This window comes from Streptomyces sp. AC627_RSS907, assembly GCF_019049165.1.
Genome location: NZ_JAGMUE010000079.1, coordinates 57672 through 115342, shown reverse-complemented (window position 1 = coordinate 115342; position 57671 = coordinate 57672). Strand labels below are relative to the sequence as shown.

The window sequence follows — 57671 nt, the reverse complement described above, 5'->3', positions numbered from 1 at the left end:
GCGCACGTACGGTGCGGTCGGTGACGAGGTGACCGATCCGGACGGTGCCGCGTTGTGGGGTCTGGTCCGTTCGGCCCAGTCGGAACACCCGGACCGTGTCCACCTGCTGGACGCCTCCGCCGACGCCTTCTACCCCGTACCCGAGGCAGTGGTGCGTGAGGGTGTGCTCACCGTTCCCCGTCTGACGCGGCTCAAGGCCTTGCAGCCGGTCGTGTTCGGTGAGGGCGCGGTCGTGGTCACCGGTGCCACCGGCACCCTGGGCCGTCTCATCGTCCGCCACCTCGTGGACGTACATGGGGTGCGGCGTCTGGTGCTGCTGTCCCGCTCCGGTGGGTCGGTGGAGGTCGAGGGTGCGGCAGTGCGGGCGGTGGCGTGTGACGTGGCGGACGCGGATGCCGTGGCCGACGCGTTGCGGGGGGAGACGGTCACGGCGGTCGTGCATGCGGCGGGTGTCCTGGACGACGGTCTGCTGAGCGGTCTGACCCCGGAGCGGCTGGACGCTGTCTTCCGTGTGAAGGTGGACGCGGCCCGCAATCTGCTCGCGGCGACCGAGGGTCAGGATCTTGCGGCGTTCGTGTTGTATTCGTCGGCTGCGGGTCTGTTCGGCAATGCGGGTCAGGCGAACTATGCGGCGGCGAACGCGTATCTGGACGCTTATGCCACCCGTCTGCGTTCCGGGGGTGTTCCGGCGACGTCACTCGCGTGGGGTCTGTGGGATGCGGGCATGGGCGAGGCCCTCACCGGCACCGGCCGGGACCGTATGCGGCGCGGCGGCATCCTGCCCCTCACCGCCGAACAGGGCCTCGCCGCCTTCGACGCCGCACTCGGCACAGCGGCTCCTGTGGTCGCCCCCCTGGCCCTCGACACCACCGCACTCGGGCAGGCCGCCGAGGCCGGGCTGCTTCCCCCGCTGCTGGCCGGGCTGGTGCGCGCGCCGCGCAGCCGTCGGGCCGTGCCCGCCGGGCCGACGCTGGGCAAGCGACTGGACGGGCTGTCCGCCGAGGACCAGGACCGGGTCGTGCTCGAAGCCGTCCAGGCTCAGGTCGCGGCCGTGCTGGGGCACGACTCGGCTGCCTCCGTACCGGCCGAACGGGCCTTCAGCGAGCTGGGCTTCGACTCTCTGACCGCCGTCGAGCTGCGCAACCGGCTGATGGCCGCGACCGACCTGAGACTGCCGTCCACGCTGGTCTTCGACTACCCGAACGCCGGCGCGCTCGCCGCGTACCTCACCGAACGGCTGCGACCCGCGGTGGTGTCCCCGGCCGACGCGCTGCTGGCCGAACTCGACCGGCTGGAACAGGGGCTGCGGGCAGCACCGGCCGACGACGAGGAGCGGTCCCGGGTGACCGCCCGGCTGCACGGTCTGCTGGCCGTCTGGCAGGGCGAGGGCACGGGCGGCGCCGGTGCCGGACTGGCCCGGGACCTGGAGACCGCCACCGACGACGAGATGTTCGACCTGCTCGGCAAGGAATTCGGAATCTCCTGACCCGGCGCGGCGAAGAGAGGCGACAGCACATGAGCGAGCCAGGGCAGGTCCCCGAGGACCGGCTGCGCTACTTCCTGAAGAGAGTCACCGCCGAGCTGCACGACACCCGTGAGCTGCTGCGCGGGGCCGAGCAGGCCGCGTCCGAGCCGATCGCGATCGTCGGCATGGCCTGCCGGTTCCCCGGCGGAGTCGGTTCCCCGGAGGACCTGTGGGAGCTGGTGGCGGAAGGACGGGACGCGATCGGGACGTTCCCGACCGACCGGGGCTGGGACGTGGAGAACCTGTACCACCCCGACCCCGACCACCCCGGCACCACCTACTCCCGCGACGGCGGCTTCCTCACCGGCGCCGCGGACTTCGACCCGGCGGTGTTCGGCATCTCGCCGCGCGAGGCTCTCGCGATGGACCCGCAGCACCGGCTGCTCCTCGAGACGTCCTGGGAGGCGCTGGAACGGGCGGGGCTGGACCCGCTGGGCATGCGCGGCGCGCGCGCCGGGGTGTTCGTCGGCATCATGTACCACGACTACGCGCAGGTGATGGGCGCGTCCGTCGAAGCCGCCGAGGGCTTCCTCGGTACCGGCGGCAGCATCGCCTCGGGGCGGATCGCCTACACCTTCGGCCTGGAGGGTCCCACCGTCACCGTCGACACGGCCTGCTCGTCGTCGCTGGTGTCGTTGCACCTGGCGGTGCAGGCGCTGCGCAACGGCGAGTGCGACACCGCGCTGGCCGGTGGCGTGACCGTGATGGCCACACCGAACACCTTCGTCGGGTTCTCGCGGCAGCGGGGCCTGGCCACCGACGGCCGCTGCAAGTCCTTCGCCGAGGGCGCGGACGGCACCGGCTGGGGCGAGGGCGTGGGCATGCTCCTGGTCGAGCGGCTCTCCGACGCCCGACGGCACGGACACCCGGTGCTCGCCGTCGTCCGGGGCAGTGCCGTGAACTCGGACGGCGCCTCCAACGGGCTGACGGCGCCGAACGGTCCCGCACAGCAGCGGGTGATCCGGGCCGCGCTCGCCAACGCACGGCTCGGACCCGGCGACGTGGACGCCGTCGAGGCGCACGGCACGGGCACGCCGCTGGGGGACCCGATCGAGGCGCAGGCGCTGCTCGCGACATACGGCCAGGAGCGGTCCGGCGCACCCCTGTGGCTCGGCTCCCTGAAGTCGAACCTCGGCCACACCCAGGCCGCCGCCGGTGTGGCCGGTGTCATCAAGATGGTCCAGGCGATGCGGCACGGCCGGCTGCCCCGCACCCTGCACGCGGACACGCCGTCCTCGCAGGTGGACTGGGCCTCCGGGGCGGTGGAGCTGCTGACCGAGGAACAGGCGTGGGACGTCGGCGGCCGGCCCCGGCGCGCGGCGGTGTCCTCCTTCGGCATCAGCGGCACCAACGCCCACGTCATCCTCGAAGCCCCGGCGGAGGACGCCCCGGAGCCGGTGGCCACACCTGAACCGCCCGCGCTCCCGGTGACCCCGCTCGTCCTGACCGCGGCCGACGCCACCGCCCTGCGCGCCCAGGCCACCCGCCTGGCCGACCACCTCGTCACCCACCCCGACGCACCCCTGCCCGAGACCGCCCGCACGCTCGCCGGCCGCTCCCGCCTCCCGCACCGGGCCGTCGCCCTCGGCCGCGACCGGGCCGAACTGACGGCCGCGCTGGCCGACGGTGACGGCGGCGGCACCGTCCGCGGCACCGCCCGCCCCGGTCGGCTCGCCGTCCTCCTCACCGGCCAGGGCGCCCAGCGCACCGGTATGGGCCGCGAGCTGTACGCGGCGTTCCCGGCGTACGCGGCGAAGTTCGACGAGGTGTGCGCCCTGCTCGACCTGCCGCTGCACGACCTGCTGGACGACGAGGGACAGATTCACCGCACCGGCGTCGCCCAGCCCGCGCTGTTCGCCGTCGAGGTCGCGCTGCTGGCGCTGCTGGAGCAGTGGGGTGTCACACCGGACGTGGTCGCCGGGCACTCGGTCGGCGAGATCACCGCCGCGTACGCGGCCGGAGTCCTCACCCTGGCCGACGCGGCGACGCTGGTCGCCGCCCGCGGCCGGCTGATGCAGACACTGCCGGACGGCGGCGGGATGCTCGCGGTGCGCGCCACCGAGACCGACGTGCGGGCGGCGTTCGCGGACGTCGACGTGGCGGCCGTCAACGGACCGCACGCGGTGGTCGTCTCCGGGCCGCAGGCCGCCATCGAGCGGGCCGAGGCAGCCGCCGCCGAACGCGGCTGGAAGACCGGCCGGCTCCGCACCAGCCACGCCTTCCACTCCCGGCTCATGGAACCCGTACTCGCCGACTTCGCCAAGGTCGCCGCCGGGCTGACGTACGCAGAGCCGAGGCTCGCCGCCGTCTCCACGGTGACCGGGGCACCGGTGGTCCCCGACGAGTGGACGGACCCGGAGTACTGGGTGGAACAGATCCGTCGCCCGGTGAGGTTCGCGGACGCCGTGCGAGCCCTCCCGGGGCAGGGGGTCACCCGCGTCCTCGAGGTGGGCCCGGACGCCGTACTCACCACGCTGGTCCAGGACGTCGACGCCGACCTGACGGCCGTGGCGGCGCTGCGGCGCGGGCGTCCCGAAACGCGCACTCTCCTCACCTCTCTCGCCGCCCTCTTCGTCGACGGCGCCGACGTCGACTGGCGGGCCGTCGTCGGCGGCGCCGGCCACGCCGACCTGCCGACCTACCCGTTCACCCACCGCCGGCTCTGGCCCCGCCCCCGCCCCGCCGAGGCGGGTGACGCGCACAGCCTGGGCCTGGACCCCACCGGTCACCCGCTGCTCGGCGCCGCGGTCGACGTGCCGGACGCCGGCACCCTCGTCCTCACCGGCACGCTCACGGCGGCCGGACAGACCTGGCCGGCCGAGCACACCGTGCTGGGCCGCACCGTGCTGCCGGGCACCGCGCTGGTCGAACTGGCCCTGGCCGCGGGCGAGCGGGCCGGTGCGCCGGCCCTGGATGAACTCCTCCTCCAGGCCCCCCTCGTCCTGCCCTCCGGCGGCAGCGTCACCATCCGGCTCACCGTCACCGAGGACGACGACCGGCGCCCGCTCACCCTCCACTCCCGTACCGGCGACGGCGAACCCTGGGTCCTGCACGCCACCGGCGTCCTCTCCGCCGCCGAGCCCGGCGACATCGACGCAGACCTGATCAGCTGGCCACCGGCCGGCGCCGAGGAACTGCCCCTCACCGGGCTCTACGAGACCTTCGCCGACGCGGGCCTGGAGTACGGGCCCGCGTTCCAGGGGCTGCGGCGGCTGTGGCGGCGGGGAACGGAGGTGTTCGCCGAGGTACGGACCGACGTACCGGTGGACGGCTACGGCCTGCACCCGGCCCTCTTCGACGCGGTCCTGCACGCCATCGGCCCGGCGGCACTGCTGCCGGGGGACGGTCTGCGGCTGCCGTTCGCGTTCTCCGGGGTGCACCGGTTCGCCCCGGCCGGTACCGCGCTGCGGGTGCGGCTGACGGCCGGGAGCGGTACCGACACCGTACGGCTCACGCTCGCCGATCCGACCGGACTGCCGGTCGCCCTTGTCGAACGGCTCACCCTGCGGCCGGTCACCGCCGAGCAACTGGGCGGGGGCGCTGCCGCCGACCGGGTGCTGCACGGCGTCGACTGGGTGCCGCGGGACGCGCCGGGCACGGCACCGGACGCGGTGATCCCGCTCGGCGCCCCGCTGCCGACGGAGCCTGCCGCGGTGCTGCTGGTGGACGCCACCGCGCCCGGTCCCGCCGGCGACCGCGCCGCCGCCCTGCTCACCCTCCTCAAGTCCTGGCTCGCCGCCCCCGCCTGGGCCGACTCCCGCCTGGTGGTCCGCACGTGCGGCGCGGTCGGCGACACGGTCACCGACCCGGACGGCGCCGCCCTGTGGGGCCTCGTCCGGTCCGCACAGGCCGAACACCCGGGCCGGGTCGCCCTGTTGGACGCGGTGCAGAACATCGTCCGCCCGGTGCCGCAGGCGCTGGTGCGGGACGGGGAGGTGAGAGTGCCGCGCCTCGTACGGATCGACGGTGCGCCCGGGGCCCGCCTCGGCGACGACGGGACCGTGGTCGTCACCGGCGCCACCGGCACCCTCGGCCGCCTGCTCGTCCGGCACCTGGTGGAGAAGCACGGCGTACGCCGCCTGCTGCTGCTGTCCCGGTCGGGCGGAAGCCTGGACATCGACGGGGCCCGGGTGCGTGCGCTCGCCTGTGACGTGGCGGACGCGGAAGCCGTGGCCGAGGCACTGCGGGACGAGCCGGTGACCGCCGTGGTCCACGCCGCCGGAGTCCTCGACGACGCGCTGCTCACCGACCTGACCCCCGAGCGCCTCGACGCCGTCTTCCGCGCGAAGGTGGACGCCGCCCGCAACCTCGCTGCCGCGACGAGCGACCGTGAGCTGCGCGCGTTCGTCCTCTACTCGTCGGTCGCCGGCGTCCTCGGCAACCCGGGTCAGGCCAACTACGCCGCCGCCAACGCCTTCCTCGACGCCTACGCCACCCAGCTGAGAACAGCCGGTGTCCCGGCGACGTCACTGGCCTGGGGACTGTGGGACGGCGGAATGGGGGAGACCCTCACCGACGCCGACCAGCGGCGGCTGCGCCAGGGCGGCATCGTCCCGCTCACCGCCGCACAGGGCCTCGCCGCCTTCGACGCCGCGCTGGCCGGCCCCCGCCCACTCGTCGTCCCCGTGGCCCTCGACGCGGCGGGGCTGCGCGCCGCCGGGGCCGCCGGGGCCCTCCCGCCGGTCCTCGACGGGCTCGCCCCCGCAGGTCGGCCCGGCGGTCCCGGTGGCGGCGTACCGGACCAGCAGGCACTCGCCGCCTTCCAGCGCCGCCTGGCCCGACTGCCCGGCGAGGAACGCCACGCGGCGCTCACCGACCTCGTGGCCCGCCAGTCCGCGATCGTCCTGGGCCACACCAGAACCGAAGGCCACACCACGGAAGGCCACACCAGAGCCGAAGGCCACACCGGGGCCGAAGGCCATGAAGAGTCTTCCGACACCCTCGACCCGCACGGCCCCTTCCTGGAGGCCGGTTTCGACTCGCTCACCTCGGTCGAACTGCGCAACCGGCTGAGCGCGGCCACCGGACTCCGGCTGCCGACCACCCTCCTCTTCGACCACCCCACCCCCGGCGCCCTGGTGACGTACCTCACCACCCGTTTCACGACGCCGGACGACCCCGCGCCGCAGGAGACCACCGGCACCCTCGGCACCCTGTTCCGGGAAGCCTCCGCCGCCGGGCGCAGCGGCGACTTCTTCGGCGTCCTGGTCGCCGCCTCCCAGTTCCGCCCGGCCTTCCGCGACAGCGGCGAACTGCCCGCACCCGTCCCCGTCGTACGGCTTTGCGAAGGCGCGGACGACGACGCGCCGGGGCTGGTCTGCCTGCCGTCCATCCTGGCCATCTCCGGCCCGCACCAGTACGTCCGGTTCGCCGGAGCGCTGCGCGGCCGGCGCGGCGTCACCGCGGTCGCCGCACCCGGCTTCGGCCGCGGCGAACCCCTGCCCGCCACCGTCGAGGCGGTGGTCACCGCCCAGGCCGAGGCGATTCTCGCGCACACCGGTGGGGCACCGTTCGCACTGGTCGGACACTCGTCCGGCGGTATGCTCGCGCACGCTGTCGCCGCCGAACTCGAACGCGTCGGCACCACCGTCACCGCCCTCGTCCTGATCGACATCTACTCCCACGACATCGAGGCGCTCGCCGGCATCCAGCCGGTGCTCAGCGCCGGCATGATCGAACGGGAGGACGGTTACGTCCCCATGGACGACACCCGGCTGACCGCCATGGGCGGGTACGTCCGCCTCTTCCACGGCTGGCAGCCGGCCCCGGTCCAGGCGCCCACCCTGCTCGTCCGGGCCACCGAGCCGATGTTCGGCTGGTCCCGGGACGGTGACTGGCGTTCCTCCTGGAGCCTGCCGCACACGGCCCTGGACACCCCCGGCAACCACTTCTCGGTCATGGAGGAGCACGCCGCCACCACCGCACGGACCGTCGACGCATGGCTGTCCGCCGTTCCCGCCGCACCCGACCCGAAAGCGACCTCCCGATGAGCAACGCAGCCCACGCCACCAACGCCGCCTACGACAACCCGTGGATCCGCCGGTTCCACCACGAGCCGAGCCGGGTCACCCTCGTCTGCTTCCCGCACGCCGGCGGCTCGGCCAGCTTCTTCTACCCGGTCTCCGACGCCCTCCAGTCCACCGTCGAGGTGGTGGCGATCCAGTACCCCGGCCGCCAGGACCGGCGCCAGGAACGGCCGTTGACGTCGATCGCCGAGCTGGCCGACGAGTCGTTCGCCGCGCTGCGCCCGCTGATGGACCGGCCGCTGGCCTTCTTCGGCCACAGCATGGGCGCCACGCTGGCCTTCGAGGTCGCGGTACGGATGAAGCGCGAGCAGCTCGGCGCTCCGCTCACCCTGTTCGCCTCCGGCCGTCGCGCCCCCTCCCGGCACCGGGACGAGACCGTGCACCGGCTCGACGACGACGGCATCGTCGCCGAACTGAAGAAGCTCAGCGGCACCGATGCCCGTATCCTCGGCGACCTGGAACTGCTGCGGATGATCCTGCCGGCGGTCCGCGGCGACTACACCGCCGCCGAGACCTACCGCTACCGGCCCGGCCCGGTCCTCGACTGCCCGATCGTCGCGCTCGTCGGCGACAGCGACCCGAAGGTCACCCTCGACGAGGCGAGTGCCTGGGCCGACCACACCACCGGCGGCTTCGAGCTGAGCGCCTTCCCCGGCGGCCACTTCTACCTCGCCGATCACCAGCGCGAGGTCATCAACCTCATCAGCGACGAACTGCTCTCCCTGACCTCCTGACAGGCCTGCTCACACACCTGCTCACACACCTACTGACTGACTTCCTGACTGACTTCTGAGGACGGCCATGCCCCCCACCTTCGTGATCAGCACCGGCCGGTGCGGATCCACGCTGGTCTCCCGGATGCTGCGCGCCCATCCCGAGGTGCTCAGCGTCAGCGAACTGCTCAGCACGGTCCGCAACCGCGGCGGCCTCGACGGCACCCCGGACGGCGCCGGGTTCTGGCGGATGCTGAGCGAGCCCGAGCCGGCCGTGGACGTCATGGCCGCCGAGAAACTCAACGTCTCCGAGCTGATCTACCCGTACGACACCGGCCGGTTCGACCCCGCCGAAGGCGTCCCGGCGATCTGCCACATGACGCTGCCGATGCTCACCGACGACCCGGACGCCCTGTACGACGAACTGGCCGCCGAGATACCGGGCTGGCCCGCCCGCCCGGTCGCCGACCAGTACCGGGCGCTCTTCGCCCACCTCGCCGGACGGTTCGGCCGGCCCGTGGTCGTGGAACGCTCCGGCGGGTCCCTGGAGATGCTGCCGCGGCTGCGCGAGCGGTTCCCCGAGGCGAGGTTCGTCTACCTCACCCGCGACGGCGCCGACTCCGCCCTGTCCATGAGCCGCCACCCCGGGTTCCGGCAGATGCTGCTGGGCCGGGAGGCCGCCCGGATCGCCGGCGTCGCCTCCCCGGAGCACCTCGGCCCCGACCAGTTCCGGCTGCTCCCGCCCGAGCTGGGCCGACTGCTGGCGACGCCGTCCGAACTCCCGCGGCTGATGCGGCGGGACATCCCGGTGACCGCGTTCGGCGCGCTGTGGGCGGCCCTGGTCCGCGAGGGCGCCGGCGAACTCCTGCGGCTGCCCGCCGACACCTGGATGATGACCACGTACGAGACCCTGGTCGCCGACGCGCCGGGGGAACTGACCCGGCTGGCCGCCTTCCTCGGGGTGCCGGCGTCCGCCGAGTGGCTGACCGAGGCCGCCGGTCTGGTCGACCCGGGACGCCGTGCCGCCTCGGCCCGCCTCGACCCGAGGCTGCTGACCGCCCTGCGGCGCTCCTGCGCCCCCGGAGCCGACGCCGACGCGATCCTCGCGGAGGCGGCCGGCACCGCCCGTACGCCCGGCACCGCCCGTACGCCCGGCACCGCCCGTACGCCCGGCACCGCCCGTACGCCCGGCGCCGCGGTGTCCGTGGCGGCCGCCGCGCCCTCCCCCGCAGCGGCCCGACCCGCCACCGCCCGGTGACGGCCGGCCGGCCGGCGACGACCGGACTGCTCCGCCGCGTCCTGCCCCCGCGGGCCGCGACCGACGAGACGTACACCGACCCGCCCGGCACCGTCCTCTTCCCGGCCGAGGAGGCGGTGATCGCACGGGCGGTGGACAAGCGCCGCCGCGAGTTCACCACCGTCCGCCACTGCGCCCGTACCGCGCTGGCCGGCCTCGGGGTGGCGCCCGCGCCGATCCTGCCGGGGGAGCGCGGTGCGCCGGCCTGGCCGGCCGGCATCGTCGGCAGCATGACCCACTGCGCCGGGTTCCGCGGCTGCGCGGTCGCCCACGCCCGCGACCTGCTCACCGTCGGCGTGGACGCCGAACCGGCCGCACCCCTGCCCGACGGAGTCCTGGACGCCGTCGCACTGCCGGCGGAACACCACGCCGTCCAGCGCCTGGGACGGGCCGCCCCGCACGTCCCCTGGGACCGGCTGCTGTTCAGCGCCAAGGAGACGGTCTACAAGGCGTGGTTCCCGCTGACCCACCGCTTCCTGGAGTTCCACGAGGCCCGCATCGAACTGGACCCGGCCGGCACGTTCACCGCGAAGCTCCTCGTCACGCCCCCGCACACCACCCCCCGCGCCCCGGACACGTTCACCGGCCGCTGGACCCAGGGCGACGGCCTGCTGATCACCGCGATCGCCGTGCCCGCCCAGGCCGGTGGCTAGGGGCGGCGCTGGGGTGTGACCCGGCGGCGTGCGCCCACATGATCGGCGCGGGGATGCCCGCCCCCTCCCCGGTTCAGACGCGATCGCGAGGACTACTCATGGACATCTTGGCCGAAGCGGTGCTCTCCGGTGCCCCACCGGAGGAACTCGGCGCGCTCCCGCTCCCGGACCGGTTCACCGCGGCACACCTGCGGGCCGAGGACGCCGGGATCTTCGACGGTGACCCCGACCCCGACGTCCGGCGTTCGCTGCACGTCGGACCCGTGCCGATGCCCGCGATCGCACCGGACGAAGTGGTCGTCGCGGTGATGGCCAGCTCCATCAACTACAACACCGTGTGGTCGGCGATGTTCCAGCCGATCTCGACGTTCACCGCGCTCAAGCGGTTCGCCCGGCAGGGCGGTTACGCGACCCGCCACGACCTGCCCCACCAGATCGTCGGCTCCGACGCCGCTGGCGTCGTGGTCCGGGTCGGCGACGGCGTACGGCACTGGAAGACCGGCGACCACGTCATGGTCAGCCCCGCCTACGTCGACGACCAGGACCCGGGCGCCCACGCCGACGGCATGATGGGCCCCGAGGGACGGGCCTGGGGTTACGAGACCAACTTCGGCGGCCTCGCCCACTACACGGTCGTGCGGGCCAGCCAGCTCGTGCCCAAGCCCCCGCACCTGACGTGGGAGGAGTCCGCCTCCATCACCCTGTGCGCGGGCACCGCCTACCGCATGCTGGTCAGCGACCGCGGCGCCCAGATCAAGCAGGGCGACGTCGTGCTCGTCTGGGGCGCGACCGGGGGCCTCGGCGGTTTCGCCGTCCAGATGGTCAAGAACGGCGGCGGCGTCGCCGTCGGCATGGTCAGCTCCGAGCGCAAGGCGGAGATCCTCCGCGCACAGGGCTGCGACGTCGTCATCGACCGGCGTGAGATCGGCATGGGCGACGGCACCGGCGACCCGGCGGACGCCATCGAGTACGGCAAGCGCATCGGCCGAAGAATCCGCGCCGAACTCGGCGAGGACCCCCGGATCGCCTTCGACTACGTGGGCCGGGCCACCTTCGGCACCTCCGTACACGTCGTCCGGCGCGGCGGCATCGTCGTCACCTGCGGCTCCAGCACCGGCTACCAGCACCAGTACGACAACCGCTACCTGTGGATGAACCTCAAGCGGGTCATCGGCAGTCACATCGCCAACCTCCAGGAACAGTGGGACACCGCCCGGCTGTTCCGCCAGGGCGGCCTGGTGCCGATCCTCACCGACCTCCACCCGCTGGCCGAGACCGGCGAGGCCCTGCGCCTCGTCCAGACCAACCGGCACATCGGCAAGGTCGGTGTCCTCTGCCTCGCCCCCACCGAGGGCCTGGGCGTGACCGATCCCGAGGCGCGGGCCCGGATCGGCGAGGAACGCCTCACCTCCTGGCGCCGCCACGCGACGACGGCGCGGGTGTGACCATGACCGGCATCGGCATCCTGGCCACCGGCTCCTACGTCCCCGAACAGATCGTCACCGGCGCGGACGTCGCCGGACCGGCCGGCGTCACCCCCGAGTGGATCGAACGCAAGACGCAGATCGTCACCCGCCGCTACGCCGCCCCCGACGAGGCCACCTCCGACCTCGCCGCCGAGGCCGCGAAGCGGACCCTGGAGCAGGCGGGCGTACCGGCCGAGGCGCTGCGCTACCTCATCGTCTCCACCTCCACCCCCGACTCCCCGCAGCCGCCCACCTCGTACCACGTCCAGAACGCCGTCGGCGCCCACCGCGCCGCCTGCTTCGACATCAACGTCGTCTGCAGCGGCTTCGTCTACGGCCTCGCCCTCGCCCGCGCCCTGGTCGCCCAGGAACCGGACGCCTACGCCCTGGTCATCGCCGCCGACGTGTACTCCCGCATCCTCGACGTCACCGACCGCAAGACGGTGGTCCTGCTCGGCGACGGCGCCGGGGCCGCCCTGGTCGGGGCCGTCCCCGCGGGCGGCTTCCTCGACGTCGAACTGTCCAGCCACGGCCACGCGCACGGACTGATCCGGGTGGACGCCGGCGGCAGCCGTGTCCCGACCACCCACGGGACCGTCGACAACGGCGACCACTTCTTCCGCATGAACGGCCGCGGCGTACGGGACTTCGTCATGGACAACGTCCCCGGCGCCCTCAGCACCCTCGTCGAGCGCACCGGCCACGGCCTCGCCGATGTCGACCACTTCGTACCGCACCAGGCCAACGGCGTCATGCTCAGCGAACTGGTGACCCGCGCCGGCCTCGACCACGCCCACACCCACCGGACCCTGGAACGCTACGGGAACACCGGCAGCGCCTCCGTCGCCCTCGCCCTCGACGACGCCAACCAGGGCGGTCACCTGCACGACGGCGACCTGGTGCTCCTCGCGGCGTTCGGCGGCGGCATGTCCCTCGGCGCCGCCGCCCTGCGCTGGACGACCACGGGACCGGCCTGACGACCACCGCTGACGGAAACCGTCCCCGTGGGCGAACGAGGCCGAGCTGCGTCTACGGGGCTCATCCGCGACGAGCGGCTGCGCGGGCACCTCCGGCTCCGGGGCCGGAGGCGTGACGCCGAGTGCGCCAAGCACTCGCGCCGCCCGGTACGACGTCGAGGGCGAGGAAAGCGAAAGAACTCGTGGCGACGCTGGGCGGCCAGTCAGATGCCGCAGGTGGGAGCCGACCAGTACGGTGACGGGTCGAAGGCTACGTGGGTGTGGTCGTTGTGGTCGGGGTAGCCGGGGCCGAGGATCTCCGAGAAGCCGTGGGTCCTGGACTGCTGGGCGAGCCGGCACAGGGACGGTGAGCCGACGAGGTCCGCCGCGTCGCCGTAGAGGTGACGGCTGGTGGCGGAGCCGCCGACCGCGTTGTTGCACGCGCGGGAGCGGAAGCCGCTGCTGATCGTGATCGGGACGTCGCCGAGGGCGTGGCGCATCGCCTCCAGCTTCCACATGGTCTTGAGCGCGTTGGATTTGGCGGTGGCCGCGGAGACCGCGCCGCCGGACCAGTCGGAGTTGCACTTGTTGAGTTCGGCGTAGCTGAAGTGGACGGGCGTGCAGTCGGCGTCCTGGAGTGCGTAGATCTTGCTGAAGGTCGCGGGCCCGGCGACTCCGTCCGCACTCAGTCCGTACGCGGCCTGGAACTTCTTGACGGCGGCGGCGGTCCGTGCGCCGTACTGGCCGTCGTAGGAGAGCCGTTCGCCGGACGTCACCCAGCCGGCGACCCGGATCTGGAGCTGGGTCACGTCGCTGCCGGAGGATCCCTGGGAGAGGGTGCGGTTCCAGGTGTAGCAGGAGTCGGCGTGCGCGGTACCGGCGGTGGCACCCACGCCGACCACCGCACCGGACAGGAGCATGACAAGCGAGAGAAGCAGGCGTGACGTGCGTCTGAACATCCCGGCCTCCCGACCGTTGGGTCGACAACAATCGGAGCCCAGCGTGCGGCAACGGGCTACGCGCGTCAATGGCGCACAAGGGAAGAGGAGCCGACGCTCGCGTGGCCGGCGGGAACGGCGCTTGCCCTGGTGGGAGTAACTGATTCACTAATTCCCTTTCCTTCACGGCCGTGAACAGGTCGTCGGCCAGGTGCTCGAGCGTCTCCCAACACGTCCACTCGAGCGTTCCGGCCCTGGCGTCCAGGCCCTGGGGGTCCGCACTCCGCAGGGTCTCGACAGCCAGGTGGACGACCCGGCGCACATCCTCACCGTCGAAAGCGGTGTCCGCTACACGCATGTCGAGGATCGTAACAATGCCGGTCCACGCCGAACGGCCGGTCGGCTGCCGCCCAGCGCACACCTGGACTCCGACGACTACCGAACCTCCGGTCCGGTCCGACCTCGGGGCCGAACACCCCGTACTGCCTGGCCCTTTCGGCCTTGCCGGTGATGTCCGCCCGAGGCCGACGCACAGGTCATGAGCATTGCTCCTTCCGGATGGGCTGCCCCCGGTGAGACGGCTGGCGAGGCGGTACACCACGGTCACGTCGCGGTACTCCTGCCCGGGGGCCACTCGTCGGGGCAGATTGGTCCGCTCGCTGCGGGAAACCGACTCGCGCGCTCCGGTGCCGGGGAAAGAGACCCGGGTCCGCGGCGCCCTCGCGAACCGCAGGCGGTCGCCGCGGACGACCGCGTCGAAGGAGACATCGATGGCGGGGTCCTCGGCGGAGGCCGCGGCGGCCGAGCGCGGCGGCGCTTCCGTTCATGGCGGCTCGTCGCGCTTCTCGGCACCGCGTCGCCCGGTGGGCCGCGTCGCCTTCGGCTCGTCGTCGCGCGTGCGGCGCCGCCGGGTGGCGGAGCGTCCGCTCCCGACGCCCTCGGTGCCGTCACCGGTCGGCCCGGCCGTCCGGCGTGCCGCCGTACGGCCCACAGACACGGCGCGTCCCGTCCCGTCCGCCGAGCGAGTGACGGAACCAGCGGCCGTCCCGGGCCGGTGAGTGGCCTTCCCCGCCGTCTCGTCGGCCCCGGCCGCCTCCGCGGTGCGTCCGGCGGCCCGGCCGGTCTCCCGGGCCGCGTCGCCCACGCCCTCGACAGCTGCGCCCGCCGCCCCGCCCGCCTCGCCGACGGCTTCTCCCGCGCCCCAGCCGACGTCCTCGACCGCCTCGCCGATGCCTCGCCCGACCTCCCCGACTGCCTCACCGGCGCCACCACCGACGTCCCGAACTGCGGATCCGGCCCCCATTCCGACGTCCTCCACGGCGGACCCGGTACCCCGGCCCACGTCCCGCACGGCCGACCCGGCGCCCCGGCCCACGTCCTGCACGGCCGACCCGACACCGCGGGCCAGCTGCTCCAGGATCTGCGGATTGCGGTCGATCGTGGTGAGGACCCGGTTGATGATCAGTGCGACGTTGTCCAGCCGGACCTTGAGCTGGGCCCGCGCCTCCACGCCGGAGATCCCGAGGTGAACCTGTCCGAGCGCGACGTCGGCGCCCACGTTCAGCCTCAGCAGGTCGAGCACCTCGGCCTGGAGGGAGACGCGGGCCCGCAGGTTCTCCACGTCGAGACTGATCTCGTCGACCTTGAGCTGGGGAACGTCCAGGTAGACATCGGAGTCCCGGTTCTCCGCCGGACGCTCCGCCGGCGCATCGGCGTCCTGGTCCGCGGTGCCGCTGTGGACCCCCTCGTTCCCAAGCGTCTCGGCCCGGCCGCCGTCGTAGGCTTCGTCCGCCTCGTCACCGCTGGCATCGTCCCCGTACACCTCAGACTCCTCCCCACTCTGCGCCGCGTCGTCCGTCACGTGGTCGGCACCGTTCTCTGCGTGGTGGTGCATCGGCTTAGCCTCCGCGAGCTGGCCCGGGTATTTCATCCTCTTTGAGTCAGTATGGCGCCTATGGGGCCGGTGAGACCGAGTCGGCGGGGGCGGCGGTGAGCCTCGACACCGTTCCCATGCAGTGAGCAGGAGTGAGCGACTGTCGCCGTAAGCCTGACGTCGGCAGCTGGGTATGGCCTTCACACCAGATCGAGCACCGCCTGTTCCCCAGCACGCCCCGCCCGCACCTCAGGCTCGCCCGGTCCATGGTGAAGGCCCGCTGCCGCACCTCGGCCTCCCCTACGCGCAGACCGGCCTCGTCGACTCCTGCCGCCAGGCCCTGCGGCACCTGCACGAAGTGGGAGAACCGCTGCGTGCCGACAGCTGAGGAGCCGACGCCCCGCGCCCGTCCGGACGCCGTCGCGGTGCACATAGGCTGGTGCGCATGAGCTCAGCGAAGGAGGAACGCCCGCGTGCGCTGCTCGCGGGCGCTTCACGTCCGTGGGTACGCCTGCTGCCGTGGGCCGTGGCGTTCGTGCTGTGCGTCGCCCTGCTGCCCACGACCATCGTGGTCCTCACCGCCGACTACGGCCTGAACGGCAGTGTTGCCGCCGGGCTGGCCGTCGCACAGGCCGCGCCGCTGCTGCTCGCCGTCGTACGGCCACTGCAGGCCTGGTACGTGGTCTTCGTCGCGGACGTCGCCGGCGCGCTCGTCCTGCTCACCGTCGACTTCCAGGAGCGGCTGCTGTGGCCGTTCCCGCCCATGGAGATCGTCGGGTACGTCGGCCTCTGCCTCGCCCTGGGCCTGCGCGAGCGGCGCCGGACGCTGCTGCTGGTGTGGCTGGCCACGGCGGGCGCGAACGTGGCCCTGGGATTCGCCGCGCCCCACGGCTTCGGCGCCAGGGACCTGCTGTTCACCATCCTCGGGGGCGTCGCGCTGCTGCTGGGCGGTGCGCTCCGAGAGCGGTCCGAGGTGCAGCGCAGGCTGGTCGAGCAGGAGACGATCAGCGAGGCCGAGCGGGGCCGGCGCACGCTGCTGGAGGAGCGCGCCCGGATCGCCCGCGAGCTGCACGATGTGGTGGCGCACCACATGTCCGTCATCACGGTGCAGGCGGACACCGCGGAGTACCGCCTCGACAAGCTTCCGCCGGACGCGCGGGAGGAGTTCACCTCCATCGCGGCGACCGCGCGCGAGTCGCTCGGCGAGATGCGGCGCCTCCTCGGCGTGCTGCGCAACGAGGAGGCGCACGGCGAGTTGGTGCCCCAGCCGGGCCTGGCGCAGATCGGGCAGCTGGTGGAGGCGACGGCGCGGGCCCGCGGGCCCGTGGAGTTCACCCCCTGTGACGTCGACGTGCCCGAGGCGGTGGGCCTGTCCGCGTACCGGATCGTCCAGGAGGCCCTGGCGAACGTCGTGCGGCACGCGCCGGGTGCCCGCACGCAGGTGTCGCTGTCGGTGTCGGAGCGCGAACCGGGGACGGGCGCGCGGCTGATCGTCCTGGTGGTCAACGGGCCGTCGCCGGAGCCGTCCGCCGCGCCGCTCGAGGTGGGCGGCACCGGGCACGGGCTCGTCGGTATGCGCGAGCGGGTGCGGATCATCGGCGGCAGCCTCGACGTGGGGCCGCTGCCGGACGGCGGTTTCCGGGTCGCCGCCCTACTTCCCCTGACCGGAAAGGACTTCACATGACGACGCGCGTCCTCATCGTCGACGACCAGGCCATGGTGCGGGCCGGTTTCGCCGCGCTGCTGGCCGCCCAGAGCGACATCGACGTGGTGGGCGAGGCCCCCGACGGCGCGCAGGGCGTCGAGCTGAGTCGGCGCACCCGTCCCGACGTCGTGCTGATGGACGTCCGGATGCCCGGGATGGACGGCCTGGAGGCCGCTCGCCGCCTTCTGGAGCCGCCGCCGGGTGTGACACACCGGCCGCGTGTCCTGATGCTGACCACGTTCGACGTCGACGACTACGTGTACGAGGCGCTGCGGGCGGGCGCGAGTGGCTTCCTGCTCAAGGACGCGCCGCCGGGCGACCTCATCGGGGCGGTCCGCGTCGTGGCCGCGGGTGACGCGCTGCTCGCCCCCTCCGTGACGCGCCGCCTCATCGCGGACTTCGCCAGGCAGCGTCCCGCCGCCCGGGGCAAGCCCGCGCTGCGCCTCAAGGGCCTGACGGAACGCGAGACCGAGGTCCTCACCCTGGTGGCCCGCGGCCGGTCGAACGGGGAGATCGCGCAGACGCTGGTGCTGGCCGAGCAGACGGTGAAGACGCACGTCAGCCGCGTCCTGGCCAAGCTCGACCTGCGCGACCGCGCCCAGGCGGTGGTCTTCGCCTACGAGTCGGGGCTGGTCGCCCCGGGCGAGTAGGACGGCCGCCGCCGCCCCGCCCTCCTCCACCACCCCCTACCGCGGTAGCACCTCCACATTGGCTCCCGGGTATGACGCCCGGGGCACAGCCGTCCCCGCACTCTTCACCCGTCACAGAATGTGCACGTATGAGGGAGACGGGACATGAGGCTACGCAGCGGCAAGCGACAGAAGGCGGACCACGGGCCGGAGGTGGACGACCGGCCCGAGGTCCCGGCCGCCACGCCCGGTCCCGCCGTCGAGCTGCGCGGCGTCCGGCGGCAGTACGGCCGCGGGGCGGGCACGGTGCACGCCCTCGCGGGCATCGACCTGGCCCTGCCGCGCGGAACGTTCACCGCGGTCATGGGCCCGTCCGGGTCCGGCAAGTCCACCTTCCTGCAGTGCGCCGCCGGGCTCGACCGGCCGTCGGCGGGATCCGTACGCCTCGGCGGCACGGAGATCACCGGCATGAACGAGAACGAGCTCACCGAGCTCCGCCGCAGCCGCCTCGGCTTCGTCTTCCAGGCGTTCAACCTGCTGCCGTCGCTGACCGTGGAGCAGAACGTGCTGCTGCCCATGCGCCTGGCCGGGCAGCGCCAGGACCGGCGCCAGGCGCAGGCGGTGCTCGCCCAGGTCGGGCTCGCCGACAAGGCGCGGCGCCGTCCCGGAGAGCTCTCCGGCGGCCAGCAGCAGCGCGTGGCCGTCGCCCGCGCCCTGGTCACCAGCCCCGACGTGATCTTCGCGGACGAACCCACCGGCGCCCTCGACACCGGCACCGCCGCCGAGGTCCTCGGCCTGCTGCGCGACGCCGTGGACGCTCTCGGCGCCACCGTCGTCATGGTCACCCACGACCCGGCCGCGGCCGCCTGGGCCGACCGTGTGCTGTTCCTCGCCGACGGCGCCTTCGCCGACCGCCTCGAGCGCGGCACGGCGGAGCAGATCGCGGCAAGGATGGCCCTGCTCACCTCGCGCACCCCCCGCGCCGGTGCGATGGCAGGAGCGGCGGCATGAGGCGCCCCAACGGACTCGCCCGTGAGGCCGTCCGCTTCAAACCCGCGTCCTTCGCGGGGACCTTCCTCGCGCTGCTGATGTCCGCACTGATCGTCTCGGCCTGCGGAATCCTGCTGGAGACCAGCCTGCGCGCCTCCGTGCCGCCGGACCGGTACGCGAACGCGCCGGTCGTCGCGGCGGCGGACCAGTACGAGTACGTCGTCACCGGCAGCGGCGAGGACCGCGAGAAGGAGGCGACGCCGCTGCCGGACACGGCACGGATGGATGCCGGTCTTGCGGCGAAGGCCGCCGACGTGCCGGGTGCGGCCACCGCCGTCGCGGACTTCACCTTCCCGGTGCGCGCGAGGAGCGACGATGCGGGCTCCGACGCCCGCGAGCTGCCCGTTCCGGGCGGAGTGCTCACCGCGCACGGATGGGGCTCGCACACCTTCACCGGCACCTCGCTGACCACCGGCTCCGCGCCCCGCGCGGGCGAAGTCGTGCTCGACGCGGGTACGGCCCGCGCCGCGCGGGCCGCCGTCGGCGACACCGTCGTGCTGGAGACCGCCGCCGGGCAGCGGGACTTCCGCGTCGCCGGCGTCGCCGAGGCAGGCCCCGCGGACACCGCCCGGGACTCCGGCGAGGCGGGCGCCCTGATCTGGTTCGCCGACACCCAGGCCCCCACGCTCGCCGGGCACCCCGGCAAGGCCGACGCCGTCGTCGTGCTGGCGGAGCACGGCACCGGCACCGACGCCCTCGCCGCAGCCGTGAAGCAGGCCCTGGCCGGCTCCGGCGCCCAGGTCCACACCGGCGACGACCGCGGCGCCGTCGAGGACCCGGGCCTCGGGTACGCCAAGGTGACACTCTTCGGAATCGGCGGCTCCTTCGGCGGCATCGCCGCCATCGTCGCGGTCTTCACCGCCGCCGGAACCGTCGCCCTCTCGGTCGGGCAGCGCTCCCGCGAGTTCGCCCTGCTGCGCGCCGTCGGCGCCACCCCGCGGCAGGTCCGCCGCGCGGTCGCCTCCGAAGCACTGCTCGTCGCGCCGCTCGCCGGGATCATCGGCTGCCTGCCCGGCATCGGGCTCGCGCACTGGTGGTTCGGGCAGCTCCAGGACCGTGGTGCCATCCCGCGCGCCGTGGACCTGCACGTCTCCGGGCTCCCGCTGCTCGCCGCCGTCGTCATGGGGTTGCTCACCGCGCTCGGCGCAGGCTGGATCGCCGGGCGCCGGCCCGCGAAGATCAAGCCGGGACAGGCGCTGTCGGAGGCGTCGGTGGAGCGGCTGCGGCCCGGCCTCGTCCGTACCGTCCTCGGCGTCGGCGCCCTCGTCGGTGGCGCGATCCTCACCGGCGTGTCCGCCCGCTCCGCCGGAGACGACGCGGCCGGCGCCGCCCTCGGCGTCGTCATGCTCTTCATGCTCGCCGTAGGGCTGCTCGGCCCGCTGGTGGCACGGCTGTGCGCGGGCCTGTTCGGCCTCCCGCTGCGCGGCGCGGGCCCGGCGGCCGAGCTCGCGGCCGCCAACTCCCGTACCAACGCCCGCCGCCTCGCCTCCGCGATCACTCCGATCGTGCTCGCCGTGGCCTTCTCCTCGACCCTCGTGTTCATGCACACGAGCGAGACCCACGCCGCCGACAGGCAACTGCGCGCGGGCGTCACCGCGGACCACGTGGTGACGGACCCGGCCGGGCTCCCGGTGGACGCGGTGGCCCACGCCTCCCGCGCACCGGGGGTGGAGGCGGCCGTCGGGCTGCTGAACACGCAGGTGCTGGTGCCGACCGGCTCCGGCGAGTTCACGTCGCTCCAGGGCGCGGCCACCCAGGGCGTCACCGGCTCCGGCGCCGGTCTGGCGAAGGTGCAGGACCTGGACGTACGCGAGGGCAGCCTCGACCGGCTCGGCAAGGGCCGTATCGCCATCGACAGGACCCTGGCGACGTCGGCGGACGCCGGCGTCGGCGACCGGCTCCCGCTCTACCTTCCCGACGGGACGAAGGCCAGCCCCGAGATCGTCGCGGTCTACGGACGCGGCCTCGGCCTGGCCACGGTGACCATGGACCGGGCGTCCCTGGCCGGGCACGTCACCTCGGGCTTCGACAGCACCCTGCTGGTACGCGGCGGCTCGGAGAAGTCGCTCACCGCCCTGGGCGAGGTCACCGACGCCTCCGGCTACGCCACCCAGCAGAACCTCGACGCGAGGACGGGCGCCTGGATGAACAACACCATGGCGGCGGTCCTCGGCGGATTCGCCGCCGTCGCCGCGGTCAACACCCTGGTGATGACCGTCCTGGACCGCCGCCGCGAGTTGCGCACGCTGCGCCTCGTCGGCTCCACCCGGCGTCAGGTGATGACGATGCTGCGCTGGGAGGGCCTGCTGGTCTCCGTGGTGGGCGTGGTCCTCGGCTCCGCGATCGCCGCGGCCACGCTGATCCCCATGATGAACGGCGTGACCGGTGAGGCGCCGTACGTGCCCCCGCTGATGTACGGATCCTTCGCGGTCGCCGCCGGCGGCCTGGCCCTGCTCGCGGTCACGCTGCCGGCCCGGGCTGTGCTGCGCCGCTGGTCGTAGCGGAGGCGTACGGGGCGGGCAGCCGGCGTGGTACCGGCTCCCGCCCCTTCCGCAAACGGCCGGCGGAGTATCCGGAGACCGCATCCCACGCCCCCCGACTGGGACGCGGGCCCTGCGCCGGATCAGTTCCCCGCCCGTGGGCTCGGAGGCGGGCCCGTCCTGGCGGGAGGAACCGTCCGTGGTCAGACGCGCCGGGCGGCCCAGACGGTGCGCTCGGTGCGTACCGTCAGGTCGTCGCGGCGCAGGATGCTGTGAGGGCTGCTGGTGTCGAGGAGCTGGTCCAACGCGGTGAGGTCCGCGGCGGAGAGCCCGTCTGCGACGACGCTGCGAATGCGCTGCAGGATGCCGGTGGCGTAGCGGCCCATCGCTTCGCTGCGCGAGCCTTCGAGGTTCACGGCGATGGTGCGTTCGCCCTCGACGGTGAATCCGGCGTCGGTCAGCATCGGACCCCAGTCGGCGCCGCGGTGGGGCAGGTGTTCGGCCTGGCGGCGGTCGGCTGCGGCGTGGACCCGCTCCTCCAGGCCGGGCCTGTCCTCGGGGGCGTTCTCGGGCAGGAAGCGGGGATGGCCGGCCAGTTCGACGACGGCGAACAGGCCGCCGGGCGCGAGCGTGTCGTGGACGGTCCGCAGTGCGCGGTCGGGGTGGGCCATGTGGTGCATCGAGGCCGACGCCCAGACCAGGTCCGGTGAGCCGAGGTCGGGCCAGGCGTCGTCGTCGAGGTCGGCCTGCACCGTACGTACGCGCTCCTGGACGCCACGGGTGCACGCCTTGGTGCGCAGGCGCTGCAGGTGTTCGGCGGAGGCGTCGACGGCGGTGACGTGCGCGTCGGGGAAGCGGTCCAGGAGGGCGAAGGTGCCCGCACCCGTGCCGCAGCCCAGGTCCACGATGTGGTGCGGGGCGGTCCGCAGCGGCAGCCATGCGGTGATGGAGGCGGTGTGCTCGGCGAGGACCTCGGCGTCCAGGTCGAGGATCTCCGCCTGGCCGTTCATCGAGTGCTCGTGGTGGTGACCGTGAGAAGCACCGTGGTGGGAGGTGTCCGTATGGGCGTGGTTCATGCTCTTCACATTAAGAGGGGCATGCGCCTGCGGCACGAAGCCTCCCACTCTACGCAAGATGATGACCGAGAGCGCTGCCCGACGCGCAAGATGCCACTGCCAGGGGAGGCCGGCGGGCCGCCTCGCGGTCACTCGGGAGCGCCCCGGGTGTCGTCGCCGCCGTCGCTCTGGTGGCCGCGGCGGGCGTCGCGGTCGAAGATGCCCAGGATCTCGCAGGGCCCGCCGTCGGCGCCGATCGCGTGCGGCATCATCGTGGGGAACTCGGCGGCCTGGTTGGTCTCGAGCCGGAAGCGGCGGTGGCCGAGCATGAGGATCGCCGTGCCGGACAGCACGACGAGCCATTCGCGCCCCGGGTGGGCGCGCATGCGCGCCGGATTCTCGGGGGGCGGTTCGGTCATGCGCTGGCGCACCACGCTCATCCCGGGGTCGGCCTTGACGGCCCAGCGCATCCGGCCGTGGGTGCTGTCGATCGTCGGGCTGGTGACGACGTCGTCGGTGGCGGTCTCCACGAGCTGATCGAGCGTGGTGTCCAGGGCGCGGGCGAGGGTGACCAGTTGATCCAGTGCGAGGCGGCGTCGGCCGTTCTCGATGCGGCTCAGCGAGGACTGGCTGAGGTGGGCGCGGGAGGCCAATTCCTCCAGGGACCAGCCCTGCGCCACCCGCAAGGCACGGATGCGTTTGCGTACGAGGCTGTCCAGATCCCCATCTTCTTGCGTCATGGGCAACAGTGTATGCCTCCACGGCAAGACCGGCTTAGCGTCGTGTGCGGATGGTCCGCGACATCCGGGACCAGTGGACGAGGAAAGGCAGGAGGCCATGGCTGTGACGACTGTCGACACCCCGGTGCAGGAGGTCGTCGGCGACGAGGACGGCACCCTCGCCGGCGCACGCCTGACCCACGGCCGGGTCGTGGCCCGCAGCCTTCTCGCGGTCGCCACCCGGATGGAAGCCCGCGCCGAGGGCCTGGACGGTCCGAAGCTGCCGATGCGGGACCTGCCCGACAGCACGGGCCGTGGCATCACCACCGGCAGGGCGGGCAGCACCGAGGTGCCGGGCGTGCGGGCGGCGGGCGAGGCCACCGACCTCGCCGCCCAGGTCGGCGCTTCCACGGTGGCCGGCGCCCACACCGACAGCGCGCCGGCCATCGCAGACACCGAAGCGGGCCTCGCCGCAGCCCAGGGCGACACTCCCGCCCTCTGACATCCCGGCGCGGCACCGGCCGCCGCACGCCCTCGACGCGTGCGGCGATCCGCGCCCCGCCCATCCCCCTCACCCGGCGGCCGGCCCTGCTCCGGCGCCGACTCGGCATGCCCTTACGAGAGGAATCCATGAGTACCAACCAGCCCGTCCCGGTCACGCAGGCCGACGGCCGGGGCGTCCCCGACGCGCGTCAGCTCCGCACGATCCTGACCGCCGTCTCCGTCGCCCTGATGGCGGTCATCGCCTCGGTGACCGGGCTGAACGTCGCGCAGACCCACATGGCCGTGGAATTCGGCGCATCGCAGAGCACGATCCTGTGGATCATCAACATCTACACCCTGGCCCTGGCCGCGCTGCTGCTGCCGCTCGGCGCCCTCGGCGACCGCCTGGGCCGCAAGCCGATGCTTGTTGCCGGACTGGGCGTGTTCGGCATCGCCACCGTGGTCGCGGGGCTGGCCCCGACGGCGGAGGTGATGCTCACCGCCCGCGTGGCCAGCGGCGTCGGCGCCGCCATGATCATGCCCATCACGCTCGCCGTCATCACCTCCACCTTCCCCGAGGAGCAGCGAGGCAAGGCGATCGGCGTGTGGACCGGTATCGCCGGAGGCGGCGGCATCCTGGGCATGTTCCTCTCCGCGCTCCTCGTCGACGTCGCCGACTGGCGCTGGCTGTTCGTCCTGCCCGCGGTCCTGGTCCTCGTGGCGCTGGCCATGACGCTGAAGTCGGTTCCCAACTCCCGCGAGACCTCGGCCCGTCGGTTCGACACCATCGGCGCGCTGGTCTCCGTCTTCGCCGTGGTCGGTCTCATCTTCGTCCTGCAGGAAGGCCCCGAACGCGGCTGGACCGCGCCCGAGACGCTGATCGGCCTGACCGTCGGCCTCATCGCCACCGTCGGTTTCGTGGCCTGGGAGCTGCACCGCCGCGACGCCTCCCTGCTGGACGTGCGCCTGTTCCGGGAGCGGGGACTGTCGGGCGGCTCGATCACGCTGCTGGTGGTCTTCGGTGTCCAGGCGGGCATCGGCGTGGTCCTCTTCCCGTTCTTCCAGGCCGTACTCGGCTGGTCGGGCCTGCTGTCCACGGTCGCGATGATGCCCATGGCCCTCGCGATGATGACGGCCTCCGGCCTGGCCCCCAAGCTGGCCGCAGGGATCGGCGCACGGTGGACCATGGCCGTGGGCATCGCACTGGCAGGCGTCGGCACGGCGCTCATGGCGCTGTTCGTCTCCGTCAGCGGGGGCTACCTGCCCGTCCTGCCCGGCCTGCTCGCCATGGGCGTCGGCATGGGCCTGTCGATGACCCCGTCCACGGAGGTCATCACCGCCTCCCTGCCGCGGGAGAAGCAGGGTGTCGCCTCCGCCCTCAACGACGTCACCCGCGAATTCGGCACCGCACTCGGCGTCGCCCTGCTCGGCGCACTCGTGTCCGCCGGCTACCGCAACGCCATCGACGACAGGCTGCACGGCATCCCCCGAGGCGCCGCGGACACCGCCCGGGAGGGCGTCGCCAACGCCGTTGAGGTGGCGGGCAGCACCGGACCACACGCACCAGACGTGCTCCACGCGGCGCAGCAGTCATTCGTCGACGGCTGGCAGCAGGCCATGTGGGCAGGCTCCGTCATCATGGGCGTCCTGTTCGTCCACATCGCCCTCCGGGGTCCGAAGAACGCCCCCTCCGCGGTCGGGGACGAGACGGACCCCGCTGAGGCTGTCTCCGCCGGCTGACCACGCGCCTGTGACAACCATGGTTCCAACTCCGCGATCGGAAACCACAGTTGTCACAGCGGCTTCGATCACGGTCCCACTCGGTCGGTCAACGACCTGGTCAAAGCTTCGAAGGCGGCCACGATGACGCGGGGATTCTGCGGCGCGGCCGGCTGATGGGGGCCGTCATGCCGGCCATGGCACGGTGACGGCGGTGACGACGTGCCGGGCGTCACCTCCGGCGTTCCAGCGTCCGGTGAACCGGCTGATCCGGTCTCCGGCGACGACCGGTCCGGGCACGGTCAGGTCGGCCGTGAAGGTGTGATGTTCCGGATCGGGAGTGATGAGGCATTCCGTGAAGTCCAGCCAGCGGCCGGTCAAGGGGAACCACGCCTTGTAAACGCTCTCTTTCGCGCTGAACAGCAGCCGGTCCCAGTGGATGTGAGGGTGGGTGACGGCCAGCCGGGCCAGGGCCATCCGCTCCTCGGGCAGCGCGGTCAGCTTTTCCACACCGTCGGGCAGAGCGGCGTGCGGCTCGGCGTCGATGCCGATCGAGGCCAGCCTGCCGCGGCGAGCTACCGCCGCCGCTCGGTAGCCGTCACAGTGCGTCATGCTGCCGATCACCCCGTCCGGCCACTGCGGTGCGCCCTTGGGGCCCGGCAGGATCGGTCCGGGGGGCACTCCGATCCGTCTCAGCGCGGTGCGTGCGCAGAGACGGACGGCGGCGAACTCGCGGCGGCGCTTGTCGACTGCGCGGGCCACGACGGCTTCCTCCTGCGGGTGCAGGTCGATGTGCGGTGGGTCGGTGAACAGCTCGGAAACGGCGACACCGGACGGCAGGAGCGCGTTCAGCGATCCGGCGTCGCCGGCTTCGGTGGTCATGAGTGACGATCCGCTTGCACGGTGTGAAGAATGTCGCACATCTCGTCCACTGCGTCCTCCAGGTTCGACTCGCGAGGCGGGTGGTGGGGACCCGGCATTCTCCGGTGTGTGCTGCAGGAGTGACCGTCTCGACCCGTTCCCCGGGCGGTAGTGGATCACGCTTGCCAAGGCGCTAAGTCCTCACAAGGCGCTGTAGACGGGAGTGATCCACTGGGCTACGTTCTGCATTCGACGGATGACACGGGGGAGTTTTCTGATGCAGACGAGTGTGAGTTCTGGCCCGTTATATCACCGAATACGGGGGCATGGCAGGCGGCAGTGCGGCCACGCGCAGTTCCCCGGTCACCACCCCTCCGGTTCTGCCTCGTGACCGCCCGGCACGTGGTGCTGGGCCTGCCGACGCTCGCCACCGGTGGCCTCTCCGAGAACTGGCTGTTACGCGAGTCCGGCGACCTCCACTGGTCGTTGATCGGTGAGTACTTCGGCACCTCGGTCAACAAACTCGCCGACGCCGACGGCACCCGGTTGCTCCCGGCCTTCGTCCGGGTCCGGCACACCGCGAGCGCCTCGCTCGCCTCCTTCGCCGAGCTCGACGAAGGCGAGATGAGCGGTGAACTGACCCGACTGGACGACCGGCGGTTCCTGTCCGACATCCGGTTCGCCACCGGTACGGCACACGTCGACGTCCGGCTGCTCACCGTCTTCGTCCGCCGCTCGGACCGCAACTGGCTGGTTCCCGGCGTGCCACAGCTTCCCGGCTGCCTGCCGGCCCGTGAGCCGGACGCCGGCCAACTGGCCTTCCTCCACGACTTCCAGGAGCGGAGCGGGCGCCACGTCGAAGGTCCCGGGTTGCACACCGAGCGTTACGAGCTCAACCCGGTCGTCGACGTCAACGCCCTCGGCCTGCTCTACTTCGCCTCCTACCCGCACATCAACGACCACGGCGAGCGCCGGTACCTGCACTCGCTGGCGCCAGGCGGTGAGTGGGCCACCGAGGCCGCCACCGTCAGCCGCGACGTCGTGTATCTGGCGAACTGCGGCGCCGAGGACACCGTGCGATACCGGCTCGACGACCTGCGCCTGGAGGACGGTCACCGAGCGGTGCTGACCTCGACGTTGCTGCGCGAGGGTGACGACAGGCCGCTGGCCCGGATCGAGACGGTCAAGGCACTGCGCGGGCCCAGCGTGTTCGGCGGGCTCTGGGGTGACGCAGCCACCCCCCGCGCCGCGACGGCCCCGCCGGCCCCGGTGCCCGTGACCGACGACCTGGACACGGTGCTGCTGCCGCTGCTGGAACGGGCGCTGGGCCGCCCCGCCGGCTCCCTGACCACCGACGACGACCTGCGGCGGTACGGCCTGGACAGTGTCGCGCTGGCCGAGGTCGTGGCCCTGGCCCACGACGAGCATGGCCTGCAGATCGATCCCAGCGCCATGTTCCAGGCCTTCACCGCCGCCGCCATGGCGCGGGTGATCCGCGGCGAAGACCACGAGTCGCGACCGGATGCCGCCACGGCCGCACCGAAGCCGGACGCCTCGGCGCCGATCGCGGTGATCGGCATGGCCGGACGCTTCCCCGGGGCGGACAGCGTGGGTGAACTCTGGGACCTGCTCGGCCGCGACGAGGACGCGATCCGCGACATCCCGATCGACCGGTGGGACAACGCCGCGCACCCGGATCTGGTGGGACGGGCGGCGCTGCTCGACGACATCCGCCGCTTCGACCACGAATTCTTCGCCATCAGCCCCCGCGAGGCCGCGCTGATGGACCCCCAGCAGCGACTCATGCTCGAGGTGGCCTGGGCGACGGCCGAGGATGCCGGACAAGATCCCACCACGCTGGCGGGCAGCCTGACCGGCGTCTTCACCGGGGTGTGCCACTCCGACTACGCCACCGTGCTCGCCGAGCACGCCGGGCGCGACGAACCGCACCTGAGCGTCGCGGTCTCCCCGTCGCTGGTGGCCAACCGGGTCTCGTACGCCCTGGGCCTGCGCGGCCCGAGCGTCACCGTGGACACACTCTGCTCGTCGTCGCTGGTCGCGGTCGCCCAGGCCGTCGCGGCGCTGCGGGCCGGAGAATGCGACCAGGCCTTCGCGGGCGGCGTGAACGTGCTGTGCGACCCGGGACGGCACGCGGCCTACCAGCGGGCCGGCGTGCTGAGCCCGCGCGGCCGCTGCCACACGTTCGACGACGGCGCCGACGGCTACGTCCGCGGCGAGGGGGCGTGCGCGTTGCTGCTCAAACCCCTCGACCGGGCCCTCGCCGACGGCGACCAGGTGCACGCGGTGATCCGCGAGGTGGCGGTCAACCACGGCGGACAGGCGCAGTCGTTCACCGCGCCCAACCCGGAGGCCCAGGCCGACCTGCTGGTCAGCGCGTACACCACGGCGGGCGTCGACCCCGCCACCGTCGGCTACATCGAGGCGCACGGCACCGGTACCCGGCTGGGCGACCCGATCGAGGTGTCGGCCATGGCGGCGGCGTTCCGCCGGCTGTACGCCCGCAGTCAGCACCCGATGCCGGACACGCCGCACTGCGGCATCGGATCGATCAAGACCAACATCGGTCATCTGGAGGCCGCCGCCGGCATCGCCGGAATGATCAAAGTCATTCTCGCGATGCGCCACCGGACCCTGCCGGCCACCCGCAACGTACGCCGGACGAACCGCATGATCAACCTGTCCGGGTCACCGCTACGGCTCCAACTGGAACAGGCCGCGTGGAAGCCGCCGCCCGGCGGCGGCCCACGCCGGGCCGGGGTCAGCTCGTTCGGCATGGGTGGCACGAACGCGCACGTGGTCCTGGAGGAGGCACCGCCGGCCGCCGAGGCGCTGCCGTCCGGCCGGGTGGCGGTGCCGGTGTCGGCCCGTACCCCGCAGGCCCTGCGGGACGCGCTCGTCGCGCTGCTGAACGTGGTGCGGTCACCGCAAGCGCCCCCGCTCGCCTCGATCGCTCGGACGATGAGCACCGGCCGGGCCACGCTGGCCTGCCGCGTCACCGTCACGGCGGCCGACCTCGACGAGCTCGCGGACGCGCTGGCCGCCGCCGTCGATGCCGAGCCGCTCACCGTCGACGCCGAGCCGCTCGCCGACGCCGCCGGGATCGAGGACCCGGTGCCGGCTGCCCCCGTCGTGTCGCTGCCGACCTACCCGTTCCGCCGCTACCAGCACTGGGCGGCGCCCACGGCCGCCCCTCAGTTCCTCACCGCGGCCTGGCAGGACGCGCCGCCACCCACGCCTGCTCGGCGCGGCCGCTTCCTGGTCCTCACGACGGACCCGGACCTGGCGCCGACGCTGTTCGGCGCCGACGCCGTCGCGCATCGCCCCGGCGATCCGCTGCCGGCCGTGCCCGGCCTGGCCGGCGTCGCCGATCTGGTCGACTGGAACGAACCGGGCGCGCTGGTCACCGAGCGGATCGAGGCGCTGCGCGAGGTGCTCGGCCGGTATCCGCGTACCGGACTGCGCTGCCTGCACGTCAGCGGCGCCCGCCGCTCGGCGCCGGCCGGCTTCTACCGCGCCGTCTCCGGAGAACTGCCCACGGTGGTCTCCCGTACCGTCCGGGTCGACGGTGACGACGCGGACCTGGCCGCCGCGGTCGCGGCCGAGAGCACGGCCGACGACCAGGAGACCGAGATCCGCTACACCGGCTCCCGGCGGCGGCGCCGCGTGGCCGGGTTCGCCCAGCCCGGCGACTTCGACCCGCTGACCGGTCTGGACCGGGGCGCCGTTGTGATCACCGGGGGCGTCGGCGGAATCGGCCTGCGCCTCGCCGAGCACCTGGCCGACCGTGGCGCGCGGCACCTCGTCCTGATCGGCCGCTCCGAACTGCCTGCCCGCAACCGATGGGCGTCCCTGGTCGCCGAGTCGTCGACCGACCCGCAGCTGCGTGCGCGCCTCACCGCACTGCTGGCCCTCGCCGCCCGGGACGTGAAGCTTTCCGTCCACACACATGCGCTGAACGAGGTGGTCACGCTGCGCCGGCTGATCAACCGGCATCGAAGCCGTGCCGGCGGGATCGCGGCCGTCTTCCACTGCGCGGGAGTCATGCACCAGCCCCGGTCGTTCCTGGCCAAGACGGCCGGCGAGATCGGTGACGTGCTGCGGCCCAAGCTCGCCGTCGAGACACTGTGGGCGGCGTTCGGCAGCCGTCCGCCGCGGCTGATGGTGTTGTTCTCCTCGATCGCGGCCGGGCCGCCGCGGCTGGCCGGGGGCCATCTGGACTACGCCGCGGCCAACAACGTCCTCGACGACTTCGCCGAGGCGCACGCGGAGGAGCCCGGGTGTGTGGTCCGGTCGCTGCGGTGGCCGCTCTGGCGGGACGTCGGGATGGGCGAGCGGCGTACCAGCGCCGGGACCGAGCTGGGCATCCCCGACCTGGCGGAGGCCGACGCGCTGCGCCTGCTCGACCTGGCGCTGCGGGTGCCGGGCGAGCCGGTACTGCTGCCCTGCCTGACGCGCCGGACGACGGTGCCGGCCGACGAGCTGTTCCGGGCGCCCCGGCGTGCCCCCGAGGCGGCCCCGGCGCCGGTCACCGCCCCGGCGGACGGGCCGGAGCCGGACGACATCGACTGGCTGGCCGACGTGGTGGCCCGGACCACGCGCACCGACCGGTCCCTGCTGCGGCCCGACACCAACCTCGTCGACCTCGGCGTGGACTCGTTGCTGATGGCCGAGCTGGTCCGCGATCTCGAGGCGGCGCTCGGCGACGTCGTGGATCCCAGCCTGCTCCAGGAGCATCCGACACTGGCCCGGCTCGCCGCCGCCCTCACCGACGGAGGAGTGCGCGCCCCGGCCGCCGGCCCGGTGGAGTCCGCGGCGCCGGCACGGACGCCCGCCGCGGACGGCACGCCGATGCGGATCGCCGTCATCGGGATGGGCTGCCGGCTACCCGGCGCCGCCGACCCGGGGCAGCTGTGGCAGACACTGCTCGCCGGGCGGGACATGGTCGGCGACGTGCCGGCGGACCGGTGGGACACCACGGCGCTCTACCGGCCGGACGGCGGCCCCGGGTTCAGCCAGAGCCGGTGGGGCGGCTTCCTCGACGACGCCGCCCTGTTCGACCCGGGCTACTTCGGCTTCGACGACGAGACGGCACGGCAGCTCGACCCGCTGGTGCGCAAGACGCTGGAGGTCGCCGTCGAGTGCGTCCGCGACGCCGGGTACACGGACGAGGAGTTGCGCGGCCGCCGGGTCGGCGTCTTCGTCGGCGGCCGGACCGGCAACCACCGCGCATACCTGCGACCGCTGACCCGCGAGTCCATCGTCGGCATCAACCAGAACTACATCGCGGCGCACGTGTCGCACTTCCTCGACCTCGCCGGGCCGAACCTCGTGGTCGACAGCGCGTGCTCGTCGGCGCTGGTCAGCGTGCACCTGGCGGCGCAGAGCCTGATGCTGGGCGAGTCCGACATGGCGCTGGCCGGCGGCGTGGACCTGCTGCTGGACGAGGAGCCGTACCTGATGCTCAGCGCCGGCAAGGCGCTGTCACCCACCGGACGCTGCCGCACCTTCGACGAGTCCGCCGACGGCTTCGTCCCGGGAGAGGGCGCCGGGCTGGTGATGCTGAAGCGTCTCGACGACGCCGAACGCGACGGCGACCGGATCCTCGCGGTCATCGAAGCGTCCGGTGTCAACAACGACGGCCGCACGATGGGCCACACCACCCCGAACGGGCACGCCCAGCGGGCGCTGATCACCGACGTGCTCGCCCGCGGCGGCATCGACGCGCGCACCATCGGATACGTCGAGGCGCACGGCACCGGCACGATGATCGGCGACCCGATCGAGTTGCAGGCGCTGACCGCCGTCTACCGGCAGCACACCGGCGACCGGGAGTACTGCGGGATCGGCAGCGTCAAGAGCTCGATGGGCCACCTGCTCAGCGCGGCCGGGATCGCCGGCTTCATCAAAGCCGTGCAGACGCTCCGGCACGGGCTGATCGTCCCGACCCTGCACTGCGAGCGGCCCAATCCGCGGTTCGCGTTCACCGAGTCACCGTTCTTCCCCGCGCGGACGACGACCGAGCTGCCCGCCGGCAGCCGCGTCGCGGTCAGCGCCTTCGGATTCGGCGGCACCAACGCCCACGTCGTACTCGGCCCCGGCGCGCCCGAGGGGACCGGCCGGGGTCCGCTCCCGCCACCGGAGTACCGGCGTCGCCGGTACTGGCCTCGCCTTGCCGAGATGCGCACGAGTCCCGCCCGCCCCGCCGCCGGACCGGTCCGGTCGGCGCGCCTCGATCTCACCGTCACGCCGGTCGCGGCCCCCGCGCTCGACCGTTCCCACCGCTGAGCTGCGACCACGGGGAGAGAACACGTGGACCGTCTGGCTGTTCGCTGCCTTCTTCGGCTGACCGGGGACAACCCGATCGTCGACGATCACCGCGTGCACGGCGTGCGCACACTGCCAGGGGTGACCTTCCTCGACATCGTGTACCGCCTGCTCGGCGAGCGCGGTATCGAGCCGGGCGACGCCGGGCTCAGCGACGTTCTCTTCGTCGAGCCGCTCACCACCACCGAGGACTCCGACCGGGAGGTCACGGTCCTGCTGGAACCGGACGGCGGCCTCACACGTGTCACGGCGACCAGTCGACGCGTTCACGCCGGAGCTCCGGCCGACGACGGACAGACCACGCACCTACGGGCCATCCTCCGCGTCGGCCTGTCGGCCCTGACCGGATCGCCGAGCCCGGCGGGAGCCGCACCGCCGCGAGACATCGGCGAGGTCTACACCATCGGCAGGTCGGTGGGGATCGAGCACCGTGACTTCATGCGCTGTCACGGCACGATGCGGGTCGAGGCCGGCACGGTACGGGCGCAGCTCGCGCTCGGCACCGAGGCTCGGGCCACGGCGGACGACTTCATGCTGCACCCGGCCCTGCTCGACGGGTCGACCATGCAGGCGTACGCGCTGGCGTTCGCCGAGGCCGGAGCCGACGAGCGACCGCTGATCCCCCTGCACATCGGTGAGTTCCGCGCGGTGCGGCCACTCGGCGACACGTGCACGGTCGAGATACGGCTCACCCCGGCGGGCCCGGCCGCCGACATCGTCAAGGCCGACATCGACCTGTACGACGCCTCGGGCCTGCCGGCGGCCCGATTCACCGGCCTGGTCCTCAAGCGGGTCCGCTCCACCGAGGCGATCACCCGGCTCACCCCCTCGGCGACCGCGGCACCCGCGCCCGTGGCCACTCCCGCGCCCGTGGCCACTCCCGCGCCCGCGCCGGGCGCCTCGCTGCGCGCCGAGATCGTCGAGCTGGTCCGGCAGGTCGCGGCCGACCCGGACCTGGTGGACGTGGAGGGTGACCGCGGCTTCTACGACCTCGGCCTGGAGTCGACGGACCTGCTCGCCCTGGTCCGCTCCTTCGAGGAGCGGTGGGACATCACGCTCTACCCGACGCTGCTGTTCGAGTACCCCACCGTCGACGCGGTCACGGACCACCTGGCCGGCCTGATCCCTGACCGGCCGCGCACCGAGGCGCCACCGCCCGGCGACACCCCGGCGACCACCGCCTGCCTGACCGGCGCATGGCAGCCGGCGGCCTGGCCGGACCCGCCGTCGATCGGGTCCCTGCTGGTCATCGGCGACGCCCGGCTGCGGCCGGACCAGATCACCGCCCGGCGCGGCCCGGCTTTCCGGCGGCTGGGGGAGCGAGAGTACGAGCTGCGCCCCGGCGCGCCGGACGACCTGCGAGCCCTGCTGGCCGACCTGCCCAGCGCCCCGGACTCGGTCGTGCACCTCGGCCCGCAGGCCGGCGACGACCTACCGGAGGACGTGGAGACCGCGTGCCGGGAGATGCTGGCGCTCGCCCAGGTGCTGCTGGACGCCCCGGTGCCGGTGGTGCACGTCGCCCGGCCGCTGGTCGCCGCGGCGGTGGCCGGAATGGCCCGCACCATCCGCCTGGAGCAGCCGCGCCTGGCCGTGACCGCGGTGGAATGCGTCGGCGACCCCGATCCCCGGGCCGTTCTCGCCGAACTGTCCGGCCACGGCGAGACCTGGGTCCGGCACGACGGCGGTCGGCTCGTGCGCCGCTACCACGACGCGGCGCCCGGCGGAGCGCGGCCGCTCCGGCCCGGCGGTGTCTACCTGATCACCGGTGGCGCGGGCGGCCTGGGCCGTGCGCTCGCGGCGTCCTTCACCGAACAGGGCGCCACGGTGGTACTCGCCGGGCGTACCCCGCCCAGGGAGGTGCCGAACGCCGAGTTCGTACGCACCGACGTCACCGTGGCCGCCGACGTGCAGGCCCTGATCGACGGGATCGTCGCCCGGCACGGCCGCCTCGACGGGGTGGTGCACACCGCCGGGGTCCTCAGGGACGGCCTGCTGGCAGGGAAGTCACCGGACGACCTGTCGGCCGTGCTGGCGCCCAAGGTGCGCGGCACGTTGCTGCTGCACGACGCGACCCGCCGTCTCGGCCTCGACTTCTTCGTCGCCTTCTCGTCGGTGACCGGTGTCGCGGGCAACGTCGGGCAGGTGGACTACGCCGCGGCGAACGCCTTCGTCGACGCTTGCGCCCGTGAGTACGGGTTCACCTCGGTCGCCTGGCCGCTGTGGGCGGACGGGGGCATGCGCACCGACGCGGCGACCGAGGCGGTGTTCCGGCGGCAGGGCCAGATTCCGCTGCCGACCGACGAGGGCCGTGCGATTCTCGACGCGGTCCGGGACCACCGGGGCGGCGAGGTCGTCGTGCTGCACGGACGACCCGACCACGCCCGCCGGGCACTGGAACTGCGCGAGCCGGAGACCGCTTCCGTGGCCACGACCCTGGAACCGTCCGTGGCCGCGGTCGCCTCCTCCGCGACGACCGTTCGGGAACCCCTCGCGGCAACCGCGGGCGATCCGAAGCCGTCCGGCCGGGACATCGCCGTGATCGGTGTGGCGGGCCGCTATCCGATGGCTCCGGACCTGGACCGGTTCTGGGCGAACCTGCTCGACGGACGCGACTGCGTCACCGAGATCCCGGAACGGCGCTGGCGTCTGGCCGGCTTCTTCGAACCAGAACGGGCCGCCGGGCGCTCGTACAGCAAATGGGGCGCCTTCCTGGACGGGATCGACGAGTTCGACCCCGCGTTCTTCCGGATCACCCCGCGTGAGGCCGAGGGCATGGACCCGCAGGAACGGTTGTTCCTGCAGACCGCGTGGCACGCTTTGGAGGACGCCGGCGTCCCCCGCGCCGCGGTCGCCGGCCGGCCCGTGGGCGTCTTCGCCGGCGTCATGTTCACTCAGTACCAGATGCTCGGCCTCGGCGCCGAGGACCGGCTGCCGGTGCTGCCGACGTCGTTCACGTCGGCGGTCGCGAACCGGGTCTCCTACTTCCTCGACGCGCGCGGTCCCAGCCTCGCGCTGGACACCATGTGCTCGTCCTCGCTGACAGCGCTGCACCTGGCCTGCGAGAGCCTGCGCTCCGGAGAGAGCGAGCTGGCGCTGGCCGGCGGCGTGAACCTGATCGTCCACCCGTACAAGTATCTGCACCTGAGCCAGGTCGGGTTCGTCTCGACGGACGGGCGGTGCCGGGCCTTCGGTGCCGGCGGCGACGGGTATGTCCCCGGTGAGGGCGTCGGTGTCGTCGTCCTGAAACCCCTGGCAGCCGCCGTGGCGGACGGCGATCGCGTGCTCGCGGTGATCAAGGGCAGTGCCGTCAACCACGGCGGGCGTGCCGGCGGCTTCTACGTCCCGAACCCGACGGCGCAGGCGGACGTGGTCCGGCAGGCGCTGCACCGCGCCGGCGTGGACCCGGCCACGGTGAGCTACCTGGAGGCGCACGGCACCGGCACCGCCCTCGGCGATCCGGTGGAGATCTCCGCGCTCAGCCAGGTCTTCGCAACCGGTGACACTCGACTCGGCTCGGTGAAGTCCGGCATCGGGCACCTGGAGTCCGCGGCCGGCATCGCCGGGCTGACCAAGGTGCTGCTGCAACTGCGGCACCGCACCCTGGTGCCCTCGCTGCACGCACGACCGGCGAACGAGGCGATCGACTGGGAGCACTCCCCGCTCAGTGTCCAGCAGGACGTCGGCCCGTGGCACACCACCGGCGACGCGCCCCGGCGCGCCGGCATCAGCGCGTTCGGCGCCGGGGGCAGCAACGCCCACCTCGTGGTCGAGGAGTACCCGGCACCGGCCCCGGGAACCGGAGACGGCCCACAGGTCGTGCTGCTGTCCGCACGTACCCCGCAGGCCCTGCGCCTGCTCGCCGAGCGCTACGCCGAGCTGCCCGCCGGGGACCAGCTGGCGGACCTGGCCGACGCGGCCGGGCTCGCCGGCGCCGACCGGGACGCCTCCTTCGAGGAGCTGGGCCTGGACGCGGACGATCTGCGCCGGCTGATGCGGGCCGTGGCCGCCCGAAGCGAAGGACAGCCGCCCCGGGTGGACGCCCAGTCGAGCCTGTCCGCGGTGGCCGCGGCACTGGGCGGCGGCGTCTCGCTGGCGGACATCGCCCACACCACGCAGGTCGGGCGCGACGCGATGACCGAGCGGCTGGCCGTGGTGGCCGCGGACGTCGAGGAGCTCCGCGCGGCGCTGCGGGGCTTCCTGAACGGTGACGAGTCGCGCGTCCACCGGGGACGCGCCACGGAGCCGGTCGGCACCCCCGCGTCGGCCGACCCGGACACGCTGGCCGAGGCCTGGGTGAAGGGCGCCGTCCCGGACTGGGGCGTGCTGCACCGTGAACGGCGGGCCCGCAAGATCTCCCTGCCCGGCTACCCGTTCGAGCGGGTGCGCTGCTGGGTCGGGACGGGCACCGGCGGAACCGGCGTCACCGGCCCGGGCACCGCTGCGGCGCCCGGCGTGGCGGCGCCGCGCCCGGAGCCGGTGTCGCCGGGCGCCGACGTTCCGCGGTGGGAGCCGTGTCCCGCTCCCGAGCCGGTGACGCCGGACGGCCCGGTCGTGGTGCTCTACGCACCGGAACGGAGGGGACTGGCCGCCGAACTGGCCGCCCGGAATCCCGGCGCGCAGCTCGTCGCGATCGGCGGCCGGGTGACCGCGGACCCGCGGGTGGTCTACCTGCTCACCGGCCCGGCACCCACGGCCGGATCCGAAGCCGCGCGGGTCGCCGGCGGGGAAGCGTCCGGGGTCCGGGCGCTGGCCGCGTACGCCCGCCGCTGGGCCCGGCTGCCCGAGATCGACTGGGTCGTGGTCACCGCGGGGGCGGCCGCCGCGCCCGGACGGCGGCTCACCGACCCGTACGCGGCCGGGGTCCACGGCTTCGCCCGGGTCCTCGAGAACGAACACCGCAGGTGGTCGGTCGCCGTCGTCGACCTCGACCCGGACCACCTGACCGCGGACGTACTGGCCCCGGCGCGGCGCGGGACCCGGATCGCCTGCACCGGGACGACCGCGCACCGACAGGTGCTGGGCGAGGCCCCCGCCCCGCACGGCCCCGAGCTGCTGCGCAGGGGCGGCCGCTACCTGATCGTCGGTGGCGGCGGCGGTATCGGCCTGGCCCTGGCCCGCAAGCTGGTCGCGGAGTGGGACGCGGAGGTGGTGCTGGTCGGCCGCCGGAAGCGTCCCGACCTCGCGGCCGAGCACCGGATCCGCTACTTCCGTGCCGACGCCTGCGACGCCGGGCAGCTCGCCGCGGTACTGGAACAGGCCGGCCGGGTGCACGGGATCATGCACGCGGCGATGGTGCAGCGCTCCCGTCTGGTCCGCGACCTCTCCGACGACGACCTCGCCGAGAGCCTGGCGGCCAAGTCCGGTGTCGCCGCCGCTCTGGTGGACACGATCGGCGCATCGGAACTCGACTTCCTGCTCTTCTTCTCCTCCGCCCAGTCCTTCCTCGGCGAGCCCGGCCTGGCCAACTACGCCGCCGGATCAACCTTCCTCGACGCCTACGCACACACCCTCGACGAACGCCTGCCGTACCCGGTCCGGGCCGTCGACTGGGGTTTCTGGGGCACGGTCGGCTCAGTCGCCACCGACAAGCACCGCGCCGAACTGACCGCCGCCGGATTCCACTCCATCACCCCCGACACCGGCTTCACCGCGCTGGCCGAGGCGCTGCGCCGGCCGGCTCCGCAGCTCCTGGTGGTGCCCGGCACCGCCGCCCTGCGGCAGCGGATGACCCCCAGCGAAGGGACGACACCGGCCGTGACACCTGCCGACGGGCTGTTGACCAGCGCCGACCTGCGGGTCGTCGACGACTTCCACGCCGTCGACGAGAAAATGACCGCCATCGCCCGCAGCGCCCTGCTGGCCGTACTGCACGAGATGGGCGCATGGGACGGACCCGACCCGGATGCGGCCGAGGTGGCCCGCCGGGTGGGTGTCACCCCCCGCTACGACCGCCTGCTGCACACCCTGCTGACCATGCTCGCCGACGACGGGGTGCTCACCGTCCACCAGAACCGGTTCCGGCCGGATCGGGCCGCGCTGACCGAGGCCCTCACCGGTGGTCACGCCGGGCGTCTCGGCGAACTGGCCGCGGCCAATCCGGCGTCCGCGGTCTTCGTCGAGCTGCTGCGCCGCTGCCTCGACCGCTACCCGATGCTGCTCCGCGGCGAGTTGCTCGCCACCGACCTGCTGTTCCCCGCCTCGGGCACCTCCGCGATGGAGCGGATCTACCGGGACAACCCGATCAGCGACCTCTACAACGACGTGCTCACCGCGAGGCTGCTGGAGCGCGTCGGCCGCCGCCGGGAGCAGCTGCGTCCCGGCGAGCGGATCCGGATCGTCGAGGTCGGTTCGGGCACCGGCGGCACCACCGCCGGTCTGCTGCGCGCCCTGGCTCCCCACGGCGAGCACCTGGAGTACTGGTACACCGACCTGTCGGCGGCGTTCCTGGCCCACGGCCGCCGAGAGTTCGGCGCGCGGTACCCCTTCACGCGGTTCAAGCGCCTGGACCTCGACACCGACCCGGTCGCCCAGGGCTTCCCCGCGGACGCCTTCGACCTCGCCGTCGGCGCGAACGTCCTGCACGCCACCTCGGACGTGAGCCGCGCCGTGCGGCACCTGCGCACCGTGCTGCGCACCGGCGGGCAGTTGCTGCTCAACGAGCTGACCACGGTCACTCTGGCCGCCACCGTCACGTACGGACTGTTCGACGGCTGGTGGGCACACACCGACACCCACCTGCGGCTGCCCGGATCGCCACTGCTGGACGTGGCCGGCTGGAACGCGGTGCTGACCGGCGCCGGCTACGACGGGTTCCGGGCCCTGCCCACGGACGGTGAGACCAGCCGCAACTTCCAGCACGTCGTCGTGGCCGCCGCGGCACGAGCCGCCGAACCGGCACCGGCGCCGGCACCCGGGCGGGTCACGGCGCTGCAGGCCCCGGCACACGACGGCGCCTCGTTCACCACCGAGCTTCTGGCGCTGACCTCGGAGGCCTCCGGCATCCCCGTCGAGGATCTCGACCTGGACACCGAGATCGGTGACTACGGGTTCGACTCGGTCAGCTACAGCCTGCTCGCCGGGCGGCTCAACGACACCTTCGGTTTCGACGTGACGCCCACCCTGTTCTACGAGACCGCCACCCTGCGCGCGCTGGTCGCCCGGCTCGAGCGGGACTACGGCGCCACCCTGCGTGAACGGTACGCGCAGGCCGTACCGGAGCCGGCGGAAGCCGAGGCGCCGCCGCGCTCCGCGCCGCGGACCGGAACCGACGACCTGATCGCGGTGATCGGGATGGCTGCCCGGCTGCCCGGCAGCCGCGACCTGGACGACTTCTGGAACCACCTGGTCGCCGGGGACGACCTGGTCACCGACGTACCCGCGAACCGGTGGGACTGGCGATCCCTGCCCGCCGACGTGCCGGCCCGGCGCGGCGGCTTCATCAGCGACGCAGACATGTTCGACCCGCTGTTCTTCGGGATCTCGCCGCAGGAAGCCGCCGGCATGGACCCCCAGCAGCGGCTGCTGCTGGAGGGCGTGTGGACGGCGCTGGAGGACGCCGGCCTGCCGCCCGGCACGCTCGCCGGCCGGCCGGTCGGGCTGTTCGTCGGCGCGGGATCCAGCGACTACGACGAGATCCGACGCCGCTCGGACGTGCCCGTCGACGCGCACGCGGCCACCGCGACCGCGCACTCCATCCTGGTCAACCGGGTGTCCTACCTGCTGGACCTGCGCGGGCCGAGCGAGCCGGTCAACACCGGTTGCTCCAGCTCCCTGGTCGCGATCCACCGCGCCGCCGCGGCGATTCGCTCCGGGGAGTGCGACGTCGCGGTCGCCGGAGGCATCAACCTGATCCTGTCACCGCACAACCACCTGCTGCTCAGCCGCACCGGCATGCTCAGCCCGTCCGGGCGGTGCCAGGCGTTCGACGCCCGCGCGGACGGATTCGTCCGGGGAGAAGGGCTGGGCCTGGTCGTGCTGACCCGGGCCGGCGCGGCGGGCCGGCACCGGGTCAGGGGGCTGCTGCGCGGCTCCGCGGTCAACCACGGCGGCCGGGCCCGTTCGCTGACCGCGCCCAACCCCGCCGGACAGGCCGCGATGATCGTGCGCGCCTACACGGCGGCGGGCGTCGACCCGGCCACCGTGGGATACCTGGAGACCCACGGCACGGGCACCGAGCTGGGCGACCCGGTCGAGATCAACGGGTTGCGGCTGGCCTTCGACGAGCTGGCACGCCGTCACGGTGGGCTGCCTGGCGAGCCGTTCTGCGGGCTGGGCGCGGTCAAGGCGAACATCGGACACCTGGAGTCCGCCGCCGGCATCGCCGGGTTGCTCAAGGTCCTGCTGGCGATGCGCCATGGCGTCCTGCCGCCGGTGGCCGGGCTGGGGGAGCCGAACCCGCACCTGCGGCTCGAGGGCAGCCCGTTCCGTCTGATCCGGCAGGCGACCCCCTGGCACCGCCCGCCGGGCGGTGGCAGGCGCCGCGCCGGGGTCAGCTCCTTCGGCTACGGCGGGGTGAACGCCCATGTCGTGGTGGAGGAGCCGGACCGGCCGGCGGTCCCGGCGGAGCCGGCCGGTCCGCAGGTGTTCCCGCTCTCGGCCCGGACCCCCGAGGCCCTGCGCCGCTACGCGAGCGCGCTGCGTGCCGCCCTGGACTCGGACGTCGAACTGGTGGACGTGGCCCACACGTTGCAGCACGGCCGGGACGCGATGACCGAGCGGCTGGCGGTGACCGCCGCCGACCGGCCGACGCTCGTCGCGGCCCTCGGCGCGGCGATCGACGGCACCGGCCACCCCGCGCTGGCCCGCCCCGACGGCGTCACACCAGCCGACCGGTGGGTGGCCGGAGCCGATGCCGTCTGGCCGGACACCGGCGGCACGCTGATCCCGCTGCCCACCTACCCGTTCGAGCGGCGCCGGTGCTGGATCGGCGCGCGGCCGGAGGAGCCCTGCTCACCCGGCGAGCCCGTGGGCGCCTACGCGCCGCGCTGGCAGCGAATCGCGGACGCGAGCACCCGCCCTCCGGACGACGGACCGGTCTGGCTGCTCGGCGACGACGACTACCCGGCGAGCGACACGCACCGGGTCACCTCCACGTCGCTGGACGCGCTGCCCACGCCCACCCTCGTGCACGCGGTCGTCACCGGCGGCGAGCCCGCCGTCCGGGAGCTGTTCCGGGTGATCCGGCACCTGCAGACCCGGCCGGCCGGCGCGGGCGAGCTCACGCTGACCGTGGTCACCCGCGCCGCCACGGCCGTGGACGGGCCGGTCACCGACCCGGTGGCGGCGGCCGCGCACGGACTGGTGAAGTCGGCCCGCCGGGAATGCGAGAGGTGGCGGATCAGCGCGATCGACGTCGGCCCCGATGACGCCACCACGGTCGCCGCCGCCATGCCGGGCGACTACGCGCTGCGTTCGGGTCACTGGTACCAGCGGGTGCTCCGGCCGCTCGACGACACCGGCACCCGGCCGGTGTTCCGGGACGGCGGGACGTACGTGCTGGTCGGCGGCGCCGGGGATGTCGGCCTCGACGTGGCCGAGCACCTGGTCCGGGAACACCGCGCAAGGGTGGTGCTGATCGGCCGGACCCGCCCGGACGGCGCCCGGGCCGCCCGGATCGCCGCGTTCGACCCGACCGGCGCGTCCGTGGAGTTCCACCAGGCGGACGCTCGCGACGCGGAACGGATGCGGGCGGTGTTCGACCGGGTCGGCGTGATCCACGGCGTGGTGAACGCGGCAACAGTGGCGCGGGACCGGTCGCTGGCGGCGCTGGACGAGGACTGGTTCGCCGAGGGGCTGAACGCGAAGACCCGGACCACGCTGGCGATCGCCGAGGCGATCGGCGGCCGCGACCTGGACTTCTTCGCGATCTTCTCCTCGGTGCAGTCGTTCCTGGGCAACCCGGGCCAGGCCGCGTACGCCGCCGCCTGCACGGCCCAGGACGCGATCGGGCAGGCACTCGCCGCCCGGCTGCCCTTCCCGGTCCGCGTCCTGAACTGGGGGCCGTGGTCGGGCTCGGCGCTCACCGAGCGCCACCGGGACCGGCTGGCCGCGGCCGGTCTTCATCCGCTCCCGCCCCGCACGGGCATCGAGGCACTGGCCGGCGCGCTCGGCCGACAGGAGGTTCAGGTGGTGGTCGTCTCGGGTACCGACAAGGCTCTGTCCGGAATCGGCGTGCGGACGCCCGGCCCGGAGCCGGCTCCGCCGGCTGTCACGTCGGCCGATGCGCAGCCTGTTCCGCCGGGCGCCGAACCGTGGCGTGCGGCGGTGGCCGCCGACCTGCTGGCTCTGGTGTGCGGCGTGGCAGGGCTGAGCGCTGCCGAACTGACCGAGAACGACCAGCTCAGCCGGTTCGGCTTCGACTCCATCATGTACACCAAGCTCAGCCACCAGGTGAACATGCGCTGGGACCTGGACGCGACCCCGGCGGCGTTCTTCGGGGTGGCCACCGCCGGCGGGCTGGTGGCGAAGATCATTGAGGAGTACGGGGAAGAGCTGGCCCGCCACTATCGTCCCGTGGCACCCACCGCCCCGGTCGTGCCTCCGGCTCCAGCTGTCCCACCCGGGCGGGTCGCTTCCTCGGGGCCGGTCGCGGGCATCGGAGCCGCCGGCGCGGCGGAGCCCGCCGATGCGGACGGCGTCGCCATCGTCGGCATGGCCGGCCTGCTGCCGGGCTCGGACGACCTGGACGAGTTCTGGGCCCACCTGGCCGCCGGCGACGACCTGGTCACCGAGATCCCGGCGGACCGCTGGGACTGGCGGCGCATCCACGGCGACCCCGAGCCCGGGGAATTCCGCACCACCGCCCGCTGGGGCGGGTTCCTGCGCCGAGTGGACCTGTTCGACGCGGACTTCTTCGGCATCTCGCCCACCGAGGCGGTCGCGATGGACCCGCAGCACCGGCTGGTGCTCGAAGCGACCTGGACGGCGATCGAGGACGCCGGTATCCGGCCCTCCGCCCTGGCCGGCACCGACACCGGCGTCTTCGTCGGCAGCAGCACCTACGACTACTTCGAGCTCCAGCACGCGCTGGGGGTGCCGCTCGACGGGTACGGCACCGTCGGCCGGGCGCACGCCATCCTGTCCAACCGGGTGTCGTACCTGCTGGACCTGCACGGCCCGTCCGAGACGATCGACACCGCCTGCTCGTCGTCGCTGGTCGCCGTGCACCACGCGGCGGAGGCGATCCAGCGGGGGGACTGCACGGTCGCACTGGCCGGCGGCGTCAACGTGATCGCGTCGCCGACCCTGTTCGTCGACATGAGCCAGGCCGACATGCTCAGCCCGGACGGCCGCTGCCGCGCCTTCGACGCCCGCGCCAACGGCATCGCCCGGGCCGAGGGGGTGGGGGTCGTGGTGCTCAAGAGGCTCAGCACGGCCCTCGCGGACGGAGACGTCATCCACGGCGTGCTGCGCGGCAGCGCGATCAACCACGGTGGGCGCAGCAACTCGCTCACCGCGCCGAACCCGGCCGCCCAGGCCGCCTGCATCGTGGCCGCGCACCGCCGCGCCGGGACCGACCCGCGCACGGTGACCTACGTGGAGACCCACGGGACCGGCACCGAGCTGGGCGATCCGGTCGAGATCGAAGGCCTCAAGACCGCCTTCCGGCAGCTGTACGCCGATCACGGCACCGACGGCACCGATCACCGTGTCGCGCTCGGCGCGGTGAAGAGCAACACCGGGCACCTGGAGGCGGCCGCCGGCGTGACCGGGCTGATCAAGGTGCTGCTCGCCATGCGGCACCGCGAGCTGCCCGGCAACCCGCACCTGGAGACGCTCAACCCGCACCTGCGTCTCGACGGCAGCCCGCTGCACGTGCTGCGCGACGGTGAGCCGTGGCGGCGCGTGACCGGCCCGGACGGCACCGAGGCGCCGCTGCGCGCAGGGCTGAGCTCGTTCGGTCTCGGCGGTGTCAACGCGCACCTCGTGCTGGAGGAGTTCCGCACCCGGCCGAGCGCCGGTCGCACCGGGCCCTACCTCTTCGTGCTGTCCGCCCGCGACGCCGAGCGGCTGCGTGGCAACGCCGAGAACCTGGTCCGCTGGGCGCGGGACGCCGGCCAGGTGGACCCGGCCGCCCTCGCCTACACACTGCAGACCGGCCGGGAGGTCTTCGCCGAGCGGCTCGCCGTGGTCGCGGACGACCTCGCCGGCCTGGTGAAACGCCTGGAGGAGTGGCTGGTCGGCGCGACTGCCGACGGCGTCAGCGCGGGCGACGGGCAAGGGACCGGCACGGCACTGCTGCTGGACGGCCCCGAGGGACGCCAGTACCTGCGCACCGTGGTGGCGGCCGGCAAGCTCGAAAAGATCGCCAGACTGTGGGTGGACGGCGTCGAGATCGACTGGGCCGAGCTGTGGCCGGGGGAGCCGATCCGCCGGGTTCCGGCGCCGGTCTCCGCCTTCACCCGGCAGAGCTACTGGATCACCCCCGGGCCGCGATTCGACCATGCTCAGGCCGCCTCGGCCGGGCTCGCCGGAATCGATCCGGATCGGATCACCGACACATGGTCCGAGCCCGTAGCGGCCGTACCGGTCCCCCCGTCCGGGCCGGCGCCGACAGTGGCCGGAGCGGACACCGAAGGCGATCCGGAGGCAGCTGTGCGCGACCACGTCCGCACCCTGCTCGCCGCGCACCTGGGCATGGCACCGGACCGTCTGCCGCCCGACCGGGTGCTGTCCGACGTCGGCGTGGACTCACTGGGCCTGCGCCGCCTCAGCCGCCGCCTCGGCGCCACCTACGGCGTCGACATACCCGCCCGCATGTTCGGTGTCGGGCAGACCGTGCGCGCTCTGGCCCAGGCCGTGCACGACACGTACGGACCGCTGCCCGCGGCCGCCCCGCCCGAGTCGACGCCTGCGCCGGCCGCCGCCTCGGCCGCGGCGCCCGAGCCCACCCCCGCGCCGGTCGCCGCCCACGGAGTCGGCGCCCTGCTGGCCGGGCTGCGCGACGGATCGGTCACGGTCGACGACGCGCTGGCCGAGCTGCGGCAGGGGGGCGTCCGATGAGCCCGGCACTGCGCGATGTCCTCGCCGCGGTCGCCGCCGGCGAGCTGCCGGACGACATCGCCGAGTCGCTGCTGCGCGGCCTGACCGTCACAGTGCCGGAGCCGGGGCCGTACCCGCTCAGCCGTGGCCAGGCGGCGCTCTGGGCCATCCACGCGAGTCGGCCCGGCACCACCTCCTACAACCTGCCGCTGGGGCTGTGGCTGGGCGACGGGACCGACCCGGACGTGCTCACCCGGGCCCTGATCGCCGCCGTGGAAAGGCAGCCCGGTCTGCGGATCGCCGTCCGGCTGGACGGGACCACGCCGGTGCAGGAGATCACCGAGCGCCCCGCCGAGGTGGTCCGGCTCGACCTCCGGCACGTCACCGACGGGGAGTTCGCCGCGCGCATCCGGCGCCTGGTGCACACCCCGTTCGACCTGGAGCACGACCCCCTGCACCGGATGTGGCTGATCGCGGCGCCCGGTGGCCGGACACTGCTGCTCCTGGTGTTCCATCACATGATCACCGACGGGATCTCCAGCCACCTGCTGCTGCGCGACATCGTGGCCTGCCACGACGCGCTGGTCCGTCGAGGCGTTCTGCCGCCGGTCGAGCCGGCCACCCCGTACCGCGAGTTCGTCCGCCGTCAGCGGGAACTGCTCGACGGGCCGGAGGCCGACACGCACCGCCGTTGGTGGCTCGACCGGCTGGCCGGTGCCTCCAGCGGTCCGGTCCTCGACGCGATCACCGATCGGCACCGGGGCGAGCCGCCCACCGCCGACACCGGCGCGATGGTGCAGTTCCGGCTGCCGGAGGAGACCTGGACGGCCGTCCGCCGGGTCGCCGGCGCGGCCGGACTGACCCCCTTCAGCGTGCTGCTGGGTGCCTTCGCCGCACTGCTGCACCGGCACTCCGGTCACCGCGACATCAGCGTCATGGTGCCGACCGACGGCCGGATCTCCGAGCGATTCGACCGCACCGTGGGCTACCTGATCAATCCGGTGGTGGTAAGGGTCGACTGCGACCCGCGGCGCAGCCTCGCCGAGCTGATGACGGCCGTGCACGACCACATGGCGCAGGCCGAGGAGCACAGCTCCTACCCGTTCGCCGCCGTGGTCGGTGACCTGCGCCGCGCGGGCGGCACCGCGGTCTCCTTCGACATCGGCTTCTACCTGCAACAGGGCGTCGGCGGCGACCAGGACATGGCCGCCGGGCAGACCGTCTTCGACGACGCCCTGGAGCTGACCCAGGAGGGCGAGAACCCGCTGGTCGTCGAGGTGGTGGTGCGCGGGTCGGAGGCGTTGGTCCACCTCAAGTACGACCGTGAGCTGTTCGACCCGGCCACAGCCGAGCGCCTGGCCGAGCACTACCGGCTGCTGCTGGAAACCGTGGCCGCCGATACGCGGCAGCCGATCGGCGGTCTGCCCCTCGTCACTGCGGCGGAACGCGCCCTCGTCGACCGGGCCAACGACACCCGTGCCACCCGGCCGCGCGACGTGACCGCGGCCGGCCTGGTGCTGGCCCGCGCGGCGTCGGCCCCGGAGCGCGTCGCGGTGGTGGACGCCGACGGTGCCACCAGCTACGGCGAACTGGCCCGACGGGTGCACGCACTGGCGCGAACCCTCCGCGAGTCCGGTGTGGGCCGCGGCGACCTGGTCGGCGTGTTGTCCGGCCGGCGAGCCGCCGTGATCGTGGCGATGCTGGCGGCGCACACCGCCGGCGCGGCCTACGTGCCGCTCGACCCGGACTTCCCGGCCGCCCGCCTCGCGCACATCTGCACCGACGCCGGCCTCGCCGCGGTCCTGGTCGACCCGGCGTACGCCGGCCGGCTGCCGGCCGGGACGCCGGGCGCCCGCATCCCGCTCGGTGACCCGGGCGACGCCGCCGATGGCACGCCGGTCGCCTGCCACGACGACGATCTCGCGTACGTGCTCTACACCTCCGGGTCCACCGGCCGGCCCAAGGGCGTCGAGGTCACCCACGGCAACCTGGCCAACTTCCTCACCGCGATGGCGGACCGGCCCGGGTGCGCCGAAGACGACGTGCTGCTGGCCGTCACCACGGCCGGGTTCGACATCGCCGGCCTCGAACTGCTGCTGCCGCTCACCCAGGGCGCGACCGTCCACATCGCGCCGGCCGAGATCACCCGGGACGGCTTCGCGCTGGCCGGTCTGCTCGACAGCAGCGGCGCGACCATCGTTCAGGCCACACCGGCCACCTGGCAGATGCTGCTCGCCGCCGGCTGGAGCGGACGGGTACCCAGGCTGCTCTGCGGCGGAGAGGCGCTGAGCGCCGAGCTGGCGGCCGAGCTGCTCGACCGCTCCGGCGAGCTGTGGAACATGTACGGCCCGACCGAGACCACGATCTGGTCCTCGGCGCTGCGGGTACGCCGCGACCGGCCGATCACGGTCGGCACCCCGATCGCGAACACGACGTTCCACCTCGCCGGGCCGGACGGTGGCCCGGTCCCGTTCGGTGCCACCGGGGAACTGCTGATCGGCGGCGACGGCGTCGCCCGCGGCTATCGCGGCCGCCCCGAACTGAACGCCGAGCGTTTCGTCGAGCAGGACGGGCAGCGGCGCTACCGCACCGGAGACCTGGCGCGCTGGACCGAGAACGGCGAGATGCTGCTGGTCGGCCGCGCCGACCGGCAGATCAAGCTGCGCGGGCACCGGATCGAGCTCGGCGAGATCGAGGCGGCGATCCGGCGTACCGGTGTGACCGGCGAGGCGCGGGTGGTCCTGCGTGAAGAGCGGCCCGGGCATCCGCGTCTGGTCGCCTTCGTCGTCGCCGAGCCCGCAGCAGCCGCGACGGTCGCCGGGCGGATCGAGGAGTGGCTTCCGGCGTACATGATCCCGTCCCGGACCGTGCCGGTGACCGGCCTGCCGATGACCCCGAACGCCAAGATCGACGCGGCCCGGCTCGCCACCGGCTCCCTCGACGAACTGATCCGCGAGTTCGGCCGTGCCGAGAGACCGCGGGAGACCCGGCCGGACGACAGCGGCCGGTTGCCGGCCATCCTGCGGGAGCTGGCCGCGGAGATCGCCGGGGTGGCGCCGGAGGACATCCCGGTGGACCGGCCGCTCGGCGAGGCGGGCTTCGACTCGGTCGGTCTCACCCGGCTCGCGATGGCGGTCCGCACCCGCTTCGGCGTACCGGTCAGCCCCACGCTCTTCTACGCGCACCCCGCGCTCAGCTCGCTCGCGGCGCGGCTCGGCGCGGACCGCCCGGAGGTCTTCAGCGAGACCGAAGCCGAGCCCGGGCCGGCCCGGGCGGCGGCCACCGTCCGGGCGTCCGGGCCCGCAGTACCTCCGGAGGCCCTCGGCTACCCGCCCGTGGCGATCATCGGCGTCGGCGGCCGGCTGCCGGCCTCGGGGTCGCTGCACGAGTTCTGGACCCACCTCGCCGAGGGCCGCGACCTCACCGCGCCGTACCCGCTGGAGCGCGGCTTCTCCGCCCAGGTGTTCCCGGAACGCTTTCGCGGCTCGTTCGTGCGCGACGTCGACGCCTTCGACGCGGGACGGTTCCGGATCTCGCCGCGCGAGGCGGCCCAGATGGATCCGCAGCACCGGCTCCTCCTGCACGCCGCGGACGAGGCCCTGCTCGACGCCGGACTCGTGCCCGCGGCGCTGGCCGGCAGCCGTACCGGGGTGTTCGTCGGTCTCAGCGGCGCCGACTATCTGAGCCTGCTGGGCCCGGGCTCGCCGGAGATGGGCGATCACTTCCTGATCGGCAACGTCGCCTCGATCGCGGCCAACCGCATCTCCTACGTGTATGACCTGCACGGCCCCAGCGCGGTCTACGACACCGCCTGCTCCAGCTCCCTGGTGGCCATCCACCGCGCGGCCCGCGCTCTGCACCTCGGTGACTGCGAACTCGCCCTGGCCGGCGGCGCGAACCTGCTGCTGTCCCCGCACGGCTTCACCGGTCTGCGCCGCGCCGGAATGCTCAGCGCCGACGGGCGGTGCAAGACCTTCGACGAGCGCGCCGACGGCTACGGCCGGGGCGAGGGCGTGGTCCTGCTGGCGCTCAAACTGCTGGAGCGCGCGGTCGTCGACGGGGACCCGGTGCACGGCGTCCTGATCGGGTCGGCCGAGAACCACGGCGGACACACTCACTCGCTGACCGTGCCCAACCCGCAGGCCCAGCGCGACGTGCTGCTCGCGGCGCACCGGGCGGCGGCGGTGCCGCCCGACACCATCGGCTACATCGAGGCGCACGGCACCGGGACGCCACTCGGCGACCCGATCGAGGTGGACGCGCTGCGGGAGGCGTTCGGGCAGCTCTACCGCGACTGGGGGCGGCCGGTCGTGGAGGGGCGCACCGGGCTCGGCTCGGTCAAGACCAACATCGGCCATCTGGAGGCCGCCGCCGGTGTCGCCGGAGTGGTCAAGGTGCTGCTGAGCATGCGGCACCGCCTGATACCCGGCCTGGCCGGCCTGGACACCCCCAACCCGATGATCGACCTGGCCGGCAGCCCGTTCCGGCTCCAGGCCGAGGCACAGCCCTGGGAGCCGCAGGAGGGCGTACCGGCACGCGCCGGCGTCAGCTCCTTCGGCATGGGGGGCAGCAACGTACACGTCGTCGTGGCGGAAGCGGAGAAGGACTGATGGGTAACAGCACCGAGGACCGTGCCGCCCGGCTGATCGTCCTGTCGGCCGGCGGCCGCGACGGGCTCGACCGGTACCGGGCCGAGCTGGTCACCTGGCTGCGGGCGCACCCGGAGGCGGCGCTCGACCGGATCGAGAGCACCCTGCGCACCGGCCGCGAGGAACTGGTCGAACGGCTCGCCGTGGTCGTGACCGGCGTCGCCGAGCTGACCGAGCGGCTGCGCGACGGCACCGGGGTGGTCACCGGCACCGCCGTGCCGGCCACCGGCGAGCCCGTCCAGGCCGCGGATCTCCACGAGGCCGCCCGGCTCTGGGTCGCGGGTATCCCGGTCCGCTGGCCGGAGCAGGCGGGTCGGCGCCCGGCCCGGCTGTCGCTGCCGCAGCCGCCGCCGGTGACCCGCCGGTACTGGATCGCACCGCCGGCCGCCCTCACCGCCGACCCGGCCGAGCGGCTGCTCACCGGCGACGAGTTCTTCCTGCGCGACCACGCGCTGGGGGAGGTGCGCGTCCTGCCCGCCGTCGCGGCCCTGGAGTTCGCCGTCGACGCCGCCGCCCGCGCCGGGCACGGGCGCGCCACCGGCGTCGACAACGTCCTCTGGGCCCGGCCGGTCCTGTTCACCGGCGAACCGGTCCGGGTACGGCTGCGATTCGCGCCCGCCGCCGACGGTGTCGCCTACGAGCTGCGGCGCGTCGACGGCACCCCGGACGGCGAGCTGTGCTCGACCGGAACCCTGCGGTTCGGCGCCACCGCGTCGGCCCCGTCCCTCGACCTGGCCGCGATACGCACCCGCCTGCCACGGACCACCTCGGCCGACGACTGCTACGCGGTCTTCACCGCGCTCGGCGGCGGATACGGGCCGAGCCTGCGCGGGCTGCGATCCATGCGGTCCGTCCAGGGCGAGGCGCTGGCCGAGGTCGCCGTTCCCGACGCCGCGGACCTGCCGTTCGACGACTTCACCCTGCACCCGTCCCTGCTGGACGCCATGCTGCAGGCGGCGCTCTGGACCGCCGCCGACCCGTCCGCGCCCCGGCCCCGCGAACTGCCCTTCTCCATCGACCGGGTGGAGATCCTCGGGCCGCTGCCGCAACGCGGGTACGCCCATGCCGTCGCCACCGCGACCGGCCACGACATCGCACTCACCGACGCCGACGGCAGCATCGCCGTCCGTCTGCACGGCGTGGTCACCCGTGCCGTCAAGGATCCGGCCGACGCGGTGGACACCCACCTGCTGGCGCAGCGCTGGCAGGACGCCCCCGTTCGCCGCGGCGCCCCCGCCGCCGACCGCACGGTGATCCTGGGGACCGGTGAGGACGGGCCCTTGCCGAACTCCGGCCCGCTCGTGGTGGTCCGCCTCGGCGACGACGATCCGCTGCCCGGCCTGGTCCGGCTCTTCCGGACCTGGGCCGCGCAGCCGAAGCGGCAGCCGATCCGGGTACTGCACGTGTTCCGCCCGTCCGGTGCGGTCACCGACGCCCGCCTGCTGGCTCTGGACGGCATGGCGCGCAGTATCGCCAACGAGCACCCGGACTTCCGCGCCGCGGTGATCACGACCGATGGCGCCGACCTGCGGGGGGTCGCCGACGCCGAGGCCGCGGCGGACCACGAGTTCCGGGTCCGGTACACCGCCGCCGCCCGGCAGGTGGCCCGGTGGGAGCCGATCGTCCCCGCCCCCGTACCGGCGCCGCTGAGGCCTGCCGGGACCGTCCTGGTCACCGGCGGCGCCGGCGCGCTCGGCCGGCACCTCGTCAGCCACCTGGGCCCGTCGGCCCGGTACGTGCTCACCGGCCGCTCCGCCGACGCCGACCTGACCGCCCTGCGCGCCGCCGGGCTCGACGTCCACTACCTGCCCTGCGACCTGGGCGCGACCGGGGCGGCCGAGCGGCTGGTCGAGCGCATCCACCAGATGTTCGGCCCGTTGCACGGGGTGCTGCACCTGGCCGGGGTCACCCGTGACGCGTTCCTGCTGCGCAAGACCGACGAGGACATCGCCGCGGTGCTGGGGCCGAAGGTCGACGGCACTCTCGCACTGGACCGGGCCACGGCCGCGGACCCGCTCGACTTCTTCGTCTGCTTCTCCTCGATGTCCGGCGCGGGCAGCCCGGGCCAGGCCGACTACGCGTACGCGAACCGTTTCCTCGACGCGTTCGCGGCCTGGCGTCGCGGCAGCGACCGGCCCGGCCGCAGCCTCAGCGTGCTGTGGTCGCTGTGGGCCGACGGCGGCATCCGGATGGACGCCGACGACACCACCCAGGCCCGCATCGCCCGCCGCGCAGGGCTCCGGCCGCTGCCGACCGCGGACGCCCTGCGCGCCTGGGACCGGGCGCTGGGCCACGACGGCGATCACGTGCTCGTGGCACACGGCGAGCTGGATCGCATCCGCGGCCTGCTCGACGCGCCGGCGCCGGCGACGGGCCCGGCCCCGGTGCCGACGGCCGCCACCGGGCCGGACACCGCGGCCGCCGAGGACTTCCTGCGCGGCGTGCTCGCCGAGGTCCTCGAGTACCCGCCGGAGGACATCGAGGCGGACACCGCGTTCGAGCAGTACGGCATCGACTCGCTGTTGATCATGGAGCTGACCCGGCGGCTCGAGGACGACTTCGGATCACTGCCGAAGACCCTCTTCTTCGAGTACCAGGAACTGCGCGGGCTCGCCGGCTGGTTCGCGGAGCACCACGGCGACCGCCTCGCCGACCTCACACCGGCGTCGGCACCGGCACCGGCACCGGCACCGGCACCGGTACCGGCACCGGCACCGGCACCGGCACCGGTACCGGTACCGGCACCGGCACCGGCACCGGTACCGGCGCCGGTCGTCCCGCCGACCGTGGCGGCCGCACCGGAAGCCACCCCGAGCGGCGCCCCTCTCACGCCGCCCTCCGCGGACGCCCCGGAGCCCATCGCGATCATCGGCGTCGCCGCCCGGTTCGCCGAGTCCGACACCCTCGACGAGTTCTGGGCCAACCTGCGAGCCGGCCGCGACCTGATCACCGAGATTCCGCAGGACCGCTGGAACTGGCGCGACTACGACGAGGCCACTGCGGCGGACCGCGCCGCCGAGTACAGCCGGTGGGGCAGTTTTCTGCGCGGCATCGACCGGTTCGACCCGCTCTTCTTCGGTATCTCCCCGCGCGAGGCGGAGATCATCGACCCGCAGGAGCGGCTGTTCCTGCAGACCGCCTGGCACGCCATGGAGGACGCCGGGCTCACCCGGGCCGACCTGCGCGCTCGCCGCGTCGGTGTGTACGCCGGTGCCATGTACGGCCTCTACCAGCTCCACGAGGCCGCCGACGGCCGTATCGGCGCCTCGTCGCACGCGTCCATCGCCAACCGGGTCTCGTACACCCTGGGCGTGACCGGCCCCAGCCTGGGCGTGGACACCATGTGCTCCTCGTCGTTGACGGCCATTCACCTCGCCGTGCGTGACCTGCGTTCCGGTGAGGCCGACATGGCCCTCGCCGGGGGCGTCAACCTGCACGTCCACCCGTACAAGTACCGCTTCCTCGGCCAGGGCGGCTTCACCTCCAGCGACGGCCGTTGCCGTAGCTTCGGCGCGGACGGCGACGGCTACGTGCCCGGCGAGGGCGTCGGCGTGGTACTGCTCAAGCCCCTGTCGGCCGCCGTCCGCGACGGCGACCACGTCCACGGCGTCATCCTGGGCAGCTCCGTCAACCACGGCGGCAAAACCAATGGCTTCACCGTGCCCAACCCGGTCGCCCAGAGCGACCTCGTCGAGCGGGCACTGGCCGAGGCCGGGTTCGCCGCCGCCACACTCGGATACCTCGAGGCTCACGGCACCGGCACCGCGCTCGGCGACCCGGTGGAGATCCGGGCGCTGGCTCGCGCGCTGGGCGCCTCCGGCCTGCCCCGGGGCAGTCTGCCGATCGGCTCGGTGAAGTCCAACATCGGCCACCTCGAGTCGGCCTCCGGCATGGCCGGGCTCTGCAAGGTGCTCCTGCAGATGCGGCATGGGGAACTGGTGCCGTCGCTGCACGCCGATCCTGCCAACCCGAACATCGACTTCGACTCCACGCCGCTGCGGGTGCAGACCGAGGTGGCCCCGTGGCCGCGCCGGGACGGCCTGCCGCGCCGCGCCGGGATCAGCTCGTTCGGCGCGGGCGGGGCCAACGCCCACCTGGTCGTCGAGGAGTATGTCCCCGGGCCCGCGCCGGCCGCCGCACCGGGCCCCTGGCTCTTCCCGCTCTCCGCCCGCACCCCGGAGAGCCTGCGCGCGCTGGCCGGGCGGCTGGCCGACGCCGTGGAGAACCGCCTCGCCGACCGGCTCGCCGACGTGGCATACACGCTGCAGCACGGCCGCGAGGCCTGGGCCGACCGCATGGTGGTGCTCGCCTCCACGGCGGACCAGCTGGCCGATCGGCTGCGCGCGGGCGCCGGAACCGGCGTGTGGACGGGCAGCGTCCGCGGCCGTGGCGCCTCCCGCGCCACGCCACCGGCCACCACGGACCCGGCCGGCCTGGCCGCCGCCTGGACCCTCGGCGCGACCGTCGCCTGGCCCGGCACCGGGCGGCGGCTGCCCCTGCCCGGCTACCCGTTCGAGGAGCTGCGCTGCTGGCTCACCGAACAGATCTGGGCGCCGCCGCCGGCGGCCGGACCGGCCACGCATCCGCTGCTGGACGAGATCGAGCCGGCCGGCAGCGTGGACGGCCTGACCTACCGCACCGCCTTCTCCGCCGCGCACCCGCTGATCGACGGGCACCGCGTCGGCGACATGCGCCTGCTTCCCGCCGCGGCGGTCCTGGAGATGGCCCGGGCCGCCGCCGCGAACGCCGGGTACCCGGTGCCGGTCCGGCTGCGCGACGTCCGGTGGCTGCGTCCGCTCGTGGTCACCGAGGCCACGGCCTCCGCCCGGACCCGGCTGCGCCGCGACGGCGCCGGCCTGGCCTTCGCGCTGCTCGGCGACACCGGCGACCGGCTGGCCGAGGGCGTTGTCGAGGCATTGACCGACGACGTGCCGGAGCCCGTACCGGTCGAGCTGCTCCGCGCCGCCCTGCCGCACCGGCACGACGGCGCGGACGTCTACGCCGACCTGGCCGGAGCCGGCCTGGTGTACGGCCCGGCGATGCGCACCGTCGAATGGATCGCCGCCGGCGACGGGGAGGCGCTGGCGAGTCTGCGCGTGCCTGCCGAAGCCGCCCGGTTCGCCGGCTGCGCGCTGCCACCCGCGCTGATCGACGGTGCCCTGCACACGTTCGCGGTGCTGCGCGACCGTGCCGGCGGACCGGCGATGGTGCCCTTCGCGCTCGCCGCCGCCGAGGTGTTCGGGACGCTGCCCGAGCAGGTGTACGCCCATGTGCGCGCCGTCGGCCCGGACCGGTACGACCTGACCCTGACCGACCCGGCCGGCACCGTTCGCGTACGGCTGCGCGACCTGTCCCTGCGTCCGGCTCCCGCACCGCGGACGGCCGGCGCCGGGCCCGCCGTGACCGGGCGAGCGGTGGACGACCTGATGTACCTGCCCCGCTGGTCACCGGCGCCGGCCGAGCCGTTGGCCGCGCCCGGCTCGGACACCTGGCTGATCCGGCCGTCGTCCGCCGCGCCGCTCGCTGCCGCCCTCGCCAGCCGGCTCGGCGGTTCCGTCACCGAGATCGAGCCCGAGCACTTCACCGCACCGGCCGGGCGCCCCGGCCACGTGATCGTGCTCTCCGGCCCGGCGCACGGGCGCACCGACGACCCTGCCGCCCTCGACCTCGCGCAGGAGCGCGGCGTGCTGGCCCTGTTCCGCGTCGCCAAGGCGCTGCAACGGTCCGGCGCACCGGTACAGCTGACGGTGGTCACCGAGGACGCACTCAGCACCGGCACCGAGCCGGTCCGCAACCCGTACGCGGCCGGTCTGCACGGGCTGGCCCTGTCCCTGGCCCAGGAGCATCCGCGCTGGCGGGTGGCCGTGGTCGACCGCTCCTCGGCCGACCCGGTCTCCGCGGACGTCCTCGACGTGCCGGCCGGCGGCCCGTACGCCCTGCGCGCCGGTGTCCTGTACCGCAGAAGTCTGGTCCCCGCCGCCGCCACGACGACGACGCGCGAGCCGATACGCCACGGCGGGGTCTACCTGATCCTCGGCGGTGCCGGAGGACTCGGCCTGGAGCTCACCGAGTGGTTGGTCCGCGGCTACCGGGCCAAGGTCGTGCTGGTGGGACGCAGTGAACTCGACGCCGACCGCCGCGACCGGCTGCGCCGTCTCGACCCGGCCGGTGAGCTCATCTCGTATCGGCGGGCCGACGCCACCGACCCGGCGGCGCTGGGCGACGTGGTCACGGCGGTCCGGGCCGAGCACGGCGCGCTGCACGGAGTCGTGCACGCCACCATCGTGCTGCGCGACCAGACCGTCGCCACGATGACCGAGGACACCTTCCGGTCCGTGCTCGACGCCAAGACCCGTACGTCGGTGGCGCTGCACCGCGCCCTGGGCACCGCCGACGGGCTCGACTTCGTCCTGTTCTTCTCCTCGGCGGTGGCCCTGTCGGGCAGCGCCGGGCAGGCCAACTACGCCGCCGGATCGACGTTCGAGGACGCCTTCGCACACCATCTCGACGACGTGCTGGCCGCCCGCTCGGCCGTCATCAACTGGGGCTACTGGGGCACTGTCGGCATCGTCGCCGACGACCGGCACCGCGAGCGCCTGGCCCGGACCGGGATCCACTCGATCACCCCGGCCGAGGGCATGGCAGCCGTGCACGACGTGCTGGGCCGTACCGATCGGCAGGTCGTGGTGATCAAGGCGACCGCCGAGGTGCTCGCTGCCGCCGGAGTCGAACGGACCGCCGCCGAGCAGGCCGGCGACGAGCTGGCACCCTCGGCGGCAGCGCTGCCGCCGGTCGCCCGTCTGTTGACCGAGAGCGACCAGGCGCGTCTGGACGAGGTCGTGCTCGGCTGGCTCTGGGGACTGTTCCGGGGCGAAGGGGTGTTCCGGACCGGCGGTGAACGGTGGACCGCCGACGAGCTGCGGCGGCGTCTGCGGATCGCCGACGGTCAGTCCCGGCTCTTCGCCGAACTGCTGCGCGTGCTCACCGTCGCCGGATTCCTGCACGACGACGGCACCGCGCTGACCACCACGGCCCGCCCGGCCCCCGCCGACCCGGAGAACGAACTGGTCGTGCTCTGCGAAGGGCAACCCGCGCTGAACCGCATCGACCGGCTGCTGAGGCCCTGCATGCACCACCTGTTCGGGGTGCTCCGTGGCACCGTCCGCGCGACCGAGGTGATGTTCCCCGGCGGGTCGACGGAGCTGGTGGAGGGCGCGTACCGGGGCAGCCCGGTGGTCGACCGCGCCAACGAACTCGTGGTCGCCGCCGTGCTGGACCGGGTGGGCCGGCCCGGCGGGCCGGTCACGGTCGTCGAGGTCGGCGCCGGAACCGGCGGGACCACCGCGAGCCTGCTGCCCGCCCTGGCCGCGACCGGCGCGGAACTGACGTACGTCTACACCGACATCTCGCCCGCCTTCCTGCAGCACGGCCGACAGCGGTTCGCCGAGCGCTACCCGACGGTCCGCTTCCAGCAGCTCGACATCTCGGGCGACCCACTCGCGCAGGGCTTCCCTCACGGCGGCGCGGACATCGTGGTCGCGGCGAACG

22 protein-coding genes and 1 pseudogene (2 of these 23 cut by a window edge) are annotated in these 57671 nt (G+C 73.9%); 18 read left to right on the top strand and 5 right to left on the bottom strand.

What is annotated here, in order from left to right; all coding sequences use genetic code 11:
* The 7 genes from KUM32_RS43570 to KUM32_RS18615 all read left to right on the top strand — a co-directional run.
* Positions 1-1486, top strand: part of the annotated coding region (locus KUM32_RS43570) for a type I polyketide synthase (RefSeq protein ID WP_302185157.1) (this coding region is incomplete at its 5' end). Its footprint begins 6822 nt before the window's first position; 1486 of its 8308 annotated nt are in view.
* Entirely contained in the window at positions 1471-7515 is a 6045-nt protein-coding gene (locus KUM32_RS18640) for an SDR family NAD(P)-dependent oxidoreductase (RefSeq protein ID WP_374227531.1), read from the top strand. The genes KUM32_RS43570 and KUM32_RS18640, both read left to right, overlap by 16 nt.
* On the top strand, positions 7512-8285 hold the full coding sequence (locus KUM32_RS18635) for a thioesterase II family protein (RefSeq protein WP_217143046.1): 774 nt from the start codon (positions 7512-7514) through the stop codon (positions 8283-8285). Before KUM32_RS18640 ends, KUM32_RS18635 begins: the two co-directional genes overlap by 4 nt.
* Before the next feature lie 67 nt (positions 8286-8352).
* A complete protein-coding gene (locus KUM32_RS18630) occupies positions 8353-9522 on the top strand; it encodes a sulfotransferase (RefSeq protein WP_254405776.1) in 1170 nt (389 codons plus the stop codon).
* Positions 9519-10214, top strand: a complete 696-nt coding sequence (locus KUM32_RS18625; RefSeq protein WP_308408677.1) for a 4'-phosphopantetheinyl transferase superfamily protein — start codon at positions 9519-9521, stop codon at positions 10212-10214. Before KUM32_RS18630 ends, KUM32_RS18625 begins: the two co-directional genes overlap by 4 nt.
* 98 nt (positions 10215-10312) lie before the next feature.
* Positions 10313-11659, top strand: coding sequence for a crotonyl-CoA carboxylase/reductase (gene ccrA / locus KUM32_RS18620; protein WP_217143045.1), 1347 nt, complete (start codon positions 10313-10315; stop codon positions 11657-11659).
* A 2-nt stretch (positions 11660-11661) separates the two neighbouring features.
* The gene (locus KUM32_RS18615) at positions 11662-12657 is read left to right on the top strand and encodes a 3-oxoacyl-ACP synthase III family protein (RefSeq protein WP_217143044.1); all 996 of its coding nucleotides are present in this window, start codon (positions 11662-11664) and stop codon (positions 12655-12657) included.
* A 203-nt stretch (positions 12658-12860) separates the two neighbouring features.
* On the opposite strand, the gene KUM32_RS18610 is transcribed toward KUM32_RS18615, so the two are convergent.
* The gene (locus tag KUM32_RS18610) at positions 12861-13595 is read right to left on the bottom strand and encodes a D-Ala-D-Ala carboxypeptidase family metallohydrolase (protein WP_217143043.1); all 735 of its coding nucleotides are present in this window, start codon (positions 13593-13595) and stop codon (positions 12861-12863) included.
* Between the two features lie 802 nt (positions 13596-14397).
* Positions 14398-15468 (bottom strand): hypothetical protein, encoded by a 1071-nt coding sequence (locus KUM32_RS18605; protein WP_217143042.1) that lies wholly within the window; start codon positions 15466-15468, stop codon positions 14398-14400.
* 179 nt (positions 15469-15647) lie between these two features.
* Between KUM32_RS18605 and KUM32_RS43565 the strand changes: the two are divergent.
* The 5 genes and pseudogenes from KUM32_RS43565 to KUM32_RS18585 all read left to right on the top strand — a co-directional run.
* Positions 15648-15835, top strand: a pseudogene (locus KUM32_RS43565) (acyl-CoA desaturase); the annotation flags it as partial.
* Positions 15836-15892: 57 nt separating this feature from the next.
* Complete coding sequence (locus KUM32_RS18600; RefSeq protein WP_217143041.1) at positions 15893-17131, top strand: sensor histidine kinase; 1239 nt, start codon at positions 15893-15895, stop codon at positions 17129-17131.
* A complete protein-coding gene (locus KUM32_RS18595; protein ID WP_217143040.1) occupies positions 17128-17802 on the top strand; it encodes a response regulator transcription factor in 675 nt (224 codons plus the stop codon). Before KUM32_RS18600 ends, KUM32_RS18595 begins: the two co-directional genes overlap by 4 nt.
* 144 nt (positions 17803-17946) lie before the next feature.
* Positions 17947-18792, top strand: coding sequence for an ABC transporter ATP-binding protein (locus tag KUM32_RS18590; RefSeq protein ID WP_217143039.1), 846 nt, complete (start codon positions 17947-17949; stop codon positions 18790-18792).
* Positions 18789-21332, top strand: coding sequence for an ABC transporter permease (locus KUM32_RS18585; protein WP_217143038.1), 2544 nt, complete (start codon positions 18789-18791; stop codon positions 21330-21332). Before KUM32_RS18590 ends, KUM32_RS18585 begins: the two co-directional genes overlap by 4 nt.
* Before the next feature lie 182 nt (positions 21333-21514).
* Here KUM32_RS18585 and KUM32_RS18580 read toward each other — a convergent pair whose 3' ends face one another.
* Positions 21515-22387, bottom strand: a complete 873-nt coding sequence (locus tag KUM32_RS18580; protein ID WP_217143037.1) for a class I SAM-dependent methyltransferase — start codon at positions 22385-22387, stop codon at positions 21515-21517.
* A 128-nt stretch (positions 22388-22515) separates the two neighbouring features.
* Positions 22516-23106 carry a helix-turn-helix domain-containing protein gene (locus KUM32_RS18575; protein WP_217143036.1) on the bottom strand — a complete coding sequence of 197 codons (591 nt, stop codon included), beginning with the start codon at positions 23104-23106 and terminating at the stop codon, positions 22516-22518.
* Between the two features lie 97 nt (positions 23107-23203).
* Between KUM32_RS18575 and KUM32_RS18570 the strand changes: the two genes are divergently transcribed.
* Both KUM32_RS18570 and KUM32_RS18565 read left to right on the top strand, forming a co-directional pair.
* Positions 23204-23587 (top strand): hypothetical protein, encoded by a 384-nt coding sequence (locus KUM32_RS18570; RefSeq protein WP_217143035.1) that lies wholly within the window; start codon positions 23204-23206, stop codon positions 23585-23587.
* A 128-nt stretch (positions 23588-23715) separates the two neighbouring features.
* The gene (locus KUM32_RS18565; protein WP_217143034.1) at positions 23716-25308 is read left to right on the top strand and encodes an MFS transporter; all 1593 of its coding nucleotides are present in this window, start codon (positions 23716-23718) and stop codon (positions 25306-25308) included.
* A 165-nt stretch (positions 25309-25473) separates the two neighbouring features.
* Here KUM32_RS18565 and KUM32_RS18560 read toward each other — a convergent pair whose 3' ends face one another.
* Entirely contained in the window at positions 25474-26169 is a 696-nt protein-coding gene (locus KUM32_RS18560) for a 4'-phosphopantetheinyl transferase (RefSeq protein WP_217143033.1), read from the bottom strand.
* A 366-nt stretch (positions 26170-26535) separates the two neighbouring features.
* Here KUM32_RS18560 and KUM32_RS18555 point away from each other — a divergent pair, with 366 nt between their 5' ends.
* The 4 genes in view from KUM32_RS18555 to KUM32_RS18540 are tightly spaced (at most 24 nt apart) and all read left to right on the top strand, a layout consistent with a single transcriptional unit that may run on beyond the window.
* Positions 26536-32454, top strand: a complete 5919-nt coding sequence (locus KUM32_RS18555; protein WP_308408676.1) for a beta-ketoacyl synthase N-terminal-like domain-containing protein — start codon at positions 26536-26538, stop codon at positions 32452-32454.
* Positions 32455-32478: 24 nt separating this feature from the next.
* Entirely contained in the window at positions 32479-45495 is a 13017-nt protein-coding gene (locus KUM32_RS18550) for an SDR family NAD(P)-dependent oxidoreductase (RefSeq protein ID WP_217143032.1), read from the top strand.
* Positions 45492-50084: a non-ribosomal peptide synthetase gene (locus KUM32_RS18545; protein WP_217143031.1), complete on the top strand. Its 4593-nt coding sequence runs from the start codon at positions 45492-45494 to the stop codon at positions 50082-50084. Before KUM32_RS18550 ends, KUM32_RS18545 begins: the two co-directional genes overlap by 4 nt.
* Positions 50084-57671, top strand: the start of a protein-coding gene (locus KUM32_RS18540) for an L-histidine N(alpha)-methyltransferase (RefSeq protein ID WP_217143030.1). It continues 11450 nt past the right edge of the window; only the first 7588 of its 19038 coding nucleotides appear in the window; its start codon is at positions 50084-50086; its stop codon lies beyond the right edge, outside the window. The genes KUM32_RS18545 and KUM32_RS18540 overlap by 1 nt, the downstream gene beginning before the upstream one ends.

Coding starts and splice junctions, on each gene's coding strand:
- KUM32_RS18635 (WP_217143046.1), top strand. CDS start 7,512: ATGAGCAACGCAGCCCACGCCACCAACGCCGCCTACGACAACCCGTGG.
- KUM32_RS18630 (WP_254405776.1), top strand. CDS start 8,353: ATGCCCCCCACCTTCGTGATCAGCACCGGCCGGTGCGGATCCACGCTG.
- ccrA (WP_217143045.1), top strand. CDS start 10,313: ATGGACATCTTGGCCGAAGCGGTGCTCTCCGGTGCCCCACCGGAGGAA.
- KUM32_RS18615 (WP_217143044.1), top strand. CDS start 11,662: ATGACCGGCATCGGCATCCTGGCCACCGGCTCCTACGTCCCCGAACAG.
- KUM32_RS18610 (WP_217143043.1), bottom strand. CDS start 13,595: ATGTTCAGACGCACGTCACGCCTGCTTCTCTCGCTTGTCATGCTCCTG.
- KUM32_RS18605 (WP_217143042.1), bottom strand. CDS start 15,468: ATGCACCACCACGCAGAGAACGGTGCCGACCACGTGACGGACGACGCG.
- KUM32_RS18600 (WP_217143041.1), top strand. CDS start 15,893: ATGAGCTCAGCGAAGGAGGAACGCCCGCGTGCGCTGCTCGCGGGCGCT.
- KUM32_RS18595 (WP_217143040.1), top strand. CDS start 17,128: ATGACGACGCGCGTCCTCATCGTCGACGACCAGGCCATGGTGCGGGCC.
- KUM32_RS18590 (WP_217143039.1), top strand. CDS start 17,947: ATGAGGCTACGCAGCGGCAAGCGACAGAAGGCGGACCACGGGCCGGAG.
- KUM32_RS18585 (WP_217143038.1), top strand. CDS start 18,789: ATGAGGCGCCCCAACGGACTCGCCCGTGAGGCCGTCCGCTTCAAACCC.
- KUM32_RS18580 (WP_217143037.1), bottom strand. CDS start 22,387: ATGAACCACGCCCATACGGACACCTCCCACCACGGTGCTTCTCACGGT.
- KUM32_RS18575 (WP_217143036.1), bottom strand. CDS start 23,106: ATGACGCAAGAAGATGGGGATCTGGACAGCCTCGTACGCAAACGCATC.
- KUM32_RS18570 (WP_217143035.1), top strand. CDS start 23,204: ATGGCTGTGACGACTGTCGACACCCCGGTGCAGGAGGTCGTCGGCGAC.
- KUM32_RS18565 (WP_217143034.1), top strand. CDS start 23,716: ATGAGTACCAACCAGCCCGTCCCGGTCACGCAGGCCGACGGCCGGGGC.
- KUM32_RS18560 (WP_217143033.1), bottom strand. CDS start 26,169: ATGACCACCGAAGCCGGCGACGCCGGATCGCTGAACGCGCTCCTGCCG.
- KUM32_RS18545 (WP_217143031.1), top strand. CDS start 45,492: ATGAGCCCGGCACTGCGCGATGTCCTCGCCGCGGTCGCCGCCGGCGAG.